This window comes from Mesorhizobium sp. M7A.F.Ca.US.008.03.1.1, from assembly GCF_003997495.1.
Lineage (GTDB): Bacteria > Pseudomonadota > Alphaproteobacteria > Rhizobiales > Rhizobiaceae > Mesorhizobium.
Genome location: NZ_RZRU01000014.1, coordinates 82348 through 138416 on the forward strand (window position 1 = coordinate 82348; position 56069 = coordinate 138416).

55 protein-coding genes and 1 tRNA gene (2 of these 56 only partly in view) are annotated in these 56069 nt (G+C 63.8%); 24 read left to right on the forward strand and 32 right to left on the reverse strand.

The genetic code is table 11. The features are described from left to right. A protein-coding gene (locus tag EOA16_RS19985) for a M23 family metallopeptidase (protein ID WP_164754334.1) crosses the window boundary here: on the forward strand, positions 1–1465 show its 3' portion. It extends 503 nt beyond the left edge of the window; the window shows 1465 of its 1968 coding nt (coding positions 504–1968); the start codon falls outside the window, past its left edge; it ends in the stop codon at positions 1463–1465. A gap of 7 nt (positions 1466–1472) precedes the next feature. Here the strand turns inward: EOA16_RS19985 and EOA16_RS19990 are convergent, their stop codons facing one another. The 9 genes from EOA16_RS19990 to EOA16_RS20030 form a co-directional block, all read right to left on the reverse strand. After that, on the reverse strand, positions 1473–3032 hold the full coding sequence (locus tag EOA16_RS19990; RefSeq protein WP_127259815.1) for an MFS transporter: 1560 nt from the start codon (positions 3030–3032) through the stop codon (positions 1473–1475). 220 nt (positions 3033–3252) lie between these two features. Next, complete coding sequence (locus EOA16_RS19995) at positions 3253–4758, reverse strand: L,D-transpeptidase family protein (protein ID WP_127259816.1); 1506 nt, start codon at positions 4756–4758, stop codon at positions 3253–3255. Between the two features lie 148 nt (positions 4759–4906). Next, complete coding sequence (locus EOA16_RS20000) at positions 4907–5272, reverse strand: MmcQ/YjbR family DNA-binding protein (RefSeq protein ID WP_127259817.1); 366 nt, start codon at positions 5270–5272, stop codon at positions 4907–4909. A gap of 117 nt (positions 5273–5389) precedes the next feature. After that, on the reverse strand, positions 5390–7996 hold the full coding sequence (clpB, locus tag EOA16_RS20005; protein ID WP_127259818.1) for an ATP-dependent chaperone ClpB: 2607 nt from the start codon (positions 7994–7996) through the stop codon (positions 5390–5392). Positions 7997–8215: 219 nt separating this feature from the next. After that, positions 8216–9163: a DUF4167 domain-containing protein gene (locus EOA16_RS20010; RefSeq protein ID WP_127259819.1), complete on the reverse strand. Its 948-nt coding sequence runs from the start codon at positions 9161–9163 to the stop codon at positions 8216–8218. 303 nt (positions 9164–9466) lie between these two features. Then, complete coding sequence (gene prmC / locus EOA16_RS20015; RefSeq protein ID WP_127259820.1) at positions 9467–10345, reverse strand: peptide chain release factor N(5)-glutamine methyltransferase; 879 nt, start codon at positions 10343–10345, stop codon at positions 9467–9469. After that, positions 10338–11417: a peptide chain release factor 1 gene (gene prfA / locus EOA16_RS20020; protein WP_127259821.1), complete on the reverse strand. Its 1080-nt coding sequence runs from the start codon at positions 11415–11417 to the stop codon at positions 10338–10340. The genes prmC and prfA overlap by 8 nt, the downstream gene beginning before the upstream one ends. Before the next feature lie 10 nt (positions 11418–11427). Continuing rightward, positions 11428–13698: a phosphoenolpyruvate--protein phosphotransferase gene (ptsP, locus tag EOA16_RS20025; RefSeq protein WP_127259822.1), complete on the reverse strand. Its 2271-nt coding sequence runs from the start codon at positions 13696–13698 to the stop codon at positions 11428–11430. An 83-nt stretch (positions 13699–13781) separates the two neighbouring features. Beyond that, a complete protein-coding gene (locus tag EOA16_RS20030) occupies positions 13782–15035 on the reverse strand; it encodes an aspartate kinase (RefSeq protein ID WP_013529459.1) in 1254 nt (417 codons plus the stop codon). Positions 15036–15293: 258 nt separating this feature from the next. On the opposite strand from EOA16_RS20030, the gene EOA16_RS20035 reads away from it, so the two are divergent. Next, complete coding sequence (locus tag EOA16_RS20035) at positions 15294–17150, forward strand: CHASE3 domain-containing protein (protein ID WP_127259823.1); 1857 nt, start codon at positions 15294–15296, stop codon at positions 17148–17150. Positions 17151–17161: 11 nt separating this feature from the next. Here the strand turns inward: EOA16_RS20035 and EOA16_RS20040 are convergent, their stop codons facing one another. Continuing rightward, a complete protein-coding gene (locus tag EOA16_RS20040; RefSeq protein ID WP_127259824.1) occupies positions 17162–17731 on the reverse strand; it encodes a putative glycolipid-binding domain-containing protein in 570 nt (189 codons plus the stop codon). Positions 17732–18014: 283 nt separating this feature from the next. On the opposite strand from EOA16_RS20040, the gene ubiG reads away from it, so the two are divergent. Next, positions 18015–18764, forward strand: coding sequence for a bifunctional 2-polyprenyl-6-hydroxyphenol methylase/3-demethylubiquinol 3-O-methyltransferase UbiG (ubiG, locus tag EOA16_RS20045; RefSeq protein ID WP_127259825.1), 750 nt, complete (start codon positions 18015–18017; stop codon positions 18762–18764). A 2-nt stretch (positions 18765–18766) separates the two neighbouring features. On the opposite strand, the gene EOA16_RS20050 is transcribed toward ubiG, so the two are convergent. Together EOA16_RS20050 and EOA16_RS20055 are read right to left on the reverse strand one after the other, a co-directional pair. Next, a complete protein-coding gene (locus EOA16_RS20050; protein ID WP_127259826.1) occupies positions 18767–19285 on the reverse strand; it encodes a flavin reductase family protein in 519 nt (172 codons plus the stop codon). A 9-nt stretch (positions 19286–19294) separates the two neighbouring features. Next, on the reverse strand, positions 19295–20419 hold the full coding sequence (locus EOA16_RS20055) for an LLM class flavin-dependent oxidoreductase (RefSeq protein ID WP_127259827.1): 1125 nt from the start codon (positions 20417–20419) through the stop codon (positions 19295–19297). A 110-nt stretch (positions 20420–20529) separates the two neighbouring features. Between EOA16_RS20055 and EOA16_RS20060 the strand changes: the two genes are divergently transcribed. Continuing rightward, positions 20530–21126: a winged helix DNA-binding protein gene (locus EOA16_RS20060; RefSeq protein WP_127259828.1), complete on the forward strand. Its 597-nt coding sequence runs from the start codon at positions 20530–20532 to the stop codon at positions 21124–21126. A 13-nt stretch (positions 21127–21139) separates the two neighbouring features. Here the strand turns inward: EOA16_RS20060 and EOA16_RS20065 are convergent, their stop codons facing one another. After that, positions 21140–22054 carry a DMT family transporter gene (locus tag EOA16_RS20065; RefSeq protein ID WP_127259829.1) on the reverse strand — a complete coding sequence of 305 codons (915 nt, stop codon included), beginning with the start codon at positions 22052–22054 and terminating at the stop codon, positions 21140–21142. Between the two features lie 97 nt (positions 22055–22151). Here EOA16_RS20065 and EOA16_RS20070 point away from each other — a divergent pair, with 97 nt between their 5' ends. Then, a complete protein-coding gene (locus tag EOA16_RS20070) occupies positions 22152–22637 on the forward strand; it encodes a MarR family transcriptional regulator (RefSeq protein WP_127259878.1) in 486 nt (161 codons plus the stop codon). Between the two features lie 5 nt (positions 22638–22642). Here EOA16_RS20070 and EOA16_RS20075 read toward each other — a convergent pair whose 3' ends face one another. The 5 genes from EOA16_RS20075 to EOA16_RS20095 form a co-directional block, all read right to left on the reverse strand. Then, entirely contained in the window at positions 22643–23197 is a 555-nt protein-coding gene (locus EOA16_RS20075) for a hypothetical protein (protein ID WP_164754335.1), read from the reverse strand. Between the two features lie 122 nt (positions 23198–23319). Further along, positions 23320–23745 carry a DUF1178 family protein gene (locus tag EOA16_RS20080; RefSeq protein WP_127259830.1) on the reverse strand — a complete coding sequence of 142 codons (426 nt, stop codon included), beginning with the start codon at positions 23743–23745 and terminating at the stop codon, positions 23320–23322. Then, positions 23742–24608: a carbon-nitrogen hydrolase family protein gene (locus tag EOA16_RS20085; RefSeq protein WP_127259831.1), complete on the reverse strand. Its 867-nt coding sequence runs from the start codon at positions 24606–24608 to the stop codon at positions 23742–23744. Before EOA16_RS20085 ends, EOA16_RS20080 begins: the two co-directional genes overlap by 4 nt. 10 nt (positions 24609–24618) lie before the next feature. Next, positions 24619–24888 (reverse strand): glutaredoxin 3, encoded by a 270-nt coding sequence (gene grxC, locus EOA16_RS20090; protein ID WP_127259832.1) that lies wholly within the window; start codon positions 24886–24888, stop codon positions 24619–24621. A gap of 27 nt (positions 24889–24915) precedes the next feature. Continuing rightward, the gene (locus EOA16_RS20095) at positions 24916–25716 is read right to left on the reverse strand and encodes a ComF family protein (protein ID WP_127259833.1); all 801 of its coding nucleotides are present in this window, start codon (positions 25714–25716) and stop codon (positions 24916–24918) included. 65 nt (positions 25717–25781) lie between these two features. Between EOA16_RS20095 and EOA16_RS20100 the strand changes: the two genes are divergently transcribed. Next, on the forward strand, positions 25782–26657 hold the full coding sequence (locus tag EOA16_RS20100) for a methyltransferase domain-containing protein (RefSeq protein ID WP_127259834.1): 876 nt from the start codon (positions 25782–25784) through the stop codon (positions 26655–26657). A 29-nt stretch (positions 26658–26686) separates the two neighbouring features. Here EOA16_RS20100 and EOA16_RS20105 read toward each other — a convergent pair whose 3' ends face one another. From EOA16_RS20105 to argJ, 5 genes are all read right to left on the reverse strand, one after another. Beyond that, a complete protein-coding gene (locus EOA16_RS20105) occupies positions 26687–26872 on the reverse strand; it encodes a Flp family type IVb pilin (protein ID WP_127259835.1) in 186 nt (61 codons plus the stop codon). A gap of 109 nt (positions 26873–26981) precedes the next feature. Beyond that, positions 26982–27296: a hypothetical protein gene (locus EOA16_RS20110; RefSeq protein WP_127259836.1), complete on the reverse strand. Its 315-nt coding sequence runs from the start codon at positions 27294–27296 to the stop codon at positions 26982–26984. 130 nt (positions 27297–27426) lie between these two features. Next, positions 27427–27849 (reverse strand): 8-oxo-dGTP diphosphatase MutT, encoded by a 423-nt coding sequence (gene mutT / locus EOA16_RS20115; RefSeq protein ID WP_127259837.1) that lies wholly within the window; start codon positions 27847–27849, stop codon positions 27427–27429. Next, a complete protein-coding gene (locus EOA16_RS20120; RefSeq protein WP_127259879.1) occupies positions 27842–28594 on the reverse strand; it encodes a GNAT family N-acetyltransferase in 753 nt (250 codons plus the stop codon). Before EOA16_RS20120 ends, mutT begins: the two co-directional genes overlap by 8 nt. A gap of 29 nt (positions 28595–28623) precedes the next feature. Continuing rightward, the gene (gene argJ / locus EOA16_RS20125; protein WP_127259838.1) at positions 28624–29865 is read right to left on the reverse strand and encodes a bifunctional glutamate N-acetyltransferase/amino-acid acetyltransferase ArgJ; all 1242 of its coding nucleotides are present in this window, start codon (positions 29863–29865) and stop codon (positions 28624–28626) included. A gap of 171 nt (positions 29866–30036) precedes the next feature. On the opposite strand from argJ, the gene EOA16_RS20130 reads away from it, so the two are divergent. Continuing rightward, a complete protein-coding gene (locus EOA16_RS20130) occupies positions 30037–31266 on the forward strand; it encodes a caspase domain-containing protein (RefSeq protein WP_127259839.1) in 1230 nt (409 codons plus the stop codon). A 316-nt stretch (positions 31267–31582) separates the two neighbouring features. Next, positions 31583–32182: a TetR/AcrR family transcriptional regulator gene (locus EOA16_RS20135; RefSeq protein ID WP_127259840.1), complete on the forward strand. Its 600-nt coding sequence runs from the start codon at positions 31583–31585 to the stop codon at positions 32180–32182. Between the two features lie 67 nt (positions 32183–32249). Here EOA16_RS20135 and EOA16_RS20140 read toward each other — a convergent pair whose 3' ends face one another. Continuing rightward, a complete protein-coding gene (locus EOA16_RS20140; RefSeq protein ID WP_127259841.1) occupies positions 32250–33167 on the reverse strand; it encodes a peptidylprolyl isomerase in 918 nt (305 codons plus the stop codon). 246 nt (positions 33168–33413) lie between these two features. On the opposite strand from EOA16_RS20140, the gene secA reads away from it, so the two are divergent. From secA to EOA16_RS20155, 3 genes are all read left to right on the forward strand, one after another. Next, positions 33414–36146 carry a preprotein translocase subunit SecA gene (gene secA / locus EOA16_RS20145; RefSeq protein WP_127259842.1) on the forward strand — a complete coding sequence of 911 codons (2733 nt, stop codon included), beginning with the start codon at positions 33414–33416 and terminating at the stop codon, positions 36144–36146. A 477-nt stretch (positions 36147–36623) separates the two neighbouring features. After that, complete coding sequence (locus tag EOA16_RS20150) at positions 36624–38024, forward strand: lipopolysaccharide biosynthesis protein (protein ID WP_127259843.1); 1401 nt, start codon at positions 36624–36626, stop codon at positions 38022–38024. Continuing rightward, complete coding sequence (locus EOA16_RS20155; protein WP_127259844.1) at positions 38024–39304, forward strand: GNAT family N-acetyltransferase; 1281 nt, start codon at positions 38024–38026, stop codon at positions 39302–39304. Before EOA16_RS20150 ends, EOA16_RS20155 begins: the two co-directional genes overlap by 1 nt. Positions 39305–39346: 42 nt before the next feature. Here EOA16_RS20155 and EOA16_RS20160 read toward each other — a convergent pair. Further along, positions 39347–39431 (reverse strand) — tRNA-Leu (locus EOA16_RS20160). 272 nt (positions 39432–39703) lie between these two features. Between EOA16_RS20160 and EOA16_RS20165 the strand changes: the two genes are divergently transcribed. Next, a complete protein-coding gene (locus EOA16_RS20165; RefSeq protein WP_127259845.1) occupies positions 39704–40291 on the forward strand; it encodes a YqaA family protein in 588 nt (195 codons plus the stop codon). 36 nt (positions 40292–40327) lie between these two features. Then, complete coding sequence (locus tag EOA16_RS20170) at positions 40328–40846, forward strand: disulfide bond formation protein B (protein ID WP_127259846.1); 519 nt, start codon at positions 40328–40330, stop codon at positions 40844–40846. A gap of 319 nt (positions 40847–41165) precedes the next feature. On the opposite strand, the gene EOA16_RS20175 is transcribed toward EOA16_RS20170, so the two are convergent. Both EOA16_RS20175 and EOA16_RS20180 read right to left on the reverse strand, forming a co-directional pair. Then, positions 41166–41723 (reverse strand): HNH endonuclease, encoded by a 558-nt coding sequence (locus EOA16_RS20175; RefSeq protein WP_127259847.1) that lies wholly within the window; start codon positions 41721–41723, stop codon positions 41166–41168. A gap of 128 nt (positions 41724–41851) precedes the next feature. Then, positions 41852–42493 carry a DNA-3-methyladenine glycosylase gene (locus tag EOA16_RS20180; protein ID WP_127259848.1) on the reverse strand — a complete coding sequence of 214 codons (642 nt, stop codon included), beginning with the start codon at positions 42491–42493 and terminating at the stop codon, positions 41852–41854. Positions 42494–42567: 74 nt separating this feature from the next. Here EOA16_RS20180 and gluQRS point away from each other — a divergent pair, with 74 nt between their 5' ends. Both gluQRS and EOA16_RS20190 read left to right on the forward strand, forming a co-directional pair. Further along, complete coding sequence (gene gluQRS, locus EOA16_RS20185) at positions 42568–43443, forward strand: tRNA glutamyl-Q(34) synthetase GluQRS (RefSeq protein ID WP_127259849.1); 876 nt, start codon at positions 42568–42570, stop codon at positions 43441–43443. Positions 43444–43587: 144 nt separating this feature from the next. Further along, entirely contained in the window at positions 43588–44481 is an 894-nt protein-coding gene (locus EOA16_RS20190) for a DMT family transporter (RefSeq protein ID WP_127259850.1), read from the forward strand. An 89-nt stretch (positions 44482–44570) separates the two neighbouring features. Here the strand turns inward: EOA16_RS20190 and EOA16_RS20195 are convergent, their stop codons facing one another. Beyond that, positions 44571–45422 carry a YihY/virulence factor BrkB family protein gene (locus EOA16_RS20195; RefSeq protein WP_013529430.1) on the reverse strand — a complete coding sequence of 284 codons (852 nt, stop codon included), beginning with the start codon at positions 45420–45422 and terminating at the stop codon, positions 44571–44573. A 55-nt stretch (positions 45423–45477) separates the two neighbouring features. Here EOA16_RS20195 and EOA16_RS20200 point away from each other — a divergent pair, with 55 nt between their 5' ends. From EOA16_RS20200 to EOA16_RS20230, 7 genes are all read left to right on the forward strand, one after another. Beyond that, positions 45478–46344, forward strand: a complete 867-nt coding sequence (locus tag EOA16_RS20200; protein WP_127259851.1) for an SDR family oxidoreductase — start codon at positions 45478–45480, stop codon at positions 46342–46344. Between the two features lie 23 nt (positions 46345–46367). After that, positions 46368–46559, forward strand: coding sequence for a twin transmembrane helix small protein (locus tag EOA16_RS20205; RefSeq protein WP_056583538.1), 192 nt, complete (start codon positions 46368–46370; stop codon positions 46557–46559). A 25-nt stretch (positions 46560–46584) separates the two neighbouring features. Beyond that, positions 46585–47166 carry a cob(I)yrinic acid a,c-diamide adenosyltransferase gene (locus EOA16_RS20210; RefSeq protein ID WP_127259852.1) on the forward strand — a complete coding sequence of 194 codons (582 nt, stop codon included), beginning with the start codon at positions 46585–46587 and terminating at the stop codon, positions 47164–47166. A 28-nt stretch (positions 47167–47194) separates the two neighbouring features. Beyond that, complete coding sequence (locus EOA16_RS20215) at positions 47195–47995, forward strand: rhomboid family intramembrane serine protease (protein ID WP_127259853.1); 801 nt, start codon at positions 47195–47197, stop codon at positions 47993–47995. Between the two features lie 182 nt (positions 47996–48177). After that, positions 48178–48927 carry an electron transfer flavoprotein subunit beta/FixA family protein gene (locus EOA16_RS20220; protein WP_027038146.1) on the forward strand — a complete coding sequence of 250 codons (750 nt, stop codon included), beginning with the start codon at positions 48178–48180 and terminating at the stop codon, positions 48925–48927. A 24-nt stretch (positions 48928–48951) separates the two neighbouring features. Then, positions 48952–49881, forward strand: coding sequence for an electron transfer flavoprotein subunit alpha/FixB family protein (locus tag EOA16_RS20225; RefSeq protein WP_127259854.1), 930 nt, complete (start codon positions 48952–48954; stop codon positions 49879–49881). Between the two features lie 233 nt (positions 49882–50114). After that, positions 50115–50993: a 3-hydroxybutyryl-CoA dehydrogenase gene (locus tag EOA16_RS20230; RefSeq protein WP_127259855.1), complete on the forward strand. Its 879-nt coding sequence runs from the start codon at positions 50115–50117 to the stop codon at positions 50991–50993. Between the two features lie 57 nt (positions 50994–51050). On the opposite strand, the gene EOA16_RS33255 is transcribed toward EOA16_RS20230, so the two are convergent. The 4 genes from EOA16_RS33255 to EOA16_RS20245 form a co-directional block, all read right to left on the reverse strand. Then, on the reverse strand, positions 51051–51386 hold the full coding sequence (locus tag EOA16_RS33255) for a diguanylate cyclase (RefSeq protein WP_281035899.1): 336 nt from the start codon (positions 51384–51386) through the stop codon (positions 51051–51053). Then, a complete protein-coding gene (locus EOA16_RS33560) occupies positions 51326–53110 on the reverse strand; it encodes a PAS domain S-box protein (protein WP_281035900.1) in 1785 nt (594 codons plus the stop codon). Before EOA16_RS33560 ends, EOA16_RS33255 begins: the two co-directional genes overlap by 61 nt. A 135-nt stretch (positions 53111–53245) precedes the next feature. Continuing rightward, positions 53246–53884: an NrsF family protein gene (locus EOA16_RS20240; RefSeq protein ID WP_127259856.1), complete on the reverse strand. Its 639-nt coding sequence runs from the start codon at positions 53882–53884 to the stop codon at positions 53246–53248. Position 53885: 1 nt separating this feature from the next. Beyond that, positions 53886–54437 (reverse strand): sigma-70 family RNA polymerase sigma factor, encoded by a 552-nt coding sequence (locus tag EOA16_RS20245; protein ID WP_127259857.1) that lies wholly within the window; start codon positions 54435–54437, stop codon positions 53886–53888. 261 nt (positions 54438–54698) lie between these two features. Between EOA16_RS20245 and EOA16_RS20250 the strand changes: the two genes are divergently transcribed. Together EOA16_RS20250 and EOA16_RS20255 are read left to right on the forward strand one after the other, a co-directional pair. After that, a complete protein-coding gene (locus EOA16_RS20250) occupies positions 54699–55706 on the forward strand; it encodes an iron ABC transporter substrate-binding protein (RefSeq protein WP_127259858.1) in 1008 nt (335 codons plus the stop codon). Between the two features lie 174 nt (positions 55707–55880). Next, on the forward strand, positions 55881–56069 hold the beginning of the coding sequence (locus tag EOA16_RS20255) for an iron ABC transporter permease (RefSeq protein WP_164754339.1). It continues 1392 nt past the right edge of the window; only the first 189 of its 1581 coding nucleotides appear in the window; the start codon lies at positions 55881–55883; the stop codon falls past the right edge of the window.

Here is a 56069-nt window from a genome sequence, read left to right on the forward strand (position 1 = left end):
CGGCCAGATCTACGGCGCCAAGGTCGAAAGCGAGATGAGCCTGAAGACCGTCGATTTTCCGATCGACACGGCTTCCTTCGACGAAAAGAGCGACCTCTCCGCCGACGAGGTGGAAAAGGTGGTGCGCGAAGCCGGCACCGACCTCAGCGACGGCGCGGTACAGGTCGCTTCGCTCCACTATGTCGACCCGCAGCGATTCGGCGAAGCTTTTGCCGAGAGCATGGCCGGCTCCTACGACGTCAAGATCGTGCCGGAAAACGTCTCGGTGGCGCCGCGAGCCACCGTTGACGACCAAGCGCCGGCTTTCGCCGAGGAAATCATCCCCTTCACCAAGGATCTCGACGTCACCGAGGCTTTTGCCGATTCGGGCTACACAGGTGAAGATGCCGCCGGAATGGCCGAAGCCATCGCCAAGTTGCTCAATGCGACAGCGCTCAAGGCTGGAACCGTGCTGCGTGTCGGCCTCGAAGTTCACGGCGATGCCGCCAAGGTCGTGCGCACCAGCGTCTACGACCGGACCCAGCACATCGTCACCATCGCGCTCAACGATCGCGGCCAGTATGTGCCGTCGCAGGAACCGGATCCGAATCCCGAATTGCTGACAGCCTTCGATGATTCGTCGGCGCCGGTCGTGGTGCGCGGCAACTTGCCCAACGTCTATGACGGCATCTACCGCGCCGCCTATTCCTACGGCATGTCCAAGGCGATGACGCAGCGGTTGATCAAGCTGCTGGCGTCCGATGTCGACTTCCAGTCCCGCCTCAGCCCCGCCGACCGCATCGAAGTCCTGTTCTCGCAGCCCGACGGCGACGACCAGACCTCGGACAGCTCCGAGCTTCTTTACGTCTCGGCGACGTTCGGCGGCCAGACCCGCAACTTCTACCGCTTCCAGATGCAGGACGGCGGCACCGACTATTTCGATGAGGACGGCTCGAGCGCCGAGCAGTTCCTGTTGCGCAATCCCCTGCCCGCCGGGAAATTCCGCTCCGGTTTCGGCGCCCGCAGGCATCCGATCCTCGGCTATGTCCGCATGCACACCGGCGTCGACTGGGCAGCCCCCATCGGCACGCCGATCATCGCCGCCGGCAACGGCACGGTGGAGAAGGTCGGCTGGGCCGGCGGTTACGGCAAGCAGATCATCATCCGCCACGCCAATGGCTACGAAACGTCCTACAATCACCAGAGCGCCTTTGCCAAAGGCATCGAACCGGGCGTGCACGTCCGCCAGGGCCAGACCATCGGCTTCCTCGGCCAGACCGGCCTCGCCACCGGCCCGCATCTTCACTACGAGCTGATCGTCAACGGCACCAAGGTTGATCCGATGCGTGTCCGCCTGCCGGTCGGCAAGGTGCTGAAGGGCGATGACCTCGTCGCCTTCAAGCGCGAGCGCGAGCGCATCGACGAACTGCTGAAGCAGGAAGACAGCGATTCGCTGAAGGTTGCGAGCGCGAAGATCGACGGTTGATCCGCCTTCAGCCTGGCGTATTTTCGGCCTGTCGCGGCCATGGCAATCGATCACCGGGAATGGTCGCCCAGGCGATAACAGCCGCAAGCAGGCAAAGCAGCGCAGTCACCGAAGAAACCGCGGCAAACGCAACATCGCTGGCGGCGAGCCTTGTCGCATCGATGGCCGGGGCAAGCCCGACTGGCGCCGGTTCACCAAATCCTGGGACGCCGGACGTTGCGTTCGCATCCAGTGCATGCGCGTAGACCCATGCGGCGAGCGACCCCATCGCCGCCACCGCGATCAATCCGCCGATGCGCGAGACCGCATTGTTGATGCCCGAGGCCGCCCCCGTATCCTTGTCTTCCACCGCCGTCATGATCGCGGTCGACAAAGGCGATACGACCAGAGCCATGCCGAGCCCCATCAGCCCCATCAGCGGGAATGTTCCCGTCCAGAAATTGTGGATCCCGGCGTAGGTGAGCAAGGCCAGCCCGGCAAACGCAAAAGCCACGATCAGGCTGCCGCAGGCGATCGGAAAACGCGGTCCGATCCGGTCCGACAGCTTGCCGACAGGTCCCGACAAAAGCGCGATCGATGCCGACAAGGGCAGGAAGATGAAGCCGACCTCGGCCGTGCTCAGCCCCCAGCCGGCGATCAGCAGCATCGGCAGATAGAAAAGATTGGCCGACAGCGCAAAATAAAGGAAGAACGTGGCCACATTGGCGCCGGCGAAAGCACCGACACGAAACAGGCTGAGGTCGATCATCGGCTCGCGTTGCCGAAGCTCGAAGACGATGAAGACAGCCAGCAATACGACGCCTGCGGCGATGCTCGGCCCTGCCATGAGGCCCTCGCCGCTGCCGCTCATCGAGGTCAGCCCGTAGGCAAGCGCGCCGAAGGCCAATGTCGCGAGCGCTGCACCGCCGAGATCCAGGCTGCGTTTCTCCGTCGGCGTATCGCCCGGAACCTTGGCCAGCAGAAGCCAGATCGAAACAAGCCCGAGCGGCAGGTTGATGGCGAAGATCGCCCGCCAGATGCCGTCGCCGAAGGCCGACAGCACGAAGCCGCCGAGCACCGGCCCAAGTGCCGTGGTCAGCGCCGAAGCCGCCGCCCAGATGCCGATAGCGCGGCCGCGTTCTTTCTTCGGGTAGGCCTTGGCGATGATGGCAAGGCTGCCTGGCACCATGATCGCCGCACCAATGCCCTGGACGGCGCGAAATGCGATCAGCACCACCGCATTCGGCGCCAGCGCACAGGCAAGTGAGGCGACAATGAACAGCGCAATGCCGGCCACGAAGGCGCGGCGCAGTCCGAATCGGTCGCCGGCGGCACCCCCGGCCAGGATCAGCGCCGACAGCGTCAACGCATAGGCATTGGAAATCCACTGCGCCTCGGCCAGGCTGGCGCCGAGATTGACGCGGATCGCCGGCGTGGCGATGGCCAGGATCGAGCCGTCTATGAAGCCAAGCGCCGAGGCCAGGATTGCCGCGATCAGCACAAATCGCCGCTGCGACTGCGGACAGAACGTCCCATTCATGACCGGGCTGGTCAGCGGGACGGCGGCAGCTTTACTCGGTGAATGCATGAAACCTTGCTTAAACCCCTAGCGCACCGGCAACAACCAGCCAGTGGCTTGCTGTCGCTGAAACCAGCGATTTGGCAAGGGTCACACTCTGTCAGGGTGCAAATGGCACAGTCATGCTGGCCCCGTTGCGAGCAGCCGGCAGGAATTTCGATGAGGCGACTCCTGAAGCTCAGGCTTCATCCTGATCGCGCCGTTGGTCTATGCCGCCGCACTTCACAGTTCACTGCTGCGCAAGGTTATCGACTGAAGGTCCGCCGACAAACTCCACCGTCACACCCGGCGAGACGAGTTTGGCCAGCTCACGCGCATCCCAGTTGGTCAGGCGCACGCAGCCATGGCTTTCGGTCTTGCCTATCTTCGACGGATCCGGTGTGCCGTGGATGCCGTAGGTCGGCTTATCCAGGGCGATCCAGACGGAGCCGACCGGACCGTTCGGGCCCGGCGGAATGGTCAGGACCTTGTCGTTTTGGCCCTGCTTGAAATTGATGCTGGGGTTGTAGGTATAGTTCGGATCGAGCGCGACGCGCGACACCGTGTGTATGCCGGACGGTGACGGCGTGTCCGATGAGCCGATGGTTGCGGGATAGGCCGCAACCAGTCTGCCGCCGGCGTCATAGGCGAAAACCTCTTTCTTATCCTTGTCGGCGACGATGCGGGCCACCGGCGTCGAAACCAGCCTGCCGAAATTGGCAACCTTGATGATCGTGCCGGGACGATTGAAATCGACGTCCGGGTTGAGCGCTTTGAGATAATTCTCGTCCATGTGGAAGCGCTCCGCCAGCGCCTCGGTCACCGACGTATAAGCCATGCGGTCGAGTTGCGCCTTCTGGCTGTAGTCTTCCGGGATCGACGCGACATAGGGACCGGCCGCATCCTCCGCTGTGATCGTGTAGTTGGCGAACGCATCGCCGCCGGATTGCGCGAGTGCCTCCTGGATGCCGACCGCATCGGTCGATCGCAGATTGCTGCCGGTGATCTGGTTGTAGGCGCCGAGCGCCTTGTCGACATTCGAACCGAAACGCCCGTCGATGACGCCAGGCGAAGCGCCACCCCGGTCGAGCAGCACCTGAAGGGCGGCGACATCCTGGCGCGCGCCCAGCGAAAGTGCCGGGGCAACAGTGGTCTTGTCGCCAGCCTTTGGCGGCAGAGCCGCCGGATCGGCGGGTGTTGCCGGCTGTGCAGGGTCTATCGAGGCCTCGTTCAGCGGCTGGCGCTTGATGGTACCCGGCTTTGCCGGCTGCGGCGCGTCGGGATAATTGTCGTCGTAGCTGCCATCGTCCTGCGGTGGGGGAGGATAGGCCTCGACGGAATTGTCCCCATAGGGATCGTATCCGTCCGCCGGCGGCGGGATAACCCGGCCTTCCTCTTCCAACTGCTTGCGGCGGAACCGCGCCATGTCTTCCGGATCGTCGAGATAGTAGCGGTCGTCGCCCTCGGGGGCGCGGCCCAGTTCGCGCAGTCGTGTCTCCCGGCGCAGGGCACGGCGGTCGAGCCGGGTCTGCGGCGGCTGGATGGCGATGACCTTGCCGGTATCGGCATCGACGATCACGCGGTTGCCCCTGGCGTCGTAGTAGATGTCGAGATTGCCGTCCTGGGCGACAAGGATGCCCCCGGTATCTGCGGCGCGGACAACCCTTGGCGCATCGTCCGTCGTCGGCGCGGCGAACGCCCCGGAAGACACAAGCCCGGCGGCTAGCGCCGAGAGGGCAAAGATCGTGCGGAACATGGTGGCCAAATTCTCCGGTCCGTAAATTTGCCGCCGCCGGCAGTGTTCTCTGGCGAACCCTTCGCCAGCAAACCAGTTACCCCACCATATGGTTCCAACATGAACCGGGCATGAAGATGGCGGTTTCCGGCGCCTTGAGGAATATAGACTAGCTTGCGGCAAGCCCCAATTCCCTGCGCGCCTGCCTGGTCAGTTTCAGGGCAACAAGGCGATGGCTCTCTCGCAGATAGTCCTTCAACGCGGCATCATCCATGCTCTGGCTTGTCCGACGCTGGATCCATGTCATGCCGCGCGAGGCAAGATAGGGCGCGGGCCGCAGGCCCGGCTGCTCCTTGAACACATCATAGGCGATATCGGAGCATTTGAAGGTGACGAAGAGCTGCTGGCCCTGGTCCCAGCCGCCGATCGCGAAGACCTTGGCTCCAACCTTCCAGACATGGGCGCCGCCCCATTGGACAACGTGGCTCGTCCCGGGCAGCGAGGCGCAGAAGCCGTTGTAGTCGTCCAGCGTCATCCCCGCCCCCCTTTTTAATGCATGTCGCCCAAAAGTGGTCCCGGTTTTGGGAGAACGACATGCATATGACAAAGATCTAAAAACGCCGCGCGCCCAGGATGAACGCGCGGCGTTGGATCAGGCTGCCACTTCCGCCGCGACGATCGTCGGCTTCGAGCGGAAGTTCAGCCGGTCGGAACCGGCTGTCACCTTGACGGTCGAGCCGTCGAGGATGTCGCCAAGCAGGATCTTCTCCGCCAGCGGATCCTGCAATTCCTTCTGCATCACCCGCTTCAGCGGCCGCGCGCCATAGGCCGGGTCGTAACCCTTGGCGGCCAACCAGTCGACCGCCTCCTGGTCCAGCGACAGCGTGATCTTGCGGTCGACAAGCAGGCTCTCCAGCCGCTTGAGCTGGATCTCGACGATGCGGCCCATATCCTGCCGACGCAGCCGGTGGAACAGGATCACTTCGTCGACACGGTTGAGGAATTCCGGCCGGAACGATGCCCTGACGACGCTCATCACCTCGTCGCGAACCGCATCGACATCCTGGTCTTCGCCGAGATTGACGAGATATTCGGCGCCGAGATTCGACGTCATGATGATCAGCGTGTTGCGGAAATCGACCGTGCGGCCCTGCCCGTCGGTTAGCCGGCCGTCGTCGAGCACCTGCAACAGCACGTTGAACACGTCCGGATGCGCCTTCTCGATCTCGTCGAACAATACGACCTGATAGGGCCTGCGCCGCACCGCTTCGGTCAGCGCACCGCCTTCCTCATAGCCGACATAGCCGGGAGGTGCGCCGATCAGCCGGGCGACCGAATGCTTTTCCATGAACTCCGACATGTCGATGCGCACCATCGCGCTCTCGTCGTCGAACAGGAAGCTCGCCAGCGCCTTGGTCAACTCGGTCTTGCCGACGCCCGTCGGCCCGAGAAACATGAAAGAGCCGATCGGTCGGTTCGGATCCTGCAAGCCCGCGCGGGCGCGCCGCACGGCCTTCGAGACAGCTTGCACCGCCTCGCCCTGGCCGACGACGCGCTTGCCGATCTCGTCTTCCATGCGCAGCAGCTTGTCGCGCTCGCCCTGCAGCATCTTGTCGACCGGAATGCCGGTCCAGCGCGAGACGATATGGGCGACGTGGTCGGGGGTGACCACCTCTTCGACCATGCCGACCTTGCCGTCCTGGGCCTCGGCCTCCTTCAGCTTCTTCTCCAGCTCCGGGATCTTGCCATAGGCAAGCTCGCCGGCGCGCTGGAATTCACCCTTGCGCTGGGCAATGGCTAGGTCGTTGCGCGCCTCGTCGAGCTGCTTCTTCAGATCGGCGGCAAGCCCGAGCTTCTGCTTCTCGGCCTGCCATTTGGCGGTGATCTCGGTCGATTCCTCCTCAAGGCCGACGAGCTCCTTTTCCAGGCGGGCGAGCCTGTCTTTCGAAGCATCGTCCGTCTCGACCTTCAGCGCCTCGCGCTCGATCTTGAGCTGCATGATGCGGCGATCGATCTCGTCCAGCGCCTCGGGCTTGGAATCGACCTGCATGCGCAGCCGCGATGCGGCTTCGTCGACCAGGTCGATCGCCTTATCCGGCAGGAAGCGGTCGGCGATGTAGCGGTTGGACAACGTCGCCGCCGCCACCAGCGCTGAATCCGAAATGCGCACCTTGTGGTGTTGCTCGTACTTCTCCTTCAGGCCGCGCAGGATCGAGACGGTGTCTTCCACCGTCGGCTCGTCGACGAACACCGGCTGGAAGCGGCGGGCAAGCGCTGCATCCTTCTCGACATGCTTGCGATACTCGTCGAGCGTGGTGGCGCCGACGCAGTGCAACTCGCCCCGCGCCAAAGCCGGCTTCAACAGGTTCGACGCATCCATGGCGCCATCCGCCTTGCCGGCGCCGACCAGCGTGTGCATCTCGTCGATGAACAGGATGATGTTGCCGTTGGCCGAGGTGACTTCGGAGAGCACGGCCTTCAGACGCTCCTCGAACTCGCCGCGATATTTGGCGCCGGCAATCAGCGCGCCCATGTCGAGCGCCATCAACTGCTTGTCCTTCAGCGATTCCGGTACGTCGCCATTGACGATGCGCAGCGCCAGGCCCTCGGCGATCGCCGTCTTGCCGACGCCGGGTTCGCCGATCAGCACGGGGTTGTTCTTGGTGCGGCGCGACAGCACCTGGATGGTGCGGCGGATCTCGTCGTCACGGCCGATCACGGGGTCCAGCTTGCCGGCGCGGGCATCGGCGGTCAGGTCGCGCGCGTATTTCTTCAGCGCGTCGTAGCCCTGTTCGGCACTCGCCGAATCGGCGGTGCGGCCCTTGCGGACATCGTTGATGACCTGGTTGAGCGCCTGCGCGGTGACGCCGGCCTTGGCCAGTATGTCTGATGTCTTGGCCGATTTCTCCATGGCGAGCGCCTGCAACAGCCGCTCCACCGTGACAAAGCTGTCGCCGGCCTTCTTGGCCAGTTCCTCGGCGGTCGAAAACACTTTTGCCAGCGGCTGCGCCAAGTAGAGCTGGCCATTGCCGCCCTCGACCTTGGGCATCGCTTCGAGCGCCGTCTCGACGCCAAGCTTGACGTCGCGGACGTTACCGCCGGCGCGTTCGATCAGCGACGCGGCCAGGCCCTCGTCGTCGTCGACGAGCACTTTCAGGATATGTTCAGGGGTGAATTGCTGGTGGTTGCGGGAAAGCGCCATAGTCTGCGCGGACTGGATAAAGCCGCGCACACGCTCCGAGTATTTCTCAAGGTTCATATCTGTCTCCTTCCATCACCGGCCCGCTGTGCGGCACCGGATCCGATTGCGGTGACGGACCCGCCCATTCGAGCCGGGTCCAGTTGAGGCTGATATGGTGCACAGGCCCCGAACCCTCAAGACGTCTCGACATCGGCAACCGCATAATATTGCACGGCCGCCCAAACGAAAACGGCGGAGATTTCTCTCCGCCGTCCAATGCCTTGAAATGCCGTTCGATCAGTTGTCGATATCGACGTTGACCGGTTGGGCGTTGCCGCTGTCGACCGTGGCCGCAGCCGCCTCGCCGGCGTCGGCCACGGAATTGGCATTGTCACTACCGCCATCAACCTGATCGGCGTTGACGCGCGGGCGGCGCGGACGACGCGGGCGACGGGCAGCCCCGCTTTCGGCGGCCGCCTCGTTGAGTTCGGCCTGAGCGGCAAGACCTGCCGGGGAAAGGTTCTCGAACAACGGAGCCGGTTCGGCCGGCGCTACAGATTCGGTCGACGAAACGGCTTCGCCCTGAACCGGGGGCTCGTTGCTCTGGGGCTGACCACCCTGCTCCACAGGTGAACCAAAGTCGCGCTGGCCGTTCTGGCCATAACCGCCATTGGGGCGACGGTCGCGATTGCGCCCGCCATTGTTGTCGCGGCCACCATTGTTGCGCCCGCCATTGTTATCGCGGCTCTCGCGGCCACCTTCCCGGTTGAGCGCGACCTCGGCTGGCATGCCTTCGATAACCGGCTGCGGGCCGGCGCCATGGTTGACCACCGGAACCTGAGCATCGGAAACAGTGGTGCTGTTGTTGCCGCTATTGTCGAAATCGTCGCGATCCTCGTCGCCGTCATCGTCGAAATCATCGCGATTCTGCTGCGCGTTCTGGATCGGCATCTGCGCCTGTGCGGCCGCAATGATGCGATTGTAATGCTCGGCGTGCTGGAGATAGTTCTCCGCCATGACCCGGTCGCCGGAGCTGTGAGAATCGCGGGCAAGGGTGGCGTATTTTTCGGCGATCTGCTGAGCCGAACCGCGGATTTTCACATCCGGGCCATTGCTCTCGTAGTTGCGCGTCAGGGGGTTTGGTCCCTTGCGGTTGTTGTTGTTATTATTATTGTTATTGTTACCACCGCCGCCGCCATTATTGTTGCGACCGCGCATGCGCCTGTTCTGCTGTTGTGGCCTCATCAAACTCTCTTCATTTTGAAATTTTCGAAAAACTCTTCACGAACGGAGGCGCTCATGCAGCCAGCCGTTTCGTCTCTTCACCGGCGTTCGCCCGCATCGATTGCGTTGGCGCCACGTGCCATCCTGTTCCGGTTACATCACTTGCCGGACGATTCCCGCACGAAGCTTGGGCATCGTTTGCGCAAGAAGGCAGCTATTTCCAAGGAAAACCGAATCGCTAAGAGCACTGCCTGCTTCGTCTCATCCGGTTAAGGCGACCCTAGCCGCATTCCCCGGCATTGCCAAGCGCTTTTTTGCACTGCGTCAAGGCTTTATCCTTTCAAAGACAATAACCCTGTCGTTTCCACCGAGGTCACGAAAAGCACCGCCCGGCACGTAGCCGGCTACAGCGAATATCTCGCAGACCTCGTTGCGTTGCGTATGGCCGATCTCGACCGCAATCCTGCCTTCAGTTTCCAAAAACCTTGCCGCTTCCGCGGCGATGGTTCTGTAGGGGTTCAGACCGTCCGCGCCGCCATCCAGGGCCAGGCGCGGGTCGAAATTGCGGACTTCGTCCTGCAGATTTCCAATGTCTTCCGTGGGTATATAGGGAGGGTTTGCGGCAATTACATGGTACCGGCCGGAAACTTTTTCGAACCAGTCCGACTGCAGCGCCGTGAACCGGCCTGCAAGGCCCAGTTGCCCGGCATTACTGGCCGCGGTCGCCAGCGCACCCGCGGACAGATCGACGCCGGTAGCGTTAGCCGTCGGCACGACGCTGAGCAGCGCCAGCGCAATGGCGCCGGTGCCGGTGCCAAGATCGAGGATGCGGCACTCGCCTTCCCGCGCCGCAACTGCCTTGACGAAGGGCAATATCGCCTCGACCAGCGTTTCGGTATCCGGCCGCGGCTCCAGCGTTTCCGGCGACAGCGACAGGCGCAAACCGTAGAATTCACGATAGCCGAGGATGCGATGCACCGGTTCGCCGCCAGCGCGGCGTCGCAAGGCGGCATCGATTTCGGCAACAGCGCCGGCGCCGAGCCTGCGTTCGGGGTCCGCAATGGCTTGCGTGCGGGTCGTGCCGGAAAAATGCTCGACGATCAGCCTCGCATCGAGCGCCTGATCATCGACAGCTGCGGCGGCAAGCCGAGCCTGTGCTTCCCGCAGCAACTGCCCCAGCGTCTCGGGCAGTTGATCAGCCATCGATGCCGATGTCGGCGAGCAACTTCGACTGGTGATCGGCGATCAGCGCGTTGATGATCTCGTCGAGTTCGCCCATCATCACCCGGTCGAGCTTGTAGAGCGTCAGATTGATACGATGGTCGGTGACGCGGCCTTGCGGAAAATTATAGGTGCGGATGCGTTCCGAGCGGTCACCGGAACCGACCTGTGACTTGCGCGATTCGGAGCGCTCTTCATCCGCCTTGCCGCGTTCCAGGTCATAGAGCCGGGCGCGCAGGATCTGCATCGCCTTGGCGCGGTTCTGATGCTGCGATTTCTCAGCCTGAACGACCATGATGCCGGTCGGCAAATGGGTGATACGGACGGCCGAATCTGTGGTGTTGACGTGCTGGCCGCCCGAACCCGAGGCGCGCATCGTGTCGATGCGGATGTCCTCGGCCCTGATGTCGATGTCGACCTCTTCGGCTTCGGGCAGCACCGCGACGGTTGCCGCCGACGTGTGGATGCGCCCGCTCGCCTCGGTTGCCGGCACGCGCTGCACCCGATGCACGCCGGATTCGAATTTCAGATGCGCAAAGACGCCCTTGCCCGACACCGTGGCGATGATTTCCTTGTAGCCGCCGGCATCGCCATCGCTGGCCGAGGCGGTCTCGAAACGCCAGCCGCGTTCGGCGGCGTAGCGTTCGTACATGCGAAACAGGTCGCCGGCAAAAAGCGCCGCCTCGTCTCCGCCGGTGCCGGCGCGGATTTCGAGAATGGCGTTCTTGTCGTCGGCGGCATCCCTGGGCAACAGCAGGATCTGGATGTCCTTCTGCAGCGCCTCGATGCGGTCCTCGACCTCCGGCAGTTCGGCCTCGGCGAGCGCCCGCATCTCGGCATCGGTGCCCTTGTCGGCAAGCATGGCTTCGAGGTCGGCCTGCTCATGTTCGGCCAGGCGCAGTGCCCTGACCTTGGCAACCATGTCCTGGATTTCGGCATATTCGGACGCCATGCGCACATAGGCATCCGGCGCCGGGCCAGCCGACATCTGCGCTTCGAGCATCTCGAAACGCTTGACGACTTGATCCATACGATCGCGGGGCAAATTGACCATGATGAGGCTGCTACAACGGGATCGAACGGTCGTCGGCAAAAGCCTGCAGCAGCGCCCGCATCGGCAAGCCCTGCGCCGGCGCCATCAGATTGTCGTCGAAGAACGCCTCCAACTCATCCAGCGGCAGTTCCGTCAGCATCGCCTTGACCGGACCGATCGAGGCCGGCGACATCGAGATCGAGCGGAAACCGAGACCGATCAGCGCCATCGCCGAAATCGGCTTGCCGGCGAGTTCGCCGCACAGGGTCACCGGCGTACTGTTGCGGACGCCGGCATCGGCGATCTGCTTGAGCACCCGCAGGAAGGGCGCCGACAGCGTGTCGAAGCGGTTGGCCAGTTGCGTGTTGCCGCGGTCGACGGCCATGACGAACTGGAACAGGTCGTTCGAACCGACCGAGACGAAGTCGACCGCCTTCATCAATTCATCAAGCTGGAACAGCAGCGACGGCACTTCAAGCATCGCTCCCAGCTTGAGGCTGGTCGGCAAATGATGGGCAAAGCGCGAGAGATGCCGCACCTCGCGGTCGATGATCTCGCGCGCCTGGGCGATCTCGCCAAGCTCGGTCACCATCGGCAGCATCAGCTTGAGCTCGCGCCCGCCACTGGCCTTGAGCAAAGCGCGGATCTGGGTGCGCAGCAAGCCCGGCCGGTCGAGCGTCAGGCGGATCGCCCGCCAGCCAAGTGCCGGGTTCTCTTCCTGGATCGCTCCCTTGAAATAGGGCAGCACCTTGTCGCCGCCAATATCGATGGTGCGGAAGGTGACCGGCTTGCCGCGCGCCGCTTCGAGCACGTCGCGATAAAGCTTTTCCTGGGCCTCGGCCCGGGGAAAGGTGGAAGCGACCATGAATTGCAATTCGGTGCGGAACAGGCCGATGCCGGCCGCACCCGCTTCGGCAAGCTGCGGCAGGTCGACGGCAAGACCCGCATTCATCAACAGGTCGACCTGGACACCATCCCTGGTCGTCGACGGCTTCTTGCGCAGCTCGCGGTAGACCTCTTGCCGGCGCGCCCTGAACCGCACTTTTTCGGCATAAGCGGCCTCGAGGTCGGGCTGCGGCCGCAAATGGATCACGCCCTCTTCGCCGTCGACGATGATGGCATCGCCGTTTTCCGCCATGGAAACGGCACCCTTCATCTGGCCGGCGACGGGGATGCCCATGGCACGCGCGACGATGACGACGTGGCTGGTCGCAGCGCCATCCTCAAGCACCAGCCCGCGCATCTTGTCGCGGGGATAATCGAGCAGTTCGGCAGCCCCCATCGAACGGGCGACGATGATGGCGTCCTTCGGCAGCGATGCCGCCACATCTTCCGGCCCGCGCCCCATCAGCTGGCGCAGCAGGCGGTTGGCGAGGTCGTCGAAATCGCTCATCCGCTCGCGCAGATAGGGATCGGTCATGTGCAGCATGCGGGCGCGCATGTCGCTCTGCACCTTTTCCACCGCGGCTTCCGCCGTCAGGCCGTTGCGGATGGCCTCTTCCAGCCGTCGCACCCAGCCGCGATCATTGGCGAACATGCGATAGGCTTCCAGCACCTGGCGATGCTCGCCCTCGAAGGCGACGTCGCGGCGCTCCAGCATGTCGTCGATGGACAGCCTGAGCGAGCTGAGTGAGGTCTCTAACCGGCGGACCTCTTCCTCGCTGTCTTCGTTGAACAGATTGGTGACGACGATGCGCGGCTCGTGCAGCACGACATGGCCAAGCCCGACGCCTTCATTGAAGGACAGGCCGGTGAAGCTGACAGGGCGGCGCAGATCGAGCTCGAGGCCGGGCCGGGTCAGCCGCGCCAGATCGCCGGTGGCGATCATCTCGGCAATCACCATCGCCGTGGTTTCCAGCGCCTCGACCTCGTCGTCGCGGTAGTGGCGCATGGTCTTGTTTTGCACCACCAGCACGCCCAGCGTGCGCCCTGCCCGCAGCACCGGCACGCCGAGGAACGAGTTGTAGATCTCTTCCCCGGTCTCCGGCAGATAGGCGAAGGCCGGGTGTTCCTGCGCATTGGACAGGTTGAGCGGCCGCGCGCTGGCGGCGATCGTGCCGACCAGGCCTTGGCCCAGCCGCAACTGCGCCAGGTGGACGGCGTTCGGGTTCAGACCTTCGGTGGCGTAGAGTTCGAGCACCGAATCGGCGCGCAGCACATAGAGCGAGCAGACTTCCGCGACCATGTTCGAGGCGATGTCGCGCACAATCCGGTCAAGCCGCTCCTGCGGCTCCAGCGGCTCCTGCATGAGCTCGCGGAGCCGTTTGAGCAAAACGCGCGGGCCACTGGCCTGATCACGCATCGCGGCTTGTTCTCCAATGGGCATTCTGCCCGCCGCAGTTTCCACCGCGACCGGCGCACACGCAACAACTCAAATCGTTCTCGCTACTGCTTATCCAGACCGTAGACGGAATGCAAAGTACGAACCGCAAGTTCCGTATATGGACCGTCGATCAGGATGGAAATCTTGATCTCCGAGGTCGTGATGGCGCGGATGTTGATCGATTTGTCGGCCAGCGCCTTGAAAGCGGTGGCGGCGACGCCGGCATGGCTCCTCATGCCGATGCCGATGACCGAGACCTTCGACATGCCGGCTTCCGACTGCACGACATCGTAGCCGATCGAGGCCTTGAGGCGTTCAAGCACGGCCAGCGCCTTGTCGACATCGCCCGACGGCACGGTGAAGGTCATGTCGGTGAACTTGCCGTCCTCGGAGATGTTCTGGACGATCATGTCGACGTTGATGTTGGCCTCGGCCAGCGGCCCGAAGATGCCGGCGGCAACGCCCGGCCGGTCGCCGACCCGGCGCAGCGAAATCTGCGCTTCATCCTTGGCGTAGGCAATTCCGGTGACGACCTGCTGTTCCACGATCTCTTCCTCGTCGCAAATAAGCGTTCCGGGCGGATTGAGCAAATCCCCCATTCCGGGCGCGTCGGGATCGTCGAAGGACGACCGCACGAAGGTACGCACCCTGTGCACCATGGCAAGCTCGACCGAACGCACCTGCAGAACCTTGGCGCCGAGCGAGGCCATTTCAAGCATTTCCTCGAACGAGATCTTGGCCAGCCGCCGCGCCTTGGGCTCGATGCGCGGATCGGTGGTGTAGACCCCGTCGACGTCGGTGTAGATGTCGCAGCGATCGGCCTTGACCGCCGCGGCGATGGCAACCGCGCTGGTGTCGGAGCCGCCGCGGCCGAGCGTGGCGATGCGATTGTCCGGGCCGATGCCCTGGAACCCTGCGATCACCGCCACCTGGCCCTCGCCGAAGCGCTTGATCAGGAACGCGCCGTCGATGTCGAGGATGCGCGCTGCTCCATGCGCATTGTCGGTCTTGATCGGGATCTGCCAGCCCTGCCAGGAGCGGGCATGCACGCCCATGTTCTGCAAGGTGATGGCCAGAAGGCCGGCCGTGACCTGCTCGCCGGAAGCGACGACCGCGTCATATTCGCGTGCGTCATGCATTGGCGAGGCCTCACGCGTCCAGCCGACCAGTTCATTGGTCTTCCCGGCCATCGCCGAAACGACCACCGCCACCTCATGGCCGGCGTCGACCTCGCGTTTGACGTGACGCGCCACGTTGCGGATGCGGGCGATGTCGGCGACCGAGGTTCCGCCGAATTTCATCACGATGCGCGCCATGGGAGCGAAATGCCTTTGCCTGAAGCCGGATCCCGGCCAAAAGCCGGAATCCCGAAAAGCGGAAGGCCGGCTGATGCCGGCCGCTGAATGCGCGGCCTCCTTAGCCAAATGATGAAGGTTTCGCAAGGCTGGCGGCCGATTGCCGGCTCCAGAAGCCGGCATATTGCCTTCCGCCTCGGCGCCGCCTACGAAATGCTGCCTGCGGGGAATTCTTTTGGTTCGGCATAACAGATGATGATTGCTCGTCTTCGACGCGCCATGCGATGGCAATCGCTCCCGCTTGTCGCCGGCTTCGCCGTGCTGGCGCTGATTGTCGGCAGCCGGGCCATGCTGGTCGAGGAACAGCGGGCCAACCGCGCCGCCGCGCGCGAGGCAATCGAATATCAGCAATTGCTCTCGGGCCTGCTTTCCCTGGCGCAAGATGCCGAGAGCGGGCAGCGTGGCTACCTGCTGACTGGCGAGAAATCCTATCTCGAACCCTATCAGCGCGCTGTCGGCGCCATTCCGGGGCAACTTGCCCGCATCGACAGCTTGACTGCCCCCGACGACCAGCTCGTCCAGCAGATCAACCATATCAAGGACGCGCTTTCGCAAAAGCAGGCCGAACTGGCCGAGACGATTGCCCTGTACGACCAGGGCAATGCGACGAATGCGCTGGATCTGGTTCGCAGCGGCCAGGGCAAGGCCGTGATGGACGAAATCCGGACCAGCATGGATACGGTCCGACGCATCAGCGCCGCAGCCGTCGCCGCGCGCGACGCGCATACCGACGAGGTCGAGGCCTGGCTACGCATCGGTTCGCTGGCGGCGCTGCTGGCGATCTTCCTGCTTGCCGGCTACGCGATCAGGGAATCGCGCCGCCGCTTCCGTGAGGTTGCCGTTGCCCAGGATGAGTTGGTGCGCAAGAACGTCGCCCTCGGCAAGGAGATCGAGACGCGCGAAAGGGCCGAATCCCAGATCCGCCAGATGCACAAGATGGAGGCTGTCGGCCAGCTTACAGGTGGCATCGCCCACGATTTCAACAACATGCTGGCGGTGATCATCAGCGCCATGAACCTCGCCCAGCGCAAGCTGGCGCGCGGCGAGCACGACATCGCACAATTCATCGATGCGGCGATCGATGCCGCGACCCGTGCCGCCAATCTGACGGCCCGGCTGCTCGCCTTCTCGCGCCAGCAGCCGCTGGCGCCGCAGATCGTCGACGCCAACCGTCTGCTGACCGGGATGTCCGACCTGATCCGGCGCGCGCTCGGCGAAACCATCCGCATCGAAACGGTACTGGCGGGAGGCTTGTGGAAAACGCATGCCGACCCGAGCCAGATCGAGAACGCCGTTCTCAACCTGGCCGTCAACGCGCGCGACGCCATGGGCGAGGATGGCAAGCTGACCATCGAGACCGCCAACAGCCATCTCGATGAGAGCTACGCCGCCGCCCATGCCGAAGTAGCGGCCGGCCAGTATGTGATGATTGCCGTCAGCGACACCGGTTCGGGCATGACCCCCGATGTCATGGCCAAGGCCTTTGAACCCTTCTTCACCACCAAGCCCGTCAACAAGGGCACCGGCCTGGGATTGAGCCAGGTGTTCGGCTTCGTCAAACAGTCGGGCGGCCACGTCAATATCTATTCCGAACCCGGCGAAGGCACGACGATCAAGATCTACTTGCCGCGGTACTTCGGCGCCGAAGAGCCGGCCGTGCCCGCCGGGCGAGGCGACAGCCCCGCCGCATCGGTCACCGAAACGATCCTTGTCGTCGAGGATGATGCCCGCGTGAGGGTCTCCACCACCGAGGCCATACGCGAACTCGGATACACCGTCATTCATGCCGCGAGCGGCGAGGAAGCGTTGCAGAAACTGGCGGAGAGCCCGAACGTCACCCTTCTGTTCACCGACATCGTCATGCCCGTCATGAACGGCCGCAAGCTGGCGGAAGAGGCCGTTGCCCGCATGCCGCAACTGAAGGTGATCTTCACCACCGGCTTCACCAGGAACGCCGTGGTCCACAACGGCGTGCTCGACCACGACGTGCATTTCCTGGCCAAGCCCTTCACCATCGAGCAACTGGCGGCGAAACTGCGTGACGTGCTCGGCACGACGCAGGTCGCAGCGGATTGATCACAATCGCTTCAGTCTGACGCAGCAGCGCTTCTCCACAGGCCGGGATAGTCGACAACGAAGCCGTGCGGCGAGACGTTGAGGGTCTCGTCATAGCCGAACACCGGCGCGGCATAGGCGTAGCGAACCGTGTCGAGACGCCGGTAGGTCTGATCGAGGCGAACCAGGCTCAGTTCAGGGAAAGTCAGGTAGGCGGCCGGGGCAGGCGTCGCCTCCCCGATGCCGAGGCCATACCGGCGGATCGCCAACAGGTTCGATGCCGGTGTGAAGCCAAGATCGACATCGACAAGGCCGTCGACGCCCTGCTGGACTTCGCCGTTCAGCGTCCACTGGCCGTCCGAATCGCGTTCGATCGCATAATGCAGCTTGCTGGTGCCGAGAAAGCCGTCGATCCGCGCTGAACGCGTGCGCCAGCCGACATCGCAAATCACCTCGTAGCCAAGGCAGCACGGCTTGCCATCCTGGATGAAGATGGCCTGTCCCTCGAGACTGTGCCCGACATTGGTCTGTGACAACAGACAGGCGTCGTGACCGTCCACGTCGAGGCGATGCCAAAGGATCGAAGCCGTCTCCTGTTTCATCATGGTTTCCTCCAATTCAAATCCTGTCTCCTTTTCGCCCGGGCGGACCAATTGTGTTTCGATGGAGGTGCGTGACAGGTGACATGTCCTGACAGAGCCTGTTGCCTGGCAGGCAGAGGAAAATGCTGCCTTGACATTCGCGGCCTCACGCCCGACTTCCTACCGCATGACCCCGAAATCGAAGTCGATTTCGGAAAGGATCATGCGCAGAATCTAAAGTGCTACAGCGTCCTTTGCGCGTCCAGGAGGACGCGCGGCGCTGTAGTGTCGAGGAGACCAACCGATGCCAGAGCCCCGACGATCGACGATCGATGCCGGAGAAGTGGAACGCTTTTCCGCCCTTGCCGCCGAATGGTGGAACCCGAACGGCAAGTTCCGCCCCCTGCACAAATTCAATCCGGTCCGGCTGGCCTATATCCGCGACCAGATAGCGACGCGCTTCGGCCGTGACCCACGCGCTGCAAGGCCTTTCGAAGGCCTGCGCATCCTCGACATCGGCTGCGGCGGCGGCCTTCTGTGCGAGCCGATGGCGCGGCTTGGCGCCGAGGTTGTGGGCGCGGACGCCTCCGAAACCAACATCGAAGTGGCCAAGCTGCACGCTTCCGAGGGCAATGTCAGCGTCGACTATCGCGCCACGACGGCCGAGGATCTTGCCGACGCCGGCGAAAAATTCGACGTCATCCTCAACATGGAAGTGGTCGAGCATGTCGCCGACATCGACCTGTTCGTCGTCAAATGCGGTGAGATGGTCCGGCCTGGCGGCATCATGTTCGTGGCCACCATCAACCGCACGCTGAAGGCGCTGGGCCTGGCCATCATCGGCGCCGAATATGTGCTGCGCTGGCTGCCGCGCGGCACCCACCAGTTCGGCAAGCTGGTGCGCCCGGAAGAACTCGAAAAGGCGCTTGGCGGTGCCGGCCTGACCATCATCGACCGCACCGGCGTCACCTACAATCCGCTTGCCGACCGCTGGGCGCGCTCGAAGGACATGGACGTCAACTACATGGTCCTGGCGGAAAAAGGCTCGGTCTGATCTTATTCAGAATTCAACGGCCTGTAGCCGCCGCGCCAGTAGATCAGCGCCCGGCCGGCATCGGACGTGCGCACGGCCTCTACCGAACCGATGACGATGGAATGCGTGCCGCGATCGATCATCTCGTCGAGGCTGCAGTCGAAGGCGGCCACCGCATCCGAAAGCAATGAAGCTCCGGTCTTGAGCGTCATCCATTCGGCGCCCTCATAGCGGTCCTTGCCATTGATGCCACCAAAGCCGGAGAACCGCTCGGCCACGCGCTGATGCTGGGGGCCAAGCGAGTTGACGCCGAAATGCCGGTAGCGTTCGATCACCGGCCAGGTCGACGACGACCGGTTGACACAGGCGATCACCTTGGGCGGTTCGGCCGACAGCGAGACGACCGAAATGACCACCAGACCGGAGCGATCCTCGCCAGTGCCGGCGGTGATGACGCTGACATTGCCCACGATCAGCCGCATCGCGGCCCGAAAATCAGCTACACCGACAGGATTTGCCTCCGAAGTCGTTGGCTCGGTCATGGGTTTCTCCTAGGCCGCCGACTGCATGGCGGCCGGCGCGATACGGATGCCCCGCTGCTCGAGGATAGGCATGACGGTGTCGCGAAAATACGGGAACTCCTCGACATAGTCGACAAAGGACAGGGTCGAGCCGCGGAATCCTGCCTCGTGCAAGGCGGTGATCCCATCGGCAACCTGTTCGGGCGTGCCGGTGAGCGGGAAGCCGCCATGGCCCGCCGCCATCCGATCGCGGATGAGCGCCAGGAGGTCATGCGGGAACGACTGCGCATGGGCAAATTGCAGCCGCACCAGATTGTCGACCGCCGCCCAGTCGGCATTGGCGCGGCCGAAATGCTCGAGATAATCCGTCGCTTCCTTCTCGGTCGGCCGGCAGACGACATGGGCAAAGGTCAGCACGTCGACAGTGCTGCCGGCCGCAATCGCCTGCTGCTTCAGCGCCGCGATCTCGTCCTTGGAGCGTGACAGGTCGATTGCCGGTGTGAACAGAAAGTCGGCATTGCGGACCGCAAATTTGCGGCCTTCTTCCGAGCCGGCGGCATTGAGGATTGGCAGGCGTGCCGACGGGCGCGGATCGCCAAGCACGTTCTTCAGCTTGAACCAGGTGCCGTCCCAGTCGAACGCCTCGGTGCGATCCCACAGCGCCCTGACGATGTCGAACCATTCCTGCGCATAGCCGTATCGTGTGATGTGATCATCGGGCAGCGTCAGCCCGAGCGCTTCATACTCGGGCTTGTTCCAGCCGGCGACGATGTTGAGGCCGATACGGCCGCGGCTGATCTGGTCGATAGTCGCCAATTGCTTGGCAACGACGACGGGATGATTGGCCGCCGTGTGGGTGGTGGCGAAAACCGTGATGTTGCGGGTGAGCGCCAGGAGTCCAGCGGCCCAGGTGATCGTCTCCAGGACATTGCCGTGAAAATTGGTCTCGCCGCCATAGCCGATCCAGCGGGCGATCGGCAGCATGAAGTCGATGCCGGCCTCGTCGAGCAGCTGCGCGAGCCGCAGATTGTTGTCCCAGGAACTGACCCATCGTTCGGGAACCTTGGTGACGGTCATGCCGCCGGAACAATTGGACGCGAAGGTTCCGAGAATGAAGGGCTGCGCATTGGCTGCGGTCTTGTCGAGCATGCTCATCGGTCGAGTTCTCCTCATTTTTGATTATATTTTATGATAGAAAGTCTATCATAAAATCGTATGGACGCAATCGGCCGGATCGGCGCATGCTGCCAGGCGGGGAGACATGGATGAACGACCGGCGAAAACCTTCGGATACGCAAGCCAATCTGCTGGATCGTGGCTGGCATCTGGCGCGGACGCCGCTCGAAATCGATGTCGCCGAAATCGAATATGCGCTGATGCGCTCTTACGAGGCATTCGGCCACTGGCAGGCCGAATGCCTGGCGACAGTGATCGAGTTTTCCGCCAGCGGGCCGGAAAATGCGCTGCTCCACATCATCAGGATGAACGACCGGCCAAAGAGCATCCGCGATCTGGCACAGATGACCAACCGCGACGACATTCCCAACATCCAATACAGTCTGCGCAAATTGCTCAAGGGTGGCCTGGTCAAGCGAACCGGCAGCGGCAGGGCCGGCGTCACCTACGAAGTCACGCCGCTCGGCTATCGCGTGACCGAACGCTATGCCGACATCCGTTGCGTCCTGCTCATCGAAGCGGTGACGCGCGTCCCGGAAATGGCGGCCAAGCTCGAGGAGGCGGCGCGCACGCTCGAGCTCATGACCGGCATCTATGAACAGGCGGCCCGCGCCGCGGCCACCCACCGACGCCGGCACCCAAGACCGGAACCCGGTGGCGAAAACAAAGAAACCGGTGCCGGCTGAGGCACCAAGGCGCTCACGCCGCCTGGCTTTGCGCCTTCGTTATGGTCTGGCTTTGTGCCCTGGTGGTGATGAAAACGCCGGCGGTGATGATGAGCGCGCCTGCCCAGGTCAGCAACTGATAGTGCTCGCCGAGGAAGATGGTTCCGGCAAACAGGCCGACGGCCGCCGCGACATAGCCGATCTGGCTGAGATAGACCGGACCGCCAACCGCCTGCAGCCTAAAGAAGAAGGCAAACATCGCCGACGCCGACGCGACCTGCGCGACGACGACCAGCGGCACGACGCCGAGTGGCACGAAAGCCTTGCCGCCGAACAAGAGGAAAATGCCGACAAGCAGCATCGCCGCCGACGCCAGATGGCTGCCGACGGCAAGCTCGATCGGGCCGGTGCCGTCCGGCCAGTCGACCGTGCGATAGATGTTGCCGGCGGCAAGGCTGACCGGGATGAGCAACCCCATCGCCACCCAGAACAAATCGGCCGGCTGGCCGGCCTCGCCGCGCGTCACCGCGACCATGACGGCGCCGACGAAGCCGACGGCGATGCCGACAATGCCCAGCATGTTGGGGCCCCGGACGCGCAGCAGGATCGAGAACACCAAAGTGATGACCGGCGACAGCGTGAACATAATGCCGGTGTAGCCGGCGCCCAGATGCGGGATGGCCGAGAACATCAGGAGATTCGGCACGGCGTAGGAAACCGCAGCGGTGACGAAGAAATAGCGCAATTTGTGCGCGGTAAGCCGGACCCGCTTGCCGCGAGCCAAAAGCACGCACAGCAAGACCCCGCCGGCGCCGAGCGAGATGACGAAGGCCCAGACCATGGCCGGCACGCCGGCAGCCGTGGCGAGCTTGCCGAACGGCAGCGTCAGGCCGAGCAGGCCGCCGGTGACGACCAGCAGGCCGAGCGCCGAATCCCAGAGAAATTTCATGATCGAACCCTGTCGCGAGCGGCCCTTGGCCAGCATTGCATCTTGCGGTAAGATAATGGAAAGATTCTTAATGTCAAGATATATGATGGTGAGACAGTTGGACAGGGCAGCAAGAGCGATCGAACAATGGAAGCGGGAGCGGCCCGATCTGGACGTCTCGCCGATGGGCGTACTCGGGCGGCTGAACGAAGCCTCCTCGCTGATCGCCCGCGAGCGGCTCGCGCCGTTGTTCGCCCGCTATGGATTGCAGCCGGGAGAGTTCGATGTGCTTGCGACGCTGCGCCGCTCGGGATCACCTTACGCGCTGACGCCAACCGCGCTTTACGAAGCGACGATGGTGACGTCGGGCGCCATGACCAACCGGCTCGACCGACTGGAAACGTCCGGATTGATCATGCGGGGCCCACACCCCAACGATCGGCGCGGCATTGTCGTGCGGCTGACCGAAAAGGGTCTCGCTTTGATCGACGAGGCCGTTGGCGCCCATGTTGCCAACGAGCACGAGATTCTCGCGGGCCTGACGCCGGCCGAACGGGAGACGCTCTCTCGGCTGCTTGAGAAATTGATCGGGAGTGTGAGCTAGCCGGGTCAGTTCGTAGGCTGCCGCGAGAACCGGCGCCGGTGTTTCCAGCGCCGGAATGATACGGTGAGGTCGACAAGCCGGGTCGGCATGTTGAGATAGAGCAGAGCATCTCGCAAACCGCTGAGATAGCGCTCACTCATCGCCTTGTCGGAAAAGTCCGGCATGGCCTCGAGTGTCGCTTCGGCTTGCTGGCTCCGGCCCTTTCCCGTCGGCAATCTGGCCGCAAAGGCTATTTCTCGACGCAGACAGACCTGCTCCACGCGATCCCGCAGCGCCTCTTCGTAGCCAATACCGCATCGCATAAGCCGCGCGTGGGTGGCCTCGTGGACGATAATCGAAGCGACCAATTCCGGCGTCGTCTCTTCGCTAATGATATGGCGCTCGTCCAATTCGCACGCCTTGGAAGAGTTCGCCCATTGCGCGACGGAAGCAGGAAGGGTTGTGACGAATACCTGTCTTACGTCCCCAAGCAGCCGTCTGTAGCGCACTGGATCAAAATCACGAATAAGGTGAAGCGCGTCGACGATCTTGTCAGTGCCCTTGTCGCTGATGATGAGCAATCCGTCGACCGTTCGGGTACCGCTAAGCTTAACGGCGCCCTAGCGGGCCAATCGGCCAACGACGGCTCTTATGCTTCCTCGCGGCTCAATCGCTTCTGGGTCGCGCAAAGCTCCCTCGGAACTCAGTTGCGGTCGTCTGGAAACACCGGGATCGGCATGAACTCGACGCCGTCCTCGGCCAGGCTCTTGGCTTCTTCCAGCGTCGCCTCGCCATAGATGCCGCGCGGGTCGCTCTCGCCGAAATGGATCTTTCGCGCTTCCTCGGCAAACTTGTCGCCGACATAGTCGGCATTCTCGCGCACCTTCTCGGCCATCGCCTTCAACTGCGCCAGAGCCTGCTTCTGCGCCTCGCCCATGGCCAGCGCTATGGTTTCCTGCTTGCGCGCCGTGGAGACGGCCGGCGCCATCAGCGCTTTCTGCACCTTGTGCGAACCACAGGTCGGGCAATCGACAAAGCCGCGCTTCTTCTGGGTGTCGAAATCGTCGTTGCTGCGGAACCAGCCTTCGAATTCGTGCTCGTGCTCGCAGATCAGGGCAAAACGGATCAAGAGGCCGCACCCCTGAGCCGCGGCGCTACGCCCAAGCCGGCATTGACGACGAAATCCCGCGCATTCCTGAGATTGGGGATCTTCTTGCGCGCGGCAAGCGACTGCGCCGGGTCGATCTCGGCGACGATCACCGCCGGCTCGTCATGCGCGGCTTCCGCGATGATATGGCCCCACGGATCGACGATCAGCGAATGACCGTAGGTCTCGCGGCCATCCTCATGCAAGCCGCCCTGCGCGGCGGCGACGACATAGGCGCCGTTCTCGATGGCGCGGGCCCTGAGAAGCACGTGCCAGTGCGCCTCACCCGTCTGGCGGGTGAAAGCGGCCGGTACGGAAAGCAGATCTGCGCCGGCCAGTGCCTCGGCGCGGAAGAGTTGCGGAAAGCGCAGATCGTAGCAAACGGCGAAGCCGAGCTTTGCACCCTCGATCTCGGTGACGACGGCCTCCGTGCCCGGTTCGTAAGCCGCGGATTCGCGCCAGCTCTCGCCATTGTCGAGATCGACGTCGAACATGTGGATCTTGTCGTAGGTGGCGAGCGTGGCACCGTCCGGCCCGAACAGCAGCGCCCGGTTGGCGAGCTTGCCGTCGGCGCGCAGGATGGCGGTCGAGCCGATATGCAGGAAGACGCCGAGTTCGCTCGCCAGCTTGCGCGCGGTCGAGACGATGATGTCCTTGTCCTCGGAGGTGAAGGAGGCGGCACGCGCTTCCTTGTCGCGGATCAGCGCGCCGGTCATTTCCGGCGTCTGGATATAGGTCGCGCCCTGGCTCGCGGCTTCGCGCACCAGCCGTTGGAGATCGACCGCGTTGCGCTCGGGGCTCTCGCCTGAACGCATCTGGATCGCAGCGGCTTTGAAAACACCCATCGTCATTCCCTCAGTTCGTCGCGCCGTTGGCGAGCAGTTTGTCCAGCCGGCCGTCGGCCTCCAGCTCGTGGAGGTCGTCGCAGCCGCCGACATGCGTGTCGCCGATGAAAATCTGCGGAAAGGTCGAGCGACCGTGGGCGCGGGAAATCATCTCCTGGCGCAGTTCCGGCGAGAAGGAGGCATCGTGCTCGGTAAAGGCGACGCCCTTGCGCTCGAGCAGCCGCTTGGCTGCCGTGCAATAGCCGCACATCATGCGGGTGTAGATGGTGACATCGGCCATGACGAATTTCCGCTGTTCGTTGCCGACTTATATAGTCGCGGACTCGTCCGCCCGGAAGTCCCCCGGCAACACACGGGCAAAGGTCAGCACGTCGACGGCGCCCGCACCTCCCCTCTTCAGCGCCTTGGTGGCGGAACGCACCGTGGCGCCGGTCGTGTAGACATCGTCGATCAAAAGCACCCTGCGGCCGGCGATCTCGATTTCCGCCTCGGCGGGTACCCGAAAGGCGGCCCGCACATTTTCCTCGCGCTCGCTGCGCTCCAGCCCGACCTGCTGGCGGGTGAGTTTCACGCGCTGCACCGCCGAGGGGGCGAAGGGCAATTGACTGAGCGCCGAGACCGCCCTTGCCAGTTCCGCCGACTGGTTGAACCGTCGCCTGAAAAAGCGCCGCCAGTGCAGCGGCACCGGCACCACCACATCCGCCTCGGCGATGAGATCGGCACCCGCACGCACCATCCAGCGCGCCATCCAAGGTGCCAGATCCGTGCGATCCTGGTATTTCAACCCTTGCACCATCTGGCGGGCGACGCCGGAATAGGCGACCGCCGCCCGCGCCCGCTCGAAAGGCGGCGGATCGGCAATCGCCTCGGCCGACAGAAAGCCTTCGCCCATATGGTGGGTGAACGGCGTACCCATGACAGGGCACCATGGCCGCTCCAGCAGCCTGAGCTTCGGCCAGCAGGTGCCGCACAGCACGCCCGGCTGCGAGACGTGCCGGCGGCAACCGGCGCAGACCGGCGGGAACAGCATACGCGCCGGCCAGCCGAGGGCTGACCGGGCGAAACGCTTGATCTCGCTGGGCTTGATCTTGGGCATCGGATCGGCCACGTGGTTGGTTCTCCGTGCCAGGTATACCAACTATATCAGGGCGTGGACAAACAAGGATCTGCCCGTTGCAGCCGATAATGGATACCTCTCTGTGGCTGGCGCACAAGCGGCGCGCGCTTGCCCATCCGATTGACGGCGCGGACTTCCTCATGCGCCGCACGGCCGAGGACCTTGCCGACCGGCTGGGCGCCGTCGAGCGCAGGTTCGTCAAGGCGGCCGTGCTGTTTTGCCAGACGCCGGCTGCAGCCGAAACGCTCGCCGAAAGCGGCAAGGTCGCCGACATTGTCCGCGTCGAGCCGGATACGGCTTTCCTGAGCGGTGGCGGCGCCGGCTTGATCGCGCCACTGGAAACCGTGCCGTTCGAAGCGGAAAGCCTCGATCTGGCGGTGTCGCTCTTGTCGCTGCAGGCCATGAACGACATCCCAGGCATGCTGATCCAGATCCGCCGCGCGTTGCGGCCGGATGGGCTTTTCCTCGGCGCCTTTGCCGGCGCCGGTACGCTGTTCGAGTTGCGCGAAAGCCTGCTTGCGGCCGAGACCGAGCTTTACGGCGGCGCCAGCCCGCGTGTCGCCCCGTTCACCGACGTGCGCGATGCCGGTGCGCTGCTGCAGCGCGCCGGTCTCGCTCTGCCGGTTGCCGACGTCGAGACGGTGACGGTGCGCTATGCCAGCCTGTTTGATCTTATGGCGGATTTGCGGGCCATGGGCGAAACCAATGCGCTCACCGATCGCAGCCGGCGGCCGGGCTCGCGCAAGCTGTTTGCCCGTGCGGCGGAAATCTACGCCGAGCGGTTTTCCGACCCCGACGGGCGCGTGAGGGCAAGTTTCTCGATTGTCTGGATGTCCGGCTGGGCGCCCGACGCTTCGCAGCAAAAGCCGCTGAAGCCGGGGGCTGCCAAGGTTTCGCTGAAGGCAATCCTGGAGGCGCCCGACGGGCAATGACCCTGCCCGCAAGCGCGGAAAAGTGTGGATCAGGGAGTGGCTGCGAAAGCGTTCGCAAGCTTGCTGTTGTTGTCGCTGAACAGCCAGATGATCCCATCGCGGACATCGCCGATACCGCCGACGATGGCCAGCGACAGCACGGCGATGATCACGCCATATTCGACGGCCGTGGCGCCGGTCTCGTCGTTCAGAAAATCCTGCAGCACCGCTTTCATGGCCTCAACCCCTCTGTCCGGGACCTTAGAGCCGACCTGTTAAGAAAGGTTAACGGCAAAGGCTTAACAGGCGGTGAAACCGCCGCCTTTCCGAAATCTCTTAACCATGTCAGCAGTCGCCGCTGCTGCTGCCATTGGACCTGATGATGCAGACCGAGCTCGGCTGTGGCTGCAGCACGCTGCGGCGCAGCGTGTAGGTTTCGCGATGGCCGATCGAGCCTGTCGCCGCCATGTCGAGCCCGCCGAAACCATCACGGGCCGACAGCGAGCGTGTCTGGCTGTCGAGCAAAGGGGTTGCGATCAGCGCAAGCGCCACCGCGGCCGAACCGAACAGAAGCGTGATGCGCAATATGCCCATGCCCGCATCGGCGGCGCGAAAGCCGCGCTCGGGCCGGATCGAGTCCCAATCCCTGTCTAGGCTCATGCTATCGCTCCCCGGCAAATCGACGGCTCGGCCGCGAACGGCCATGCTTCAATTTTTCATGACGAGATAAATCTTCCATTAACGCTGCCTGATACGATGCCTCGTCCAGGACGCTACCGGGCGGGAGCCCTCAGAGAAGATCGATGAGGAACGGGATCAGCGGCGCATCGGCCGGCGGCATCGGATAGTCGCGCATCTGCTTCGGCCGCACCCATTTCAGTGTCTGCCCTTCCCTGGGCTGCGCGATACCGCGAAAGCGGCGGCAGATGAACAGCGGCATCAGCAGGTGGAAATCGTCGTAGGAATGACTGGCGAAAGTGAGCGGCGCCAGACACGGGATGTCGGTTTCGATGCCGATTTCCTCATGCAGTTCGCGAATGATGCATTGTTCGGGCGTCTCGCCCGGCTCGACCTTGCCGCCGGGAAATTCCCACAGCCCGGCAAGTTGCTTGCCCTGAGGCCGCTGCGCCAAAAGCACCCGGCCGTCGGCATCGACCAGCGCGCAGGCGGCGACCAGCAGCAGGCGCTTGCCGGCGGTCACGACCTCATTCATGACCCGGCGGCCGGCGGTAGTGGTAGCGATAGACTTCCTCGAAGCCGAGCGAATGGTAGAGCGCCAGCGCCGGCACATTGTTGGCCTCGACCTGCAGCCAGGCTTCCCGCGCACCCCGCAGCCGTGCCCATTTCAGTGCAGACAGGATCAGGTTGCGGCCGTGACCCCTGTTGCGTGCCGACTTGTCGGTGGCGACCTCGAACAGGCCGGCGAGATCGCCGTCATGCACGCAGATCAGCGTCGCCAGCGCTTCGGCTCCATCTTCGAGCGCGAACAGCCCGGCTTCGGGCTGGATGGCGCCGATGATCTCCGACAGGCCGGGCCGCAGCGAAACATCCGAACCGCTGACCTTGAGCGACGCGCCGATGAAGCGGCTGATGTCCTTGAGCGGGATCTGGTCCATGGCGGCGTCGAGTTGCGCGTCGGCCAGCGGCAGCCGCATGACAAGAGACTCGTCGAACCGGCTCCAGCCCTCGCGGTCGAGATGGCCGGCGAGATCGGGACCCGACAGCGGCGACATGCGGAACGTCAGCGGCCTGCCATAGGCATCGAAACGACGGCTGGCCCGGCCGATACGGTCGGCAATGTGCTGGGTGTCGCCGGGATCGAGCGGATTGACCGAGTTCAGCCGCTTGGCCGGATGGCCGGCGGTCAGCCGCACCACCCAGGTGCCGTCATAGTGGACGGCGGCCGCCGGCCAGGCGCGAAAGCCGGCCGCCTCGTAGCGGCGTACGATCGCCAGCATGCTTGCCGGATGCCTGGAGCTCAAAACCATCAGCTCCGATAATCGCCATTGATGGCGACATATTCCTTGGTGAGATCGCAGGTCCACACCGTCGCCTTGCCGCGGCCGATGCCGATATCGGCTCGGATGCGGATGTCGTCGCGCTTCATGTAGGCCGACGTCGCGGCCTCGGAATAGCCGGGATCGCGCTCGCCTTCGTGCGCCAGCCTGTTGTCGCCGAACCAGATCGACAGCCGGTCGCGATCGGCGGGTTCGCCGGCCTTGCCGACGGCCATGACGACGCGGCCCCAATTGGCGTCCTCGCCGGCGACCGCTGTCTTGACCAGCGGCGAATTGGCGATCGACAGCGCGATGCGCTTGGCCGAGCGCGCCGATTTGGCGCCGGTGACGGTGACTTCGACCTGCTTGCGAGCGCCTTCGCCGTCGCGCACCACCTGCAGCGCCAGCGATTTCAGCACCTTGCCGAGCGCCCGACGGAACGCGCCGAGACGGGCATCCTTGGCATCGGTTATCTCCGGCGCGCCGCGCCTGGCGGCCTTGCCGGTGGCGAAGATCAGCAGCGTGTCGCTGGTCGAGGTGTCGCTGTCGACGGTGACCGCGTTGAAAGTCCTGGCCGTGCCGCGCGACAATAGGTCCTGCAGGACAGGGGCGGCGATCGGCGCGTCGGTGGCGATGAAGGAGAGCATCGTCGCCATGTCGGGCGCGATCATGCCGGCGCCCTTGGAAATGCCGTTGATGGTGACATCGGTGTCGCCGAGCTTGACGGTCGCGGTCGACACTTTCGGATAGGTATCCGTGGTCATGATCGCCTTTGCCGCTTCGGTCCAGAACTCGGGCTTGCCGTTGCTGACCAGCCCCGCGAGCAGATGGCTGAATTTGCTGGTGTCGAGCGGCTCGCCGATGACGCCGGTCGAAGCCAGGAAAACCTCCGCTGCCGTGCAGCCGGCCGCCTTCGCCGCCGCCTCGCCGGTCAGCGCGGTCGACTCGCGGCCTTTCTTGCCGGTGAAGGCGTTGGCGTTGCCGGAATTGACGACCAGCACCCGCGCCTTGCCCGCGCCGAGATTCTGCCGGCAGAAGTCGACTGGCGCCGAGGGGCATTTCGATTTCGTGAACACGCCGGCGACCGCGGTGCCTTCATCGAAGACCATGGTCAAAAGATCGGTGCGGTTCTTGTACTTTATCCCGGCTTCGGCGGTGGCGATGCGCACCCCCTCGATTTCTGGCATTTTCGGGTATTTCTTCGGCGCAAGCGGCGAAATCGTCGTGGACATGGAGGCCTCGGGCGGGAAAAATCGCAAGGGAAGGCCGGTTTGCCCGATAGACCGCGCCGGCGCAAGGGCGTTTTCGTCGCTCTTGTCCGGGAGCTCGAACTCGCCCGGAGTTAAGCCTGCACCTCAAATCCGTTGGCGTCGGCGGGGCCGATGGCGTTATGATCCTGTCCCATGGGCAGGCTTGCGATCCTCGCATGGGCATTTCTGGGACTTTTGCTGCTGAGCGCGGATGCGCAGCCGCAACGGCGGGTGGCGCTTGTCATCGGCAACGGCACTTACGCCGAAGCCGGCACGCTCGCCAATCCTGTGAACGACGCCCTCGACATCGCCGACAAGCTGCGCTCGATCGGCTTCGAGGTCATCGAGGGCAATGATCTCGGCAAGCGCGAACTCGAACGCAGCATCGGCGCGTTTTCCGATGCGCTCCAGGGCGCCGGCGTCGGGCTTTTCTACTATGCCGGCCACGGCCTGCAGGTCGACGGGCGCAACTACATCGTGCCGGTCGACGCCAGGCTGGACGTGCCGGTCAAGCTGCAGTTAGAGGCCGTGCCGATCGACGAAGTCCTCGACATCATGGAACAGCAGACCAAGGTCAGCCTGGTGTTTCTGGATGCCTGCCGCAACAACCCGTTTGCGCGCAGCCTCAGCCGCACCGCCACCACGCGCTCGGCGGCGGCGCTGGCCGGGCTGGCGCAGTTCGATTCGACGCGCGGCTCGTTCATCGCCTTCTCGACGGCACCTGGCGCGGTCGCCATGGACGGAAGCGGACGCAACTCGCCTTTCGCCGCCGCCCTGCTGCGCCACATCGCCGAGCCCGGCCAGAGCATCAACGACATGATGATCGCGGTGCGCCGCGACGTGGTTTCGCAAACCCGCGAGGCCCAGCGCCCCTGGGAGCAGGGCTCGCTGCTCGAACGCTTCGAATTCGTCTCGGACGGACAACCCGCCCAGCCACAAACGCCGGCCGCGGCGCCGGCGGCTTCGACGGAAGTCGCCGTACTTGAACGCTCCGTCGGCGACGACAAGGGATCGATCGAGAAATTCCTTCGCCAGGATTATCTGACGCCGGACACCGGGGCGATGAGTGAGACCGTCAAACGGCTCTACGGCCCAACCGCCATCATCTTCGGAACCCGCTACGACTCCGGTGCCATCGTCAAGGTCAAGGCCGACTGGTTCGCGCAGTGGGCTTCCTGGTCGCTAAGCATGGTATCGGGCAGCCTGGAAGTCGCTCCGCATGGCGCGGACCGTGCCGAGGTCGTCTTTGCGATGCGCTACGACTATGTGCCGAAGGACAAGTCGGCGGCACGCCTGACCGGCAAGGCGCGCGTCACGCTTGGGCTGATCAAGGCCGACGGCGGCTGGCGTATCGAATCCGAGACATCGCAAGCCATGCAGTAGACATCGCCCGATGGCCGATCCGATGGTGGCAGCCAGTTTGTGCCGGCCGCATTCATGTCGATAGGAATTTATTCTTGACCCATGAGGGCAGCTATGCTACCTTTTCGCCCATGGTGCTGATTTGCGCCAGTGACCCGCCGCCCCGGCGGGTTTTTGCTTCTTGATGCTCAACCGGTGCGCCGGCGAAGCTCCGACGGCCCCCCGTTATTTGTCCTATCCCGACCATACCAGCCTCCAGCAGCTTGAAAACGCGCCGTTTCGTTTGAGCGTCGGGTCACCTATATTGCCGGCGATAGTGTTGGCGAGGACGACAGAGATGGCCGAGGACGCCGATCCGGCGCGCAGATCGATCGGTGCGCGGCGCAACCCCGACAGCGCCGATGCCATTCTCCAAGCCGCCGAGGCCGTGCTGGTCGAGGCCGGTTATGCCGGTTTCTCGATCGAGGCGGTGGCGCGCCGGGCCCGCGCCGGCAAACCCACCATCTATCGCTGGTGGCCGAGCAAGGCGGCGTTGCTGCTTGAGGTCTATCAGCGCCAGAAGCGCGTCGATGTTCCCGATACCGGGCGACTGGAGGAGGATCTCGTCGGCTTCCTGAGGAACCTGTTCACCCACTGGCGCGAGACATCGTCGGGAAGCGTTTTCCGGTCGCTGATCGCCGAGGCACAGTCGGACGAGACCGCTGCCGCGGCCCTTGCCGACTACTCACTAGGCCGACGGTCCCATACCGGCCAGATCGTCGAACGCGCCAAGGCAAGGGGCGAAATCCCGGCCGGCGTCGATTCAGCTGTTGTCGCCGACCTGATCGCCTCCTTCGCCTGGAGACATCTGTTGACCAACCGCCTCGACGAGGACGAGGCGACCATCCGCAAGGCGGTCAACTACGTGATGCGAGGCATAGCGGCGCCCGCCCCCTAAAAATACGGCAATGAAAAAGGGCGCGGCAACCCCTGGCTGCCGCGCCCTTTTCAAAAAGCTATCAGTCTTACTTGGCGCTTTCCAGCGTATCGACCGCCTTCTTCAGGTTCGCGTCGGGGATCTCGATCTTGGCGCCGGCGCGCAGCGACTTGACCAGCGCGAAATATTTGTCGCGGATGACCGCCTGCTTGGCCTGGTCCTTGACGTCGTCGAAGGCCGGCGGCTGCTTGGTGCGCTTGTCCTCGAGCTTGATGACATGCCAGCCGAACTGCGTTTGCACCGGCTGCTCGGTGTATTTGCCGACCTCGAGCGCGGAGGCCGCCTTGTCGAACTCCGGCACCATCTGGCCAGGTCCGAACCAGCCGAGATCGCCGCCGCTGGTCTTGCCTGACGGATCGCTGGTGTGCTCGTTGGCGAGCTTCTGGAAGTCGGCGCCGCCGTCGAGCTGCTTGATGATGGCCTCGGCCTCTTCCTTCGTCTTCACGAGGATGTGACGGGCATGCAGCTCGTTGGTGGGCGGCGTGTTGGCGATTTCCTGGTCGTAGCGGGCGCGGACCTCGGCGTCGGTGACCTTGTCGACGACACCCTTCTCGACCATCTCGCCATGCAGCGCGCGCTGCTGCAGGAAGGCCATGCGGCGCTGGAAGTCGGGATCCTTGTCGAGCCCGGTGGTGACCGCCTGGGCGGCCATGACGCGGATCTCGATGGCAGCCGAAAGGGCGGCGGCACGGCGCTGCTCGGGCGGCAATTGCGCGAACTGCTGCGACAATTCCCCTTCGGCAAGCACCAGATCTGCTTCGGTCAGGGGCTGGCCGTTGACCGTGGCGATAACCTTATTCGGATCGACCGGTGCCGCGGCCGGTGCTGCTGCATCCGCCGGAGCGGGAGCGGTTTGCTGCGCCATCAGCGGCGAGAGCGAAAGGGCCGACAGGCCGACGGCCAAGCCAAGGCTGGCGAGCGACGCGCGGCGAAACAACAGGGACATAGGGTGACTCCGGTGGGGATTGTTAAGAGGGGTGCTTCCAGATCGGCCAGATTGTGGCGGAATTTGGCGCAGCCAGCAGGGCCGGCGCGGCGTTGACATCAGTTGAGCCCCCTCTTATCTGTCCAACGACTTTGCGTCCAGAACCGTTTTCCGGACGCTTTTTGTGTTTGTCCACGTTCACGTGGAATTGATGGGGCCGGCCGGCGCTCATCTCAAGATTGAGAATTCTATCGAAAGGACCATCGGATGGTCAGTCTCGGCGGTCTCGCCCGTAAGGTTTTCGGTTCCTCCAACGACCGTCGGGTCAAATCGACCCGGCCTCGTGTCGAGGCGATCAACGCCATGGAAAACGAGATGCGGGCGCTTTCCGACGAGGAGTTGGTCGGCCGCACCGCAAAATTCCGCCAGGACATCGCCAACGGCGCCACGCTCGACGACCTGTTGGTGCCGGCCTTTGCCACCGCCCGCGAGGCGGCGCGCCGCGTGCTCGGCATGCGCCCCTTCGATGTCCAGCTGATCGGCGGCATGGTGCTGCACAATGGCGGCATTGCCGAGATGCGCACCGGCGAGGGCAAGACCCTGGTCGCGACGCTGCCGGTCTACCTCAACGCGCTCGCCGGCAAGGGCGTCCACGTCGTCACCGTCAACGACTATCTGGCCACCCGCGACTCCGAATGGATGGGCCGCGTCTACAAGTTCCTCGGCCTCTCGGTCGGCGTCATCGTCCACGGCCTGTCCGACGAGGAGCGCAGCGCCGCCTACGCCGCCGATGTCACCTACGCCACCAACAATGAGCTCGGCTTCGACTATCTCAGAGACAACATGAAATACGAGCGCGCCCAGATGGTGCAGCGCGGTCACAATTACGCGATCGTCGACGAAGTCGATTCCATCCTGGTCGACGAGGCGCGCACGCCGCTGATCATTTCCGGTCCGCTCGAGGACCGTTCGGAAATGTACAACACCATCGACACCTTCATCATCCAGCTGCAGCCGCAGGATTATGAGATCGACGAGAAGCAGAAGACCTCGATCTTCACCGAGGAAGGCACCGAGAAGCTCGAGAACCTTCTGCGCGACGCCGGCCTGCTCAAGGGCGAGTCGCTCTACGACGTCGAGAACGTCGCCATCGTCCACCACGTCAACAACGCGCTGAAGGCGCACCGGCTGTTCCAGAAGGACAAGGACTATATCGTGCGCAACGGCGAGATCGTCATCATCGACGAGTTCACCGGCCGCATGATGCCAGGCCGCCGCTATTCGGAAGGCCTGCACCAGGCGCTCGAAGCCAAGGAGCATGTGGCGATCCAGCCGGAGAACCAGACGCTGGCCTCCGTCACCTTCCAGAACTATTTCCGCCTCTACAAGAAGCTATCCGGCATGACCGGCACGGCGCTGACCGAGGCCGAGGAATTCGGCAACATCTACGGCCTCGAAGTCACCGAGATCCCGACCAATCTGCCGGTCGTGCGCATCGACGAGGACGACGAGGTCTATCGGACGGTCGAGGAGAAATACAAGGCGATCGTCAGGGAGATCCGCGAAGCCAGCGCCAAGGGCCAGCCGACGCTGGTCGGCACCACTTCCATCGAAAAGTCCGAGCAGCTGGCCGAGCGCCTGCGCAAGGAAGGCTTCACCGATTTCGAAGTGCTGAACGCCCGCCATCACGAGCGCGAGGCGGCGATCGTCGCCCAGGCCGGCAAGCCCGGCGCCATCACCATCGCCACCAACATGGCCGGCCGCGGCACCGACATCAAGCTCGGCGGCAATGCCGAGATGCGCATCGAAGATGAACTCGGCGACATGCCGGCCGGACCCGAGCGCGAGGCGCGGGAGAAGGAAATTATTGCCGACATCGAGCGGCTGAAGGAAAAGGCACTGGCCGCCGGCGGCCTCTATGTGCTGGCCACCGAGCGCCACGAATCGCGCCGCATCGACAACCAGTTGCGCGGCCGTTCCGGCCGTCAGGGCGACCCCGGCCGCTCGAAATTCTTCCTGTCGCTGCAGGACGATCTGATGCGCATCTTCGGCTCCGAGCGCATGGACGGCATGCTGCAGAAGCTCGGCCTCAAGGAAGACGAGGCGATCATCCATCCGTGGATCAACAAGGCGCTGGAAAAGGCGCAGAAGAAGGTCGAGGCGCGCAACTTCGACATCCGCAAGAACCTTTTGAAATATGACGACGTCTCCAACGACCAGCGCAAGGTGGTGTTCGAGCAGCGCATCGAACTGATGGACGGCGAAGGCCTTTCCGAAACGATCGCCGAGATGCGCGAGGGCGTCATCGACGAGATCGTCGCCAAGGCCATTCCCGAAAACGCCTATGCCGAGCAGTGGAACGTTGCCGGGCTGAAGGCCGAGATCGCCGAGTTCCTGAACCTCGACCTGCCGGTCGAGGACTGGGCCAAGGAAGAGGGCATCGCCGAGGACGACATCCGCGAGCGCATCGCGCAGGCCGCCGAAGCCGCCGCCAAGGAGCGCGCCGAGCGTTTTGGCCCCGAGGTGATGAATTACGTCGAGCGCTCGGTTGTACTGCAGACGCTCGACCATCTGTGGCGCGAGCACATCGTCAATCTCGACCATCTGCGTTCGGTCGTGGGCTTCCGCGGCTACGCCCAGCGCGATCCGCTGCAGGAGTATAAGGGCGAGGCGTTCGAGCTGTTCCAGGCCATGCTGGGCAATCTGCGCCAGGCCGTCACCGCGCAGTTGATGCGCGTCGAACTGGTCCGCCAGGCCGCTGAAGCGCCGCCTCCGGAAGCCCCCGACATGTTCGGCACCCATATTGACGGCACAACCGGCGAGAACGACTTCGAAGGCGGCGAAACCGCTCTCCTGGTCCGCCCGGAGACAACCGCCGTCGTCGCCCCCGAAGACCGCGATCCCAACAACCAGGCCACCTGGGGCAAGGTCGGCCGCAACGAAGCCTGCCCCTGCGGCTCCGGCAAGAAATACAAGCACTGCCACGGCGCGTTCGCGTAAGGCGCGCTTCTTTCCTTCTCCCCGTCACTATACGGGGAGAAGGTGCCCGAAGGGCGGATGAGGGGCGGCGCTGACGGTCGAGATTGACCGATCTCCCCACCTGAGGGGGAGATGGCCGGCAGGCCAGAGGGGGGCGCTGTCCCGCTGACCAAGCCGCCTTCAGCCGCACCATTTCGGCCTCGAACTCGAACTTCAGCTGCGCGGCTTCTTCTTCCGGCAGCCAAAGCACCATCTGTGGCACTATCTTGATAGAGCCGGGTGCTGTCCTGATCCCAGGGCAACGTTTCCGCGCTGCGCGCCTCGGCGACGATGAAACAGCGGCGCAAATCTCCCACCGCCCGCGCCGCCCCTCATCCGCCTGCCGGCACCTTCTCCCCGTATAGTGACGGGGAGAAGGCATCCCCCACCCAACCGTTTCTTAATGTGTCTCCGCTACACAGAACCCCGAAAAGAAGCGGAAAACGGAGAGAAATCGGGGTGCGCTTTTCCGCGGCCACGACTGCCGGGCGGTTCTTGCCGCAGCGTTGGGCGCTGCGCATGGAGCCGTTGCTTGGCCGCATCGATGCCGTGCTGTTCACCGCCGACGAGCGCGGCGAGGCGAGCCGCATGTCGGTCATCGCCTTCTCGGTCCGCATCGTCAGCGCCGTCATCGCCTTCGTCAGCCAGGTGCTGATGGCACGCTGGATGGGCTCGTTCGAGTACGGCATCTTCGTCCTCGTCTGGGTGACGATGGTCATCGTCGGAAACCTCGCCTGCCTGGGCTTCCACACCTCCGTCATCCGCTACATTCCCGAATACCGCGAGCGCGGCTTGATGGATGAGTTGCGCGGCATCGTGCTGGCCAGCCGCCTGTTCGTGCTGATCGCCTCCACGCTGATCGCCGGGCTCGGCGCGCTCGGCGTCTGGCTGGCGGCACCATGGATCGAAAACTACTATGTGATACCGTTCATCCTCGGCGTCATCTGCCTGCCGATGATTGCCATGTCCGACCTTTTGTCGGGCCTGGCACGCGCCAACAGCTGGGCGCTGTTTGCCCTGTCGCCGACCTATCTGGTGCGGCCGGTGCTGATCCTGCTGTTCATGGCGCTGATGCTGTTCGCGGGCTACGCACCCGATGCCAGGACCGCCATCTTCGCCTCGATCGCCGCCACTTACGTCACCACGCTGGGACAACTCGTCGGTGTCACCCAGCGCATGGAACGGCAGATCCCGGCTGGGCCGATGAAGGTCCATTTCGCGCAATGGTTCATCGTTTCGCTGCCGATCTTCCTGGTCGAGAGCTTCTTCTTCCTGCTGACCAATGCCGACGTGCTGATGGTCGGGGCCTATATGGACCCCAACGACGTCGCCGTCTATTTCGCCACGGTGAAGACGCTGGCGCTGGTCCATTTCGTCTACTTCGCCGTCAAGGCCGGCGTCGCCCAGCGCTATGCGCAGTTCACCCATGGCGACCCGAAAAGGCTCGCCGCCTTCGCCCGCGAGACGGTGTCGTGGACGTTCTGGCCTTCGCTTTTGATGGCGCTGCTGGTGCTGGCCCTCGGCGAGCCGATGCTGGTGCTGTTCGGCCCGGAATTCACATCAGGCTATCCCTTGCTGTTCCTGCTCGTCTTCGGCGTCGCGGCGCGGGCCGCCGTCGGCCCTTGCGAAAGCCTGCTGACGATGAGCGGCAACCAGAACATCTGCGCCGCCGTCTATGCCATGACGCTGGCCTTCAACATCGCCCTCAACGTGGTGCTGATCCCGATGTTCGGCCTGTGGGGCGCGGCGATGGCCACCGCCTTTGCCATGATCTTCGAAGCCGGCGCGCTGTCCTTCACGGTGTGGCGCAAGCTCGGCATCGTCATGCTTATCTTCGTGCCTGCGAAAGGAGCCGCGTGATGGCTGCCATCCCGTTGCTTGAGGAAACCAGCGGCGGCACGGCCGGCGCCATGGTGTCCGGCCTTGCCGGACTGACCCGCGACGCCGACCCTGCCCATATCGAGATCCTCGCCAACAACCGGCCCGAGCGCAAACTCGCCATCTACCCGGCGTCGGCCGGCTTCGACCTTGTCGAGGAACTGGACTATCTCTGCGCCCGCACGGTCGAGCCCAACGTTTTCTTCAACCCGCGTTTCCTGGCGCCGGCCATGCCCCGGCTGGAGGATCGCGAGGTGCGCCTGGCGGTCATCCGCGACGGCGACGAATACCGCAACCGGCTGCGCCTTCTGGTGCCGTTCTCGGTGGAACGGCCGGTGGTGCCGCTCGGCGTGCCGGTCATGCGTACATGGTCGAGCCCGTTCGGTCCGCTTGGCACGCCGCTGGTCGACCGCGACGACCCGGTCGGCGTCGTCGAGGACTTCTTCTCGATGCTGTCGCGACCGCACCTCAAGCTGCCGAAAGTGTTCGTCCTGGCCGATATAAGGCTCGACGGTCCGGTGGCGAGCCTGCTTGCCACCGTGGCCGAGACGCGCGGCCTGATGCTGGTCACCACCGGCCAGACCCAGCGCCCGGCGCTGGAGAGCGAAGCCGATGGCGACGATTATCTGAAGGCCTCGCTGCGCTCGCATCATTATCGCGAGTTCCGCCGCCTGAAGCGCCGCCTTGGCGATCTCGGCAAGCTTGAGCATGTCGTGGCGCGCGGGCCTGAAGACATCCGCCATGCCATCGAAGGCTTCCTGACGCTGGAAGCGGCCGGCTGGAAAGGCCGCGAACGCACCGCCATGGCGATCGACCGCTACCGCGCCGCCTTCGCTCGCGAAGCCGTGCACCGGCTGGCCGAGCAGGACATGTGCCGCATCCATTCGCTGACGCTCGATGGCCGCACCATCGCCTGCCTGATCGTCTTCGTCGAAGCCGGCGTCGCCTATACCTGGAAGACGGCCTATGACGAGACGCTGGCTTCCTATTCGCCCGGCACGCTGCTGATGATCGAGGTGACGCGGCAGCATCTCGACGATCCCAACATCATGATGAGCGATTCCTGCGCCGTGCCCGACCACCCGGTGATGAGCCGGCTTTGGGCCGAGCGCAAGCCGATGGGCACGCTGGTGATCGGCCTAACCCCGGACGCCGACCGCCTGACCCGCCAGGCCGCCTCGCAGCTGCATCTCTACCGCGAAACCCGCAACATGGCCCGCCTGCTGCGCAACCGGATGAAGAGCTTGTTGGGGCGGCGGTAGGACCCGTCCAGGGTTGTGGATTGGCTGCGGGAGAAAAAAGAGTGGTGCCCCTAGCCGGAATCGAACCAGCACTCCTTGCGGAACTCGATTTTGAGTCGAGCGCGTCTACCAATTCCGCCATAGGGGCTCAGGCCGGGCGGCCTGGATGGCGCGGGACTATACGGTTGGAGGCCTGTTCGTCAACTGGCCAATTCGCCGGCACCTCGGATGCGACCAAACTGCGCCTTTCGATTTCGTGAAGGGGCTGCCATTGTGCAGCGCGGAAAATCTTTCTAGACAGGCGGCGCATCAAGGTGCTGCACGTCAGAAGGGACGGATGGCGCGCTTTGGTCTTGTTTTGTGCATGCCGTTGTCCCGAAACCGCTGCGCTCCTTTGGGCGACATGCATTAGGAGTGCCGATGCTTCGCGGACTTTACGACTGGACCTTGTCGCTGGCGGCCCGCAAATCCGCCGAATGGTGGCTGGCCTTCATCGCTTTCGTCGAGAGCTCGGTGTTCCTGGTGCCGGCCGACGTGCTCTACCTTCCGATGGCGCTGTCGCGGCCGGATCGCGCCTACCGCTACGCGCTGATCGCCACCCTCGCCTCGGTGCTGGGCGGCATCGCCGGCTGGTTTATCGGCCACTACGCCTATGACGCGGTGGCGAGGCCGATCCTCGAATTCTACGGCAAATATGACGAATTCGAAGCGCTGCGCACCTCGTCGGGCGTCGGCTTCATCATCCTGATGCTGATCACGTCCGGGGCTGCCCACCTGCCGCCGATCAAGGTGGTGACGATCCTGTCCGGCGTCATCGGCGTCAATCTGCTGCTGTTCATTGGACTTGCCATCGTCGCGCGCGGCGCCCGCTTCCTGCTTTTGGCATGGCTGCTGCGCCGCTATGGCGAATCCATCAAGGACTTCATCGAGAAGCGTCTTGGCATGATCGCTGGTGCCGGAGCGGCTGCCCTGATTTTGCTCTATATAACGGCCAAATACGCCCTCTGAACACAGCCCATCGCGAGCCGGACGGAGCCGATTGAAATGACAGCGACCATGAATGCCGACACCGGGCGCCAGCGGACGCGAACGGCCCTGTTCCTCGCCGTCGCCATGGCCGCCACCGTCGGCTCGGCGCTCGGCTTCCAGTATCTCGGCGGCTACATTCCTTGCCATCTCTGCCTCGAACAGCGCACGCCCTACTACATCGGCGTGCCGCTGATGGTGCTGGCGGTGATTGCATCGATGCTGCACGCACCGGCCTGGCTGACGCGCGGCTTGCTGGCTGTCGGCGGCCTGCTGATGCTCTATGGCCTCTATCTCGGCGTCTACCACTCCGGCGTCGAATGGCAGTGGTGGGCCGGCCCGACCGATTGCACCGCGGGCGCCGGACCGGTGGACACCGGCGGCAAGGGCGTGCTCGACGCGCTCGACAAATTCGTGCCGCCATCCTGCGACAAGGCCGCACTGCGCATCCTCGGCCTGTCGCTGGCCGGCTGGAACGCCATCGCTAGCCTGGTCCTGGCCGCCGTCGCCTTCCGCGGCGCCCTCACCCGCGATTGAGCAAACAGCTTGGGGCTTGCTTAGACCTGTTCGACCCTAAGGATGTGCATCGCTCCGTGTTCTCCGAGATATGTGGCGAGACAGTCCCAGAATTCGTCGAGCAGCGCCTTGCCATCAGCGTCAAAGTCATTTCGAGCGATAAGCAGAAGTTTCCCGGCTACATAAGTGCAGCTAGGGCCATCGTGCCAAGTCCTATGGACACGAAATTCTTCCTCTATGTCGGCGGCAGCTTGCGGACCTAACGCTGGCGCAACGTCAAGGCACTCAATCGTAATCTCGTACATGCCTCGGCTGTCCGCCCCAACGTACGGCGCCAATCCTACGGCTCCAACTCGACATCCCAGTACAGATAATCCATCCAGCTCTCATGCAGATGGTTGGGCGGGAACAGGCGGCCATTGTTGTGCAAATCGTGCACCGTCGGCTGGAAGGGCTTCTGCAGCGGCCACATCTTGGCATGCGCCGGCATCATGCCGCCCTTCCTGAGATTGCAGGGCGAGCAGGCGGCAACGACATTCTCCCATGTCGTGGCACCCCCACGGTGGCGGGGAACGACATGATCGAAGGTCAGGTCCTCCGGCGTGCCGCAATACTGGCACTGGAAACGGTCGCGCAGGAAGACGTTGAAGCGGGTGAAGGCCGGATGCCTGGACGGCTTCACATAGGCCTTCAGGCTGACCACGCTCGGCAGCTTCATCGAGAAGGTCGGCGAGGAGACGGCGTGCTCGTATTCGGCGACGATGTTCACCCGGTCGAGGAACACCGCCTTGATGGCGTCCTGCCAGGACCAGAGCGACAAGGGGTAATAGCTGAGCGGACGGTAATCCGCATTCAGCACAAGTGCTGGAAGCCCATCCGGAGATACGGCAACCGTCACGTGTTTACCTCCTTGGTTCTAGACCCGAACGGCGCGGATACTGTAAGCCCGACATGACAGGGATGTGAAGCGGATTGTCGCGTCGCCTAAGCGCCAAAAATGCGCGATTTTTATGATTTTTTGCGGATTCAGGCCGGCGGCGCCGCGTCCCGCCCTCTGGTTTCACGATAATAGGACCAGAAAAGCCGCGATGCGACACCTCGCCACGGGCTCCATGATTCGGCCAATACGATCAGTGTCTTCTCCGGCGGACGCGGCTCGATGCCGAGCGCGTGGCCGACCGCGCTCTGCAGCGCGACGTCGCGCGCGGGGAAGATGTCGGGGTGTCCGGCGGCAAACAACAGGTACACTTCCGCCGTCCACGGGCCGATGCCGGACACCGCCGTCATCGTCGTGATCGCCTCCTCGGCATCGAGCGAACAGAGGTGATGCAGGTCGAGGCCGTCGACCACGGCCTGGGCAACAGCGATCAGGCCGCGCTGCTTCGGCCGCGACAGGCCGGCCTCGCGAAACGTCTCCTCGCCGGCTGCAAGGATCGCCTGCGGCGTCAGCGGATCGACGAGCTTGGTCAGCCGGCCGAAGATCGCATCGGCACTGGCGCGGGACACCTGCTGCGAGACGACGATCGACGCCAGACTCCTGAAGCCAGGCTCGGAAAGCCTGAGCGGCACCTCGCCGGCCATGCCGCGCACTTTTTCCAGGCGCGGGTCGATCACGCAAAGCGCATCGAGCCCCCGGGCAATGTCGTCTGATGTCGCGATGCGCTGCATGCTTTCTTGTTCCTGAACCGGCGGCACGGTAGCAATTGGCAAAACCGCTGCACAACCCGATTGCCGCCGCTGAGATGACACTCCTGACATTCCGCTTCGCCCCCAGCCCCAACGGCGACCTGCATCTCGGCCACGCCTATTCGGCGCTGCTCAACCAGAAGCTGGCGGCAAGGGCGGACGGCCGCCTGCTGCTGCGCATCGAGGACATCGACACGACGCGCTGCACGCCGCAATTCGAAGCAGGCGTGCTTGCCGACCTGAAATGGCTGGGGCTTAGCTGGGAAGAGCCGGTGCGCCGCCAATCCGAACATTTCGCCGGATACCAGGCGGTGCTCGAGCGGCTGGTCCGGGAGGAACTCGTCTATCCCGCCTTCATGAGCCGTGGCGAGATCCGCGCCTTCATCACCGGCAGCGAAAAGCGTGGCCGCGACTGGCCGCGTGACCCCGACGGCGTTCCGCTCTATCCCGCCGCCGACAAGGCGCTGCCGCTGAAGGAACGCCAGCGGCGGATCGCCGAGAACACGCCCTTCGCCTGGCGGCTGGATGTCGATGCCGCCATGGCGCGCGTTGGCAAGGACCTTTCATGGATAGAATTCGTCGATGAGACGCTTTCCGCGACGCGCTCCGCCGACGCTCGTCCGCAGGACTGGGGCGACGTGATCGTGGCACGCCGCGACATTCCGACCAGCTATCACCTCGCCGTTGTCTTGGACGATGCGCTGCAAGGCGTCAGCCACGTCGTGCGCGGCCAGGATCTGTTTTCCGCCACCGGCGTGCAGCGCCTGCTGCAGCAACTCCTTGATCTGCCGCAGCCTGCCTATTTCCATCATCGCCTCATCCTCGGGCCGGACGGACGAAAGCTGTCAAAGAGCTTCAGTGACACCGGCCTTGCCGTATTGCGCCATGCCGGCGCATCGCCTGACGACATCAGGCGGATGGTCGGACTTTGAGCCCGGTGAGACCAGGGACCCCCTAGATGCGCCGGGCGTTGAATTCCGGTGATCTATGGATCAACCGTTTCGCTTTGCGCGCCGGGGTGAAGGGGATTAGAGGATCGCCACGGCAATTCTCTCCAGCGCGGCGGTCTCCGGAACATGCACAGCATCAAACGGTTCATCCCCGCCACCTTCGTCGTCCTGTGGGCGACCGGCTTCATCGGCGCGCGCTACGCCATGCCTTGGGCGGAACCATTCACCTTCCTCGCCGCGCGTTTCGTCATCGCCGCGATCCTGCTGGCCGTCCTGATGCTTGTGCTGGGTTCGAAAAGAGCCACCCGCGAGGAGGCGCTGCATGCCACCGGCGCCGGCATCCTGATGCACGGCGTCTATCTCGGCGCCGTCTTCTGGGCCATCCACAGGGGCATGCCGGCCGGCTTTTCGGCCCTGATCGTCGGCCTGCAGCCGCTGATCACGGCGGTGCTGGCCGGCAAGTTCCTCGGCGAGGCGATCCTGCCGCGCCACTGGCTTGGCCTTGGCATCGGCCTCATCGGCATCGTCATCGTGCTGTGGCCGAAGCTCGGCGCGCTCGGCGGCGGCGTGACCGCGGCTACACTGACCGCGTCTCTAGTCTCGGTGCTCGGCATGAGCGCCGGCACCATCTGGCAAAAGCGCTTCGCTTCCGGCGGCGACCTCGTCGCGGCGACCATGTGGCAATATATCGGCGGTGGTTCGCTGATGCTCCTCGCCTCACTCGCCTTCGAGACGCACACAGTCGTCATCAACGGCGAACTGATCTTCGCCATGGCCTGGCTGGTGCTGGTGCTGTCGCTCGGCGCCATCTTCCTGCTGATGGTGATGATCCGCGACGGCGAGATGTCGAAAGTGGCCTCGCTGTTCTACCTGGTGCCGGCGGTGACGGCGATCATCGCCTGGGCCCTGTTCGACGAGCAGCTCAACGCGCTGCAGATTGCCGGCATGGCCATCACCACATTCGGCGTTGGCCTGGCGACGGCGAGGCCGAACAGAGGAATTGAAGAACTGAAGAACTGAAGAATTCGGGTTCCTCAATTTCTCAGGTTCCTCAATTCCTCAATTCTCCAGCTCTTCAATTCCTCTTTTCCTATCCGCCCAGCATCGACTCACCCGACTCGGGCGCGCGCCTCCAGATAGCGGCTGATCGCGGCATTGAGTTCGCCGCCGAGGATGAAGATCGCCGACACCATGTAGAGGAAGACCACGGCGATCATGATCGAGGCCAAGCCGGCATAAGTCGTCACATAGGACGAGAAGTGGTCGAGGTAGGTGGCGAAGATGGTCGAGCCGATAAGCCATGCCGCCAGCGTGAAGACGATGCCCGGCACCAGCGAGACGAAGCGGCGCTTGCCCGCCGGCAGCCAGAAATGCACGGCAAACAATCCGCCGACAATGACCGCCGAAGCGATGACGTAACGCCATAGGGTGATGGTGCCCATATAGGGCTTGATCCAGTCGATATGGGCTTCGGCGAGACGCGCCAGCAGCGGCGCGAACACCAGGAGCACGCTGATCGCCAGGAAACCGGCCGTGGCGATGAGAACGAAGATGATGCTCTGCACCCGGCGGTAGATGATGCCGCGCGTTTCCGAGACGCGGTAGGCGCGGTTGAGCGACGTGCGCAGCGCCTCGATGCCGTTCGACGCAAAATAGGCCGCAAGCACCACACCATAGGTCAAAAGGTCGGTGCGCCTGACGGTCAGCACATTGAGCACTTCGCGCGCGATCGGCTTGGCGATCTGTTCGGGCCAGGTGTCGAAGACCAGATGCACGGCCGTGTCGGAGAATGCCTGCGCGCCGAGGAAGCTCGCCAGCGTCGTCGCGAAGATCAGGAACGGGAACAGCGCCATCAGCGATGTGATCGCCAGATGGCTGGCCATCGCCCAGCCGTCATCGGTGTTGAAATGGCCAAGCGCGTCGTAGAGGACCCGCTTGAGGGCTACGATCTTCCGCAACAAGAACCGCGCCCTCCAATTGTCTCCACGCCGGGAATATGGGAAGGGATTGCGGCAAATGGCAACCCTTGGCGAAACCACGAACAGTGCGGCGCAGAAGTTGCGCTCGATTATCATCACCGGTGCGTCTTCGGGAATAGGCGCGCACTGCGCCCGCGCGTTGAAGGCGGAAGGCTGGCGGGTGTTCGCGACGGCGCGCAAGCCGCAGGACATCGCCGCGCTCGAAGCCGATGGCATCGAGGCCTTCTATCTCGATTATTGCGAGCCGGACTCCATTGCCGCGCTGGTGACGGCGGTGCTCGACCGCACCGGCGGCCGGCTCGACGCGCTGTTCAACAATGGCGCCTATGCTCAGCCGGGCGCCGTCGAGGATCTGCCCGTTGCGGCGCTCAAGCAGCAGTTCGAGGCGAATTTCTTCGGCTGGCATGATCTGACCCGCCGGCTGGTGCCGGTGATGCGCCGCCAGGGTCAGGGCCGCATCGTCCACTGCTCGTCGATCCTCGGCCTGACGCCAGTGCGTTTTCGCGGCGCCTATTCGGCGTCGAAGCACGCCCTGGAGGCCCTGATGCTCTGCCAGCGCCAGGAACTGGCCGGCAGCGGCGTCCATGTTTCGCTGATCGAGCCGGGGCCGGTGAAGTCAAAGATCGCCAGCAATGGCCTCATTTGGTTTCTCAGCAACATCGACCACGAGAATTCCGTGCACCGCGTGGACTATGCGGCGCAACTCGAGCGGCTGCGGGCCGGCGGCAGCCAATCGGCCTTGAAGCCGGGGCCGGAAGTGGTTTACGCGGCGCTCCGCCATGCACTTCTGTCGCGGCGCCCGCGCCCACACTATGTGGTAACAGTGCCGGCCAGGATCGGTGCGGTGCTCAAACGCATCCTGCCTGCATCGATGCTTTACCGCATCCTTGCCAAACGCGCCTGAATCAACCGAACTGGGAACACACCATGGCATCCGTCTTCAATATTCTCGCCATTCTGGTCATGGTCGCCGTGGTGATCGTGCTGGTTCGCGGCCTCATCAACATGATGCGCGGCGGCTCCGGCGTCACCTCCAACAAGCTGATGCAGGCACGAGTCATGCTGCAGGCCGTGGCGCTGGTGCTGATCCTGCTGGCGGTGTATTTCACCCGCAAGTGAGGATGCCGGCGGCCGGGGAGGCGAAATGGTCAAGCTCAACAAGATCTACACCCGCACCGGCGATGATGGCACCACGGGTCTCGGCACCGGCGAACGGCGACTGAAATCCGACCTGCGGGTGGACGCCTATGGCACGGTCGACGAGGCCAATGCCTGCATCGGCATCGCCCGGGTCCACACGGCCGCGACCCACCCCTCGATCGACGCCATGCTTTCCCGCATCCAGAACGATCTTTTCGACCTCGGCGCCGATCTCGCCGTGCCCGACGACGGCAAGCCGCTCGGCTATGAGCCGCTTCGCATCATCGCCGTGCAGACCGACCGGGTCGAAAAGGACATCGACCTGCTCAACAAGGAACTTCAGCCGCTCAAATCCTTCGTGCTCAATGGCGGCACGCCGGCGGCGGCGGCACTTCACCTTGCCCGTACCGTGGCAAGGCGAGCCGAAAGGCTGATGGTGGCACTGGCCCAGGACCCGGACGAGCACGTCAACCGCGACGGACTGAAATACATCAACCGCGTCTCGGATTTCCTGTTTGTCGCCGCCCGGGCGGTCAATGACAACGGAAACGCCGACGTGCTATGGGTTCCCGGCAAGAACCGCTGATTGTCGAAAGCGGAAGAGGGCCTGGGGCATGTTCATCCCGCTTTACGACACCAACAGGCTGCGGCACATCCGCCTTCAATATGTGACGATCGGGCTGATCGTGGTCAACGCCCTGGTCTACCTCGCCACCGCGCTTGGCGGCGAGAGTTTCTCCAATGCCGCCGTCCTTGGCCTGGGCTTCATCCCGTCGGTCGTCCATGACACCGCCGAGCTCGATCCCCGTTTTATCGTCATCCCCGAAAGCCTGAGCTACCTCACCTATTCCTTCCTGCATGCCGACATCTTCCACCTCGGCGGCAACATGCTGTTCCTGTGGGTGTTCGGCGACAATGTCGAGGATGCGCTGGGCCACATCCGCTACCTCATCTTCTACCTGTTGTGCGCCGTCGCCGGAGCCGCCTTCCAGGGGCTCGTCGCCTGGGATTCGCAGGTGCCACTGATCGGCGCCTCGGGCGCCATCGCCGGCGTGGTCGTCGCCTATCTGATCCTTTATCCCAGGGTGAAGGTCTGGGTGTTGGCCTTTGCCCGTATCCCGCTGCGCATTCCGGCGTTCATTCCGCTCATCCTGTGGGTGCTGTTCCAGGTGGTGATGTTTGCCGCCGGCGGCGAGGATCAGATTTCCTGGGCCTGCCACATCGGCGGCATCATCGCCGGCGCCGTTCTGGTGCTCGTTTTGCGCAGCCGCGGCGTGCCGCTTTTTGCCGGCGCTGACGACGAGGCTGCGGTCGCCGCTCCCAACCAGCCGCAGCCCACCGCCGAGCCGTTGGCGCCTGAACCACCCGCCGCGACGCCGCGCTGGGGGCGCGGAAACGCTTCCAGTTCGGACTGAACCGATTTGAGCCGCTTGCAGCGTATTGACGTGCAGGGTTGCCGCAACTACGGAAACGTCTCCGCCGCAGCCTAAGGCGGGCAGAAGACCAGAATTTCCATCCGAAATGTCGGCTTTCGACAACTCCGAACGGGCGCAGGCTGCTATAGCGCGCCCAACTAGCGTGAAGAGGTGACAGGCAAATGAAGATCCTTGTGCCCGTGAAGCGGGTTGTGGATGCGAACGTCAAGGTTCGCGTGAAGGCTGATGGTTCGGCGGTGGAGCTGGCCAACGTCAAGATGGCGATGAACCCGTTCGACGAAATCGCGGTGGAAGAGGCGATCCGGCTTAAGGAAGCCGGCAAGGCGGAAGAAATCATCGTCGTCTCGATCGGCCCGCAGCAGGCGCAGGAAACCCTGCGCACCGCGCTCGCCATGGGTGCCGACCGCGCCATCCTGGTCAAGACCGACGAACAGACCGAGCCGCTCGGCGTCGCCAAGGTGCTGAAGGGCGTCGTCGACGCCGAGCAGCCCGGCCTCGTCATCCTCGGCAAGCAGGCGATCGACGACGATTCCAACCAGACCGGCCAGATGCTGGCAGCACTGCTTGGCTGGGCGCAGGGCACCTTCGCTTCCAAGATCGTGCTCGACGGCGACAAGGCCAAGGTGACGCGCGAAGTCGACGGCGGCCTGCAGACCGTGGAACTGAAGATGCCGGTGATCGTCACCGCCGACCTTCGCCTCAACCAGCCGCGCTATGCCTCGCTGCCCAACATCATGAAGGCCAAGAAGAAGCAGCTCGACGAGAAAACCCCGGCCGACTACGGCGCCGACGTCAAGCCGCGCCTGAAGGTCATCAAGACCGAGGAGCCGAGTGGCCGCAAGGCAGGCGTTAAGGTCAAGAGCGTCGCCGAGCTGGTCGACAAGCTGAAAAACGAAGCCGGCGTATTGTAAGCGGTCAGGAAAGGAACAAGAAAAATGACAATTCTCCTCATCGCCGAACACGACAACGCAACGCTTTCCGATCAGACCGCCAAGGCGCTTTCGGCGGCTCTGCAGATCGGCTCGGACGTGCATGTTCTGGTTGCCGGCAAGGGGGCCAAGCCGGCAGCGGATGCCGCCGCCAAGCTGAAGGGCGTGAGCAAGGTGCTGCTCGCCGAAGCCGACGAACTCGCCGAGCGCCTCGCCGAACCGACGGCGGCGCTGGTCGTGTCGCTAGCCGGCGCTTACGACACCATCATCGCGCCGGCGACTTCGTCGGGCAAGAATGTCGCGCCGCGCGTGGCTGCGCTCCTCGATGTCGCGCAGGTGTCCGAGATTATCGAAGTCGTATCGCCCGACACCTTCAAGCGGCCGATCTATGCCGGCAACGCCATCCAGACGGTGCAGTCGAGCGACGCCAAGAAGGTGATCACGGTGCGCACGGCGTCCTTCCAGGCAGCTCCCGAGGGCGGCTCGGCGGCGGTCGAGAGCATCAAGGCGGCACCCAACCCCGGCCTGTCCACCTTCGTCGAGAACAAGCTTTCCGAGACCGACCGTCCGGAGCTGACCTCGGCCAAGATCATCATCTCGGGCGGCCGTGCGCTGGGTTCGGCGGAGAAGTTCCAGGAAGTCATCCTGCCGGTCGCCGACAAGCTCGGTGCAGCCGTCGGCGCCTCCCGCGCCGCGGTCGATGCCGGCTATGCGCCGAACGACTGGCAGGTCGGCCAGACCGGCAAGGTGGTTGCCCCCGATCTCTACATCGCGGTGGGCATCTCCGGCGCTATCCAGCACCTCGCCGGCATGAAGGATTCGAAGGTCATCGTCGCCATCAACAAGGACGAGGAGGCGCCGATTTTCCAGGTTGCCGACTACGGCCTTGTCGGCGATCTCTTCGTCATTCTGCCGGAGCTGCAAAAGGCGCTTTGACGCTCTCTGCCAAAGCGTATTAAATAGTGAGGGGTGGGGTAGACGAAGTCGCCCCGCCCTTTTAGTTTGCACTGCACAAAAACCAGGCCACAAAGGCCAAAAGCAATTCCAGCAAAGTGCGCAGCGGTTTTCCCGGGAAAAGCGCGTAGCGCTTTCCCTAGGGAATTGCGATAAAACAAAAGGTGGCGCGCTTTCGCATTTCATGCGGAAGGGCTCCGGACGGGATCGGTGTAATGAGCAAGATCGAGACGATCGGCATCATCGGCGCGGGCCAGATGGGTGGCGGCATCGCCCATGTCTCCGCGCTTTCGGGCTACAAGGTGCTGATCTACGATATATCCCCCGACCGCATCGAGAAGGGCATCGCCACCATCAGCGGCAACATGGCCCGCCAGGTGGGGTCCGGCAAGCTCGAGGAAAAGGTCCGCAACGACGCGATGGGCCGCATTTCGGCCGCCCCGGCGATGGCGGATCTTGCCGGTGCGGACCTGGTGATCGAGGCGGCGACCGAGGACGAGACGGTCAAGCGCAAGATCTACGCCCAGCTCTGTCCGCAGCTCAATCCCGAAGCCATCCTGGCGACCAACACCTCGTCGATCTCGATCACGCGGCTTGCCGCGCAGACCGACCGGCCCGAGCGTTTTATCGGCATACATTTCATGAACCCGGTGCCGCTGATGAAGCTGGTCGAACTGGTGCGCGGCATCGCCACCGAGGACCAGACTTTCGAGGCAGCCAAGACCTACGTGAAGCAGCTCGACAAGACGATCACGGTCTCGGAGGATTTTCCGGCCTTCATCGTCAACCGCATCCTGCTGCCGATGATCAACGAGGCGATCTACACGCTCTATGAGGGCGTCGGTTCGGTCGATGCCATCGACACCGCCATGCGGCTCGGCGCCAACCATCCGATGGGGCCGCTGCAGCTGGCTGACTTCATCGGGCTCGATACCTGCCTGTCGATCATGCAGGTCCTGCATGATGGCCTGTCGGACTCCAAGTACCGCCCTTGCCCGCTGCTGGTGAAATATGTCGAGGCCGGCTGGCTCGGCCGCAAGACCGGGCGCGGCTTCTACGACTATCGTGGCGAGCATCCCGTTCCGACGCGCTGAGCGGATCGTCGGCGCAAATCAGGGACAAGCCTTTCGGATGAGCGGTGACAGGCTCGATCAGGAGGCCGCCGCCAGCGGCTCTGTCCGGCCATCCACGATCTGGGCGTCGGGCGCCACGGAAACACAGCCACGGCCCGCCGCCTTGGCCGCATAGCAGGCCGCATCGGCTCTCGCGATGATCTCGTCGACCTCGCCGCAATTGGCGTTGATCGCAGCCAGCCCGATGCTGGCGCCGATCACGTGAGGACGGCCGTCCCAGGTGAAGTCCAGCCCGCCGATCGCATCGATGATGGAGCGTGCCGCGATTTTGGCGCCGGCTGCCGAACCCGATTTCAGAATGACCGCGAATTCGTCGCCACCGAGGCGAGCAACAATGTCGTCTGGACCAAGCACGCGCGAATGGCCTGGGCAACCCGCTTCAGCAGCGCGTCTCCCGCCGCGTGGCCGCCCGTGTCGTTGACCAGTTTGAAGTGGTCGAGATCGATGAACATGAACTGATGTCCGGCGCCTCCGACCGACTTTGTCGTGTCGCCGACCGACTTTGTCGTATCTCCGACCGACTCTGTCGTGTCGGCGGTGCCGACCTTGCGCACCTGGCCGACCAAGTCCTCCATGGCGCGGATGAAGCTCGAGCGGTTGGCAAGGCCGGTCAGCGCATCGTGTGCCGCGGCGTGGGCGAGCTGGCGCTGCAGTGCGCGCGCATCGGTAAAGTCCTGGAAAACGATGACCAGTCCGCAGAATTCGTTCCGCTCGTTGATGATCGGCGACACGACCTGACGGATGCTGCAGCGCGTGTCGTCGCGCCGGATGAGAACGGCGCGGCTGTTCTGGTCGGCGGGCGCATGAACGCCAACCGCGGGCCGAGTCACGCCGATCCTGTGCCCCGTCTCCTCGTCGACCGCCCAGTAGACATGGCCAAGCATCTTGCCGAGAGCCTCGCCGCCGGCAACACCGGTCAGCTTTTCGGCGACCGGGTTCACGAAGGTGATACGGTTTGCGGCATCGGTGCAGATGACGGCATCGCCGATCGATTGCAACGTCACCCTCAGCCGCTCCTTTTCATCGGCAAGCATTGCCGCCGACACGGTGAGGTGTGCTTCGGCCTCCTTGCGCCGGGTGATGTCGGTCAGGCTGCCAATGGCCCTGATCAGCCGTCCGTCCTCGTCGCGCTCGATGGCTTTGCCGCGGTCGAGGAACCACATCCAGTGGCCCTCCTTGTGGCGCATCCTGAACTCGGCCTCAAAGAACGGTGTTTTGCCCTCGAGATGAGCGCGATCGGCTTCGGCGACAGTCTCGCGATCGTCGGGATGGATCATCGTCAGCCAGCGGTCGGTGTCGCCATCGAGCTCGCCATCCGCATAGCCCAGCATCTTGACCCAGGTCGAGGAATAGGTCGTGCCGCCCTTGCGCATGTCGAGGTCCCAGACCCCTTGGCCGGCACCGGCCAGGGCGAAATTCCAACGCGTTTCCGCTTCGGCAATGCGCGCCTCGGCCTGCTTGCGCGCGTCGATGTTCTCGATTTGCGAGACGAGATAGAGCGGGCGGCCGCTGGTCTCATCGCGAATGACCGAACCGGCAAGATGAGCCCAGACGGGCGTTCCGTCCTTGCGGAGATAACGCTTCTCGAAATGGAAGGAATTGACCGTGCCCGCCTTCAGATCGTCCATCGTCTCCCGCCCGATCAGCAGATCGTCGGGATGGGTGATCTGGAAGAAAGTCAGCGCCTCGATCTCTTCGCTTGTGTAGCCAAGCATGGCGGCGAAGGCCGGATTGGTCTGGCGGATGCGACCGTCGAGACCGACAACGACGATGCCGATCGCAGAATCCTCCATGGCACGGCGGAAGCGCAGCTCGCTCTCGGCGATCTGCTGGCGATCCCTGCTGGTCCTGCGGATGGACAGGGCGGCGAGGAACAGCGCGCCCGCCGCCACCGCCACCGCGATCTGCAGGCAGAGTTTCAAGGCTTCGGTGCCGAGATTCAGGCGCGACAGCAGGATCGAGGTCGCCAGCACGCCCAGGCCGGCGACGAGCAACGCCAGCCCCGCATGCCCAAGAGATTTTCGGCTGGTCAATCCTCGCCACATCACGATACGTGCCACCCCCGTGCGCAAACGCATGTTTCTCGCACCAACCTTGACGGATCGATTTTAAGGAAAGGTTGCGTCCGGCCTGCCGGCGCCATCGCTAACCGGCAAACAATTGCCGGCATGATTAAGGATCGGTGTGCATGGGCTCGCGATCGTGGCGGAACGCTACCAGCGTACGAAAAACCGTCCGCCGAGCGCGCCGAGCAATGCCAGCGCTGCGATCGCTATCGTGTACCAGGTGGCGACGAAAAGCGGCGAGTCGTCGAAGCAGTGAGCGGCATAGAAGGTTGCCGCCAACCCGCCGGCGAGCAGGCCCGCCACCGCACCGGCAAGCACCGGCCGTGTCGGCGCGCCATAGCGCAGCATCCACAGGAAGATGGCAAGCGGACCGAGGCCGATCAGCGGGATGAAGCCCATGCAGATCATCATGTTGGAGCCGACCATCCTTGTGCCCCACAGCGCCTCCGGCACCATGAAAAGCTCCAGGACCACCGCCACGGCTACCAGCAGCGGTGCGGCAAGCATCCCTGCCATCGCCCGACCTGTCGAGGCGCCCGGCGTCGACAAAGCGCGGATCAGGGCGAAGGCGCTGACGGCAAGCACGATGGTGAAAACGAATTTGGAAAGAAAGCGCATCGTGTGCGCGGCTGCCATGAAGTCCGGGCGCGGGCCGATGGTCAGCAGGAAAACGACGGCCGCGATGACCGCAGCCGCGCCGGCGGCCATCCACCAGGCTGCTTGTAGCGGCATCGCCTTGCTGCTTGCATCGGCGTCCAGCGCCTTGATGAGATCGTCCGTCCTCATGTCATTCCCGCCCGAATCGCCCCTGCCCGAATCGCTTGGCTATCGCGGCAAGTCCACGATGCAGCGACACACGCACCGCCGTCTCGCTGATGCCGAACTTTGCCGCCGTCTCACCGATGGACCGCCCTTCCACCGACACGGCCGAGACCACGGAGCGCTGCGCCGGCGACAGGCCGTCCAATGCCCGGTTGATGTCGCGCTCGCTGACGGTCTCGATTTCCGGCTCGGCGAATGTCTCGGCGATATCGTCGACGTCGATCTCGATGCGCCGTCCTCGCCGCCGGAACGCATCGATCAGCTTGAAGCGGGCGATCGCGTAGATCCACGGCAACACCGGCGCATCCTGACGCCAGGTATGTCGTTTTACATGAATGGCCAGCAAGGTTTCCTGCACGACATCCTCGGGATCGACCCCGCCCTGCACGATCTTGCGCCTGGCAAAACCGCGAACCAGCGCGGCGATCCGGTGCAGAAAGTCGGCGTAAGCCCTTTCATCTCCCGCGATCGCGGCCCGCATCAGCCGGGAAAGTTCGGCCTCATCCTTGCCGCTCACAAGAGTTCACTCCCCGATTTTCGCGTCTCGGCGCTGATTTGTTACGTGGCCGGCGAAATAATGTCCAAGCCAAACTGTCGGCAAATCACGAAAGTTTGCGGCATCGCCGAGCCGTGAGCATCACGCGGAATTGTCCGTGCGGCACCGACCTTTGCACTTCAGCGACCGATTGAAGCACATCAACAATGTTGACTATCGCTGTCATGTATCGATAGGTGCAACCGTGACAGACGCAAGCCCCCCAAGATCGAGGACAATGCCATGAAATACGCTCTTTCCACCCTCGTCGGCGCCACCGCGCTGGCAATCAGCCTGATCGGCGGCCCGGCGATGGCGGAAGATGATGGGATCATTGTCTACAACGCCCAGCACGAAAGCCTGACCAAGGCATGGGCCGAAGGCTTCACCAAGGAAACCGGCATCAAGGTTACCGTGCGCAACGGTGGCGACAGCGATTTCTCCAACCAGATCGTCGCCGAGGGTTCTGCTTCGCCGGCCGACGTCTTCCTGACGGAAAACTCGCCGGCCATGGTCCTGGTCGAGACATCAGGCCTGTTCGCGCCGGTCGACGCCGACACGCTGGCACAGGTTCCCCAGGACTATCAGCCGGCCAGCGGCAAATGGGTTGGCGTCGCCGCGCGCAGCACGGTCTTTGCCTACAACAAGACCAAGCTGACCGCCGAGCAGCTGCCCAAGTCGATGCTTGACCTCGCCGATCCGAGCTGGAAGGGCCGTTGGGCTGCCTCCCCGTCGGGCGCCGATTTCCAGGCCATCGTCAGTGCCCTGCTCCAGCTCAAGGGCGAAGCCGCTACCGCCGACTGGCTGAAGGCGATGAAAACCAACTTCACCGCCTACAAGGGCAACAGCACGGTGATGAAGGCGGTCAATGCCGGCGAGATCGAGGGCGGCGTGATCTACCACTATTACTACTTCGGCGATCAGGCCAAGACCGGTGAAAACAGCGGGAATGTCGAGCTGCACTATTTCAAGAATCAGGATCCGGGCGCATTCGTTTCGATCTCCGGCGGCGGCGTGCTGGCCTCGAGCAAGCATCCGAAGGAAGCCCAAGCCTTCCTGAAATGGGTGACCGGCAAGGGCGGCCAAGACGTGCTGAAATCAGGCGATTCCTTCGAATACGCGGTCGGCAAGGGTGCGGAGTCCAATCCGAAGCTGGTGCCGCTCGCCGACCTGCAGGCGCCGAAGGTCGATGCCACGACGCTGAACTCCAAGAAGGTCACCGACCTGATGACGGCAGCCGGCTTGCTTTAGTTGCCATTCCTCCTAAAAGGACAACCAACCACGCTCCCGCGGGAATTCGCCTTCCGCGGGAGTGATTTTGTTTTTCGAGATGGCATTCGTCGATGACGACACGCTGTGTTCCCGACCGCGATCGCGGTCCTTCAACTGCTGCCGCTGGACGGCAACGGCACGGCGTCTGACCTGATGCAGTCCGCGGTCGATCTCGCGCGCTCGGGCCTGCCTTCGGGCACAGGCCGAAGGGCCCGGCGACGCGCACCGCTTTGGCTGGTCATCACCGCCATCTTCGTTGCGCTGCTGGCGCTGGTGCCGCTTGCCTTCATCATCTGGATCGCGGTGCAGACCGGCTGGGAAACCGTCTCGGCGCTGGTCTTC

Excerpts from the sequence above, each read along its gene's own strand:
- EOA16_RS19990 (WP_127259815.1), bottom strand. The coding sequence starts at position 3,032 with ATGCATTCACCGAGTAAAGCTGCCGCCGTCCCGCTGACCAGCCCGGTC.
- EOA16_RS19995 (WP_127259816.1), bottom strand. The coding sequence starts at position 4,758 with ATGTTCCGCACGATCTTTGCCCTCTCGGCGCTAGCCGCCGGGCTTGTG.
- EOA16_RS20000 (WP_127259817.1), bottom strand. The coding sequence starts at position 5,272 with ATGACGCTGGACGACTACAACGGCTTCTGCGCCTCGCTGCCCGGGACG.
- clpB (WP_127259818.1), bottom strand. The coding sequence starts at position 7,996 with ATGAACCTTGAGAAATACTCGGAGCGTGTGCGCGGCTTTATCCAGTCC.
- EOA16_RS20010 (WP_127259819.1), bottom strand. The coding sequence starts at position 9,163 with ATGAGGCCACAACAGCAGAACAGGCGCATGCGCGGTCGCAACAATAAT.
- prmC (WP_127259820.1), bottom strand. The coding sequence starts at position 10,345 with ATGGCTGATCAACTGCCCGAGACGCTGGGGCAGTTGCTGCGGGAAGCA.
- prfA (WP_127259821.1), bottom strand. The coding sequence starts at position 11,417 with ATGGTCAATTTGCCCCGCGATCGTATGGATCAAGTCGTCAAGCGTTTC.
- ptsP (WP_127259822.1), bottom strand. The coding sequence starts at position 13,698 with ATGCGTGATCAGGCCAGTGGCCCGCGCGTTTTGCTCAAACGGCTCCGC.
- EOA16_RS20030 (WP_013529459.1), bottom strand. The coding sequence starts at position 15,035 with ATGGCGCGCATCGTGATGAAATTCGGCGGAACCTCGGTCGCCGACATC.
- EOA16_RS20035 (WP_127259823.1), top strand. The coding sequence starts at position 15,294 with ATGCGATGGCAATCGCTCCCGCTTGTCGCCGGCTTCGCCGTGCTGGCG.
- EOA16_RS20040 (WP_127259824.1), bottom strand. The coding sequence starts at position 17,731 with ATGAAACAGGAGACGGCTTCGATCCTTTGGCATCGCCTCGACGTGGAC.
- ubiG (WP_127259825.1), top strand. The coding sequence starts at position 18,015 with ATGCCAGAGCCCCGACGATCGACGATCGATGCCGGAGAAGTGGAACGC.
- EOA16_RS20050 (WP_127259826.1), bottom strand. The coding sequence starts at position 19,285 with ATGACCGAGCCAACGACTTCGGAGGCAAATCCTGTCGGTGTAGCTGAT.
- EOA16_RS20055 (WP_127259827.1), bottom strand. The coding sequence starts at position 20,419 with ATGAGCATGCTCGACAAGACCGCAGCCAATGCGCAGCCCTTCATTCTC.
- EOA16_RS20060 (WP_127259828.1), top strand. The coding sequence starts at position 20,530 with ATGAACGACCGGCGAAAACCTTCGGATACGCAAGCCAATCTGCTGGAT.
- EOA16_RS20065 (WP_127259829.1), bottom strand. The coding sequence starts at position 22,054 with ATGAAATTTCTCTGGGATTCGGCGCTCGGCCTGCTGGTCGTCACCGGC.
- EOA16_RS20085 (WP_127259831.1), bottom strand. The coding sequence starts at position 24,608 with ATGGGTGTTTTCAAAGCCGCTGCGATCCAGATGCGTTCAGGCGAGAGC.
- grxC (WP_127259832.1), bottom strand. The coding sequence starts at position 24,888 with ATGGCCGATGTCACCATCTACACCCGCATGATGTGCGGCTATTGCACG.
- EOA16_RS20105 (WP_127259835.1), bottom strand. The coding sequence starts at position 26,872 with ATGAAAGCGGTGCTGCAGGATTTTCTGAACGACGAGACCGGCGCCACG.
- EOA16_RS20110 (WP_127259836.1), bottom strand. The coding sequence starts at position 27,296 with ATGAGCCTAGACAGGGATTGGGACTCGATCCGGCCCGAGCGCGGCTTT.
- mutT (WP_127259837.1), bottom strand. The coding sequence starts at position 27,849 with ATGAATGAGGTCGTGACCGCCGGCAAGCGCCTGCTGCTGGTCGCCGCC.
- EOA16_RS20120 (WP_127259879.1), bottom strand. The coding sequence starts at position 28,594 with ATGCTGGCGATCGTACGCCGCTACGAGGCGGCCGGCTTTCGCGCCTGG.
- argJ (WP_127259838.1), bottom strand. The coding sequence starts at position 29,865 with ATGTCCACGACGATTTCGCCGCTTGCGCCGAAGAAATACCCGAAAATG.
- EOA16_RS20130 (WP_127259839.1), top strand. The coding sequence starts at position 30,037 with ATGGGCAGGCTTGCGATCCTCGCATGGGCATTTCTGGGACTTTTGCTG.
- EOA16_RS20135 (WP_127259840.1), top strand. The coding sequence starts at position 31,583 with ATGGCCGAGGACGCCGATCCGGCGCGCAGATCGATCGGTGCGCGGCGC.
- EOA16_RS20140 (WP_127259841.1), bottom strand. The coding sequence starts at position 33,167 with ATGTCCCTGTTGTTTCGCCGCGCGTCGCTCGCCAGCCTTGGCTTGGCC.
- secA (WP_127259842.1), top strand. The coding sequence starts at position 33,414 with ATGGTCAGTCTCGGCGGTCTCGCCCGTAAGGTTTTCGGTTCCTCCAAC.
- EOA16_RS20155 (WP_127259844.1), top strand. The coding sequence starts at position 38,024 with ATGGCTGCCATCCCGTTGCTTGAGGAAACCAGCGGCGGCACGGCCGGC.
- EOA16_RS20165 (WP_127259845.1), top strand. The coding sequence starts at position 39,704 with ATGCTTCGCGGACTTTACGACTGGACCTTGTCGCTGGCGGCCCGCAAA.
- EOA16_RS20170 (WP_127259846.1), top strand. The coding sequence starts at position 40,328 with ATGACAGCGACCATGAATGCCGACACCGGGCGCCAGCGGACGCGAACG.
- EOA16_RS20180 (WP_127259848.1), bottom strand. The coding sequence starts at position 42,493 with ATGCAGCGCATCGCGACATCAGACGACATTGCCCGGGGGCTCGATGCG.
- gluQRS (WP_127259849.1), top strand. The coding sequence starts at position 42,568 with ATGACACTCCTGACATTCCGCTTCGCCCCCAGCCCCAACGGCGACCTG.
- EOA16_RS20190 (WP_127259850.1), top strand. The coding sequence starts at position 43,588 with ATGCACAGCATCAAACGGTTCATCCCCGCCACCTTCGTCGTCCTGTGG.
- EOA16_RS20200 (WP_127259851.1), top strand. The coding sequence starts at position 45,478 with ATGGCAACCCTTGGCGAAACCACGAACAGTGCGGCGCAGAAGTTGCGC.
- EOA16_RS20205 (WP_056583538.1), top strand. The coding sequence starts at position 46,368 with ATGGCATCCGTCTTCAATATTCTCGCCATTCTGGTCATGGTCGCCGTG.
- EOA16_RS20210 (WP_127259852.1), top strand. The coding sequence starts at position 46,585 with ATGGTCAAGCTCAACAAGATCTACACCCGCACCGGCGATGATGGCACC.
- EOA16_RS20215 (WP_127259853.1), top strand. The coding sequence starts at position 47,195 with ATGTTCATCCCGCTTTACGACACCAACAGGCTGCGGCACATCCGCCTT.
- EOA16_RS20220 (WP_027038146.1), top strand. The coding sequence starts at position 48,178 with ATGAAGATCCTTGTGCCCGTGAAGCGGGTTGTGGATGCGAACGTCAAG.
- EOA16_RS20225 (WP_127259854.1), top strand. The coding sequence starts at position 48,952 with ATGACAATTCTCCTCATCGCCGAACACGACAACGCAACGCTTTCCGAT.
- EOA16_RS20230 (WP_127259855.1), top strand. The coding sequence starts at position 50,115 with ATGAGCAAGATCGAGACGATCGGCATCATCGGCGCGGGCCAGATGGGT.
- EOA16_RS33560 (WP_281035900.1), bottom strand. The coding sequence starts at position 53,110 with ATGCGTTTGCGCACGGGGGTGGCACGTATCGTGATGTGGCGAGGATTG.
- EOA16_RS20240 (WP_127259856.1), bottom strand. The coding sequence starts at position 53,884 with ATGAGGACGGACGATCTCATCAAGGCGCTGGACGCCGATGCAAGCAGC.
- EOA16_RS20250 (WP_127259858.1), top strand. The coding sequence starts at position 54,699 with ATGAAATACGCTCTTTCCACCCTCGTCGGCGCCACCGCGCTGGCAATC.